The sequence below is a fragment of the Dehalococcoidia bacterium genome (assembly GCA_040902535.1).
GTDB lineage: Bacteria > Chloroflexota > Dehalococcoidia > DSTF01 > JACRBR01 > JBBDXD01.
In genome coordinates this window covers 1-54,986 of sequence record JBBDXD010000015.1, presented here as the reverse complement: position 1 = coordinate 54,986, position 54,986 = coordinate 1, and the positions used below count along the sequence as shown (strand labels likewise).

Genomic DNA, 54,986 nt, shown 5'->3' with positions numbered 1-54,986 from the left:
GCACGGTGACGTTCGCAGCCGTGCAGGCGCACCGCCTGGGTCTGCGCGTCGGCGTCGTGACGCGGACGGCACACGATTTGGGCCTGGACGCGCGCATGGCGTTCGCCGAGATCGTCGACGCCGGTTCCTCTGAGACGACGAGCTTCGAGAATACGTATCGCGAAGGCCAGCGCAAACAGCGAGTTGTCACTCGCGGCGCCCCGATGCGCGCGGAAGATGTGCCGGAGGGCTGGCGCGTCGCGCCGGTCGTGCTTGTCGGGCCGGTGCTGGGGGAGGCGCCGCCGGACTTCGCGGCGGTGTTCTCCGATGCGTCGCTGGTAGGCGTTTCGGCGCAGGGGTGGCTACGGGAACTGGATGCCGAAGGCAACGTGCGCAAGACGGACTGGAGCGGAGTGCCGTTCTGGCGCGGCGCGGACGTCGTCTTCGTATCGGACGAGGACCTCGGCGGTGATGAAGCGATGCTCGATCGCTGGTCCGCCGAGGCGCCGACGGTGGTGATGACGCGTGCGCGGCGTGGCGCCCGCGTGTGCTCTGCCGGCGAGTGGGGCGAGATCGAGGCGTTCCCGCAGGAAGAGGTCGATCCTACAGGCGCGGGCGATACATTCGCTACGGCGTTCCTGATACGCTTGCACGAAACCGGCGACCTGGCGGAAGCGACGCGGTTCGGTGGTGCTGCAGCCAGCGTATCGGTGGGCGGCGTGGGCGCGGCGGCGATGCCGGAACGCGGGGAGATCGAGCGGCACATGCGGGAGCATCCGGAGATCACGCTGCGCTTTGGGAGCGAGAAGCCGTGATTGGGAAGCGGGACGCTGTTAGGAAGTGAGAAGCGGGAAGCGTGAAGCGGGATCGAGTGGGCGGTGCGTGTTGCGGTGGCTGCGTTTCATGGCGCGCTTGTTGTGGTTACGCGTGCAGTTCGGACGCAGCTAAAGCTACGTCCCTACGATCCGCTTCGTTGAGCGGTGCGCGGCTCATGTGGAAGAAACGAGAAGCGGGAAGCGGGAAGCGGGAAACGTGAAACGGGATCGCACGAGGTCCACGTCATTGAGCGGTGCGCGTCTTACGGGCGAGCGTTATTTTTCCGCTGCGGGTCGCGCGGTCGAGATCTGCGCGTGAGTACGACGGTGATTGCGCTGGCGAACCAGAAGGGCGGCGTCGGGAAGACGACCACGGCGATCAACCTTGGAGCATCGCTTGCTAAGCATCATAAGAGCGTCCTGATCTTCGACTTTGACCCGCAGGCGAACTCCAGCGCGGGCCTCGGCATACGCATCGACGGCGCGAGCACGTATGACGTCGTGGTCAGCGACGTAGCGGCGCGCGACATCGTCGTCGAAACGGGCATCGATGGCTTGATGCTCGCGCCGGCGACGCCCGCGCTGGCCGGGGCGGAAGTGGAGTTGGTGCCGATGATGGCGCGCGAGTTTCGGCTGAAGCGCGCCATCGACACGCTGCGCGGATCGTACGACTACATCTTGATCGACTGCCCACCATCGCTCGGGCTGCTCACGGTGAATGCGCTCACCGCGGCGGACGAAGTGATCGTGCCGGTGCAGTGCGAGTACCTGGCGCTTGAGGGATTGAGCCAGCTCACATCGACGCTGGAGTTAGTGCGCCGCAATTTGAACTCGCGTCTGCGGTTGCGCGGGTTGCTGCTGACGATGTTCGACGGACGCACGAACCTTTCGCAGCAGGTTGCCGATGAAGTGCGATCGCACTTTTCAAACACGTTTAAGACGATCATTCCGCGCAGCGTGCGTCTCAGCGAGGCGCCGAGCCACGGTCTCCCGATCGCGAAATACGATCCGTCATCGCGCGCGAGCAAGGCGTACGAGGAATTTGCGCAGGAGTTGATCGCGGGTTCGAGCGTGGCGGAGGTGAGAAGTTAGAAGCGAGAAGCGGGAAGCGGGAAACCGTTGTCGGCCGTCGTGCGATAGGAGATTTCGCATGAGTTCATCGCATGGCGGCGCTGGACGTGGTATCCCGCGCTGGGCGCGGGACTATTGGAGGCTGGAGGCTGGAGGCTGGAGGCTGGAGCACGTCGCTCAGTGATCCGCCTGTGAAGGGAGTCATCGCATGAGTTCATCGCATAGGCCGGCGCTGGGGCGTGGATTGTCGGCGTTGATTCCGCAGACGAGTGCGGGCAGTGGGAGCGGCGGCGGAGTCGATGTGGTCGACATCGATCTGATCACGCCGAACCCGGAGCAGCCGCGCCTGCATTTTGACGCGGCGGCGCTCAAGGAATTGGCGGAGAGCATCCGCGAGCATGGCGTGTTGCAGCCGGTGATCGTGACGCAGAGGCCGTCCGACCTGGGGCCGATGGCGTACCAACTGATCGCCGGAGAACGGCGACTGCAGGCGGCGCGGATCGCGGGCATCGAAAAGATGCCGGTGGTGATCAGGGAGGCGGCGGGCAACGAATTCCTCGAGCTGGCGCTCGTCGAGAACCTGCAGCGGGAGGACCTGAACCCGATCGAAGAGGCGACGGCGTTCAAGCGCCTGTCGGACGAGTTCAGCATGACGCAGGAGCAGATCGCCAAGCGCGTCGGGCGCAGCCGGACCGCGGTCGCGAACGTGGTGCGCCTGCTGTCGCTGGCGACGGACATTCGCGCGAGCATCGCCTCGGGACAGATCAGCGCCGGTCACGCGCGGGCGCTGCTGGCGATCGAGAACGAGACGGAGCGGCTCGACGCGTGGCGGAAGATCGTGTCGGAGGGCATGAGCGTGCGCGACGCGGAAGACATCGCGCGGGCGTTGCGCATCCTTTCGACGCAGGAGCACACGTCGGGACCGCGCGTGGCGACGATGCCGCAGCCGCGTGACGCGCACGTGCGGGACCTGGAGTCGAAGTTGCGCGTCGCGCTGGGCACGCGCGTGGCGTTGACGAAGAGCAAGCAGGGCGGGCGAATTGTGATCAGGTTTCATAGCGACGAGGAGTTGGAGGGGCTGATCGCGCGGCTCACTTCGTGAGCAGTTTCAAGTTGTAAGTTTCAAGTCGTAAGTATCGGGCGGGGAGTGGCTGGTGGGTCACGATCGCCGGGCTGTCGCGCTGGGGGCGTTGGCGCCATACGTTGAGCGGGCGCGCAGTTTCTCCGGGTGGAACTTCGATTTTCTGGACGTGCGGGAGATCGAGGCGCCGCCGGCGTGGGACTACGTGGCGATCTGCCGCGAGCGTGCAGCGCGCGCCGGCCGGGTGCTGGATGTAGCGACGGGCGGTGGCGAGGTGTTGTCGCAGATCGTTGCGCTGCCGCGAGCGGGGGTCGTCGCGACGGAGCGCTGGCACGTCAATGCGCCGGTGGCGCGCGATCGGCTGCGGCCGGTGGGCGTGGACGTCGTCCGCGCACGGAGCAGCGTGTTGCCGTTTTGCGACGCATCGTTCGACCTGGTGCTCGATCGTCACGAAGGCATCGACCCGAACGAGATCAGGCGCGTGCTGGGCGGCCGCGGCGCGTTCGTCACGCAGCAGGTGTGGCGCAACCAGTGGGTGGAAGCGAAGCGGTTTTTTCCGGACAAGACGGACTGGGGCGACCATCTCGGCGAGTATCGGGCTGCGTTTCGGGCGGCGGGATACGCGGTGGAGGTGCGGGAGCACGACTGGAAGCTCGCGTACGGCACGCTGGGCGACTTCGTGTTCATGATGCTTGTGACGCCGTGGGAGTGGCCGTCGTTCGACGTCGAGCGTGACATCGAGCGTTTGCTGGCGCTCGAAGATGCGGTGCGGACGGATGCGGGGTTGGTGTTGACGGTGAGCCGGTATTTGTTGGTGGCGGAATGGGGTTCTTAGTTTTCTTATCCGCAGATGGACGCAGATGGACGCAGATGGACGCAGATGGTCACAGATGAGATCGGATTGATGGCGGGCGGGCTGTAAGCGCGCGCTCGGTGGGGCTGGCCAGCCGCACGTTTTCCACCCCGCCCCTTGCGCGCCGGAACATCGGCGCGCGGACGGAGCTGAAGCTTCGTGCCTACTTTTCGTCGGTGCTGCGTTGGTGGGTTGGGGTGTGTGATGGAGAGTGTCGTGCTAGGAGATTCTTCGCTTCGCTCTGAATGACGGCGTGGTGGCGGTTGGGGTGTGTGATGGAGAGTGTCGTGCTGGGAGATTCTTCGCTTCGCTCTGAATGACGGCGTGGTGGCGGTTGGGGTGTGTGATGGAGAGTGTCGTGTTGGGAGATTCTTCGCTTCGCTCTGAATGATGTGTACGAGGTGTGCGCCGGCGTGATGCGGTTGCGCGTTGCATGACGGGATTCTTCGCTTCGCTCTGAATGACGGCGTGCGAGCTACGTGCCTTCTTCGCGCTGGCGCCTTAGGAATTGTTCTAGGTCGTCGATGAGGGCGCCGGTGGGGGGGAACTGGGGCGGCGGCTGTTGCGTCGGCGATGCGTCGAAGGCCTGCTCGAGGGACTGGATGCGCTCCTGGATCTCGGCGTTGTCGTGCACGGCCATGCTCACCTGGCGTTCGAACTCTTCGGCGACGGCCTTCAGTTCGTTGAGGTTGATGTTCAGTTCGAGGAGGTCGTCGATCGATTCGAGGAGGCCGAGGGCGGTTTTGGGGTTGGGCGTCGAGCCGAGGTAGTAGGGCGTGCCGGCCCAGAGGCTCGCCGTCGGCATTTCGGCGTTGATGCAGGCGCTGTGCAGGACGCCGACGATGCCCGTGGGGCCTTCGTAGCTCGAGCGGGTGATGCTCTTGCTGATGAGCTTGTTCTGCACGATGGAGTCAGTCGAGAAGCCGGTGAGCGGCACGGGCCGCGTGTGCACGGACTCCGTGATCAGGGCGCCAAGCGTGACGATGCGGCGCGCGTTGACGGCGCGCGCGAGGTTGATGATCTCGCCGCAGAACGCGCGCCATTTCAGGTTGGGCTCCTGGCCGATCATCATGACGGCGGCGGGGGAGTTGCCCTGGCCTTTGAAGTAGAAAAACTCGTTGCCGGGCCAGGTCAGGTCGCGCGACGTGCCCTCGACGATGCGGATCGTGGGGCGGGTGTCGGTGAAGCTGTAGTACTCGTCGGGGTCGATGTGGGCGAACTGCTTCGCGCTCCACGCTTCGACGAGGTAGCGGACGGCGGTGGTAGCGGCCTGGCCGGCGTCGTTCCAGCCTTGGAACGCGGCGATCACGTTCGGGCGTTCGAGCTCCGGAAGCTGTTCCATCTCCATGCGATCAGCCTAGACCGCTCATCTGTGAATGTCCAACATGCGCGGGTCGCCGCCGATGCCACAACTGCATCGCGACGGCAGGGCCTGCGATGGCGATGATGAGCAGCGTCGCGCCGGTCGCGTAGCCGCCGAGGACATCGGATGGCCAGTGGGCGCCATCGTAGACGCGATCCCATCCGATGAGCGCGACGACGGCGAGCGCGAGTGCGACGGCAACGGCGCCGATCTGCATCGTGGCGTGACGCGCGCAGACGACGGCAGCGTAGCCGTACACGAGGATGACCGTCGACGAGTGGCCGCTCGGAAAGCCGTGGCCGCCGGCGGGCTCGCGGATGAGCATGTCGTCGGCGCCGGGTCGCGGGCGATCGATCAACTCTTTCAGTGGCGTGTTGAGCGTGCGCGCGACGAGCACGAGCACGACGGAGCACGCCAACAGCCTGCCGCCGGCTCGCCAGGCGTATGCGGCCGCCGCGAAGAGCAACGTGTACTCGATGACGCCGAGCGCGAGCAGATCCGCGATCGGTTCGTAGAGGCGGCCGCCGGGGACGTGCTGCAGTTCGTCGGAGATGGCGCGGTCGAAGGGAAGCAGCGCGCCGGTGGCGGCTTGCAGTGCGAGCGCGATCGCGGCGACGAGCGCGATGGTTAGCAGGGCAATGGCGGTGGTAGCGGCTCGTGTCGTGATCATGGGGCGATCTCAGCGTAGCGGATTGGTCGCTGGTCGCTGGTCGCTGGTCGCTGGTCGCTGGTGGCTGTCGCTGGTGGCTGGTCGCTGGTGGCTGGTCGCTGGTGGCTGGTCGCTGGTCGCTGGTGGCTGGTCGCTGGTGGTTATTGCAAATCTATGATTGCGGCGCGGATGGCGACGGCCTGGCGTTCGCGGTCGTCTTGGGGTGGGGTCGCTGGGGGCGTCGAGTATTTGCGCAGGAGGCCATCGCCGGGGCGGCGGGGCATGATGTGGATGTGCAGATGGTGGACCTCCTGGCCGCCCGCGGGATCGGTGGAGATCCAGTGGCTCATGCCTTCGCAGGCAAAGGCGTCGCGGACGGCGCGCGACACGCGGACGACGGTGCGCATCAGGTGGCCTGCGGTGTCGTCGTCGAGCTCGTAGAGGTTGCGGATGTGCCGCTTCGGTATGACGAGCGTGTGGCCTTCCGACGGTTGCCTCATATCGACGAAGGCGAGCGTGTGGTCGTCCTGGTAGACGATCGGGTCGGCCTGGGCGCCGGCGGCGATGGCGCAGAAGGGGCAGTCGGGGTCGGCGCCGGCTGTCGGGCTCAGGAGGGCTTCTTGGTTGGAGGTCGCCGAACTTCCACGACCCGCGAGATCACTTTTGTGCCGCGGAAGACATCCGGATATCGGGATCCGATCTTCTTAGTGATACGGGCAGCTTTCTCGGCCATCTTGCCTCCGCACTATTATACAAACTTGTCCGTCCGGAATGGATTGCGCCGGGCGATGCGGTCCCGGAGCACGTCGCGGGGATTCGACCAAGGCACCATCATCGATTGTCCGTTTTCGTACCGATACTCGGTTCGACCGTGCTCGGGAGTGCGCCCGTCCCAGTTCGCGTTTCGATATTGAACGGCGTCCACCCGGATCTCCACTTCCCAGTTGCGTGGAAAGCGAACGACACCAAGCTGCACGCATCGACCGGGCTCAAGGTAGGCGATGCGTTGCTGCTGCTCGATGGCAAAGACGTGTCCATCGGGGGTAGTTGCATGGCCGGACAAGCGACCGACGATGCCGTACACAATGCCGAGGGGATGCGTCTGCAGGTTGCGATACCACGCGACTGCGGTTTCGTGCTGATCGTCTTGTTCGCCGAATGCGTGAATCTCGGTGGTGGAGCGAAAGACGATGTCGATGGGGATGTCGTAATCGTCCGTGCCAGTCTCCGGGCCAGCGTCTACGCGAATGTAGCCCTCGATCTCAATCTCCTGGCGGTTTCGATTCTGCGCGAGCGCGAGAAGTGTCGCGCCGAAACCCAGAATGGCAACAGGTACGAGGATGACGGAGGACCAGGCTTGCATCCATTCCGCGGGTGTCGTGCCGTCATGCTCCGCCTCCGTCGCGCATCGTATGGCGGATGCTCCGCACAGCCAACCGTTGTGCCGGGGGTGGCATAACGCGCTTAAGGCGGGTATTGCTTTATAATCTCCGCACGGGGCCGCGCTTCCACATAACGAACGCGGCCTGTAGTGTCCCCAGCAGATTCCGGCGGACTAACCTCCGCGTACGCTTCCTGGAAGGAGCTTCTGCGATGCTCAACGGCGCGATCAACGGCAAGATGCTGAACGTGCGGCTCAACTCCGGCACGGTCGAAGTGGAGCAGATCCCCGAAGACATGTACCGCAAGTACCTCGGCGGGTACGGCATCGGCTCCCGGCTGATGTTCGACCGCATCCCGAAAGGTGCGAACCCGTTGGGCCCGGAGAACGTGCTCGGACTCTTTCCCGGGCTGCTGACCGGCACGCCGTTTTTCGGCATTCGCTACCAGGCCGTCGCGAAGTCGCCGAAGACGGGCGGCTGGGGCGACGCGAACGCGGGCGGCGACTTTGGCCCGTACCTGAAGAACGCGGGCTGGGACGGCATCATGCTGTACGAGAAGTCGTCGAAGCCGGTGTACGTACACATCGAAGACGACAAGGTGGAGATCAAGGACGCCGCCGATCTGTGGGGCATGAACGCGATCGACGTCGAGATGAAACTGAAGGAGCGTCACGGCAAGAAGGCGAGCGTCGCTTGCATCGGTCCGGCGGGTGAGAACCAGTCGTTGATGGCCGGCATCTGCAACGAGCGCGGCCGGTTGGCGGCGCGCAGTGGCCTGGGCGCGGTGATGGGCTCGAAGAACGTGAAGGCGATCGTCGTCAACGCTTCGAAGAACATCATCGGTTCGAGTCCGGAGATCATGAAGCAGGTGCGGCAGTCGCTGGACGAGTTCGCGAAGCCGATCACGAACTTCTTCCGCACGTACGGCACGACGGGCATCACGAACGGTTCGGCGATGTCGGGCGACGCGCCGGTGAAGAACTGGGGCGGCGTCGGGATGGTGGACTTCCCGCAGGGCATGGTGCTCTCCGGTGACAACGTCAACCGCCGCATGGAGAAGAAGTACGCGTGCTGGCACTGCCCTGTCGCCTGCGGCGGCGAGTCGCACGCATGGGACGACCAGGAGAACCAGGCGAAGGTGCGCATCGCGAAGCGCGAGACGAAAGCTTCGGAGTTGAAGGCGCAGCTCGCGTCGGCGGCGGATGACCAGAAGCAGCCGCTCGAGTCGCAGCTGAAGAAGATCGAGAACGACAACAAGGCGGACGCCGAGATCGCGAACGACGCGCGGTACCCGTACCCGAAGCACACGCACCGCGCGGAGTACGAGACGATGACGTCATTCGGGACGATGATGTTGAACAACGACATCAACGCCCTGCACTACGCGAACCACCTGTGCAATCAGTACGGCGTCGACACGATCGCCGCGGGTGCGACGGTGGCGTTCGCGATGGAGTGCTACGAGAACGGCCTCATCACGAAGGAAGACACCGACGGCATTGACCTGCGCTGGGGCAACTCGGACGCAATCATCGAGGCGCTGCACAAGATCGGCAAGAAGGAAGGGTCGCTGGGGGAGATCTTCGGCGACGGCGTGAAGGCGGCATCGGACAAGATCGGACCGAAGTCGGTCGAGTTCGCGATGGAGGTCGGCGGCGAAGAGTTGCCGATGCACGACCCAAAGCTGCAGCCGGAGTACTTCACGACGTACAAGCTAGACCCGACGCCGGCGCGGCACACGCAGTATGAAGGGGCATCGCGGCCGGCGTGGAACCTGGCGCCGGGCGTGCAGAACCGCACGGTCGCGGCGGGGCGCGGCGACCACCACCAGGGGCGCGCGAACTACATGCACGTTGTGAACTCGGCCGGCATGTGCATGTTCATCATGATGGGCGCGCCGAACGACCGCATCCCGGAGTGGATCAACAGCGAGACGGGCTGGGACACGACGCGCGAGGAGCTGATCAAGACCGGCGAACGCATCGGCAATTTGCGGATGGCGTTCAGCGTGCGCGAGGGCGACATCGTCACGCAGCGGCGGGTGCCGGGGCGGCTGTGGGGCGCGCAGGCGCTGGAGGCGGGTCCGCACAAGGACCTGTCGCTGGACACGAAGACGCTGGAGCAGGAGTTCCTGGCCGCCGCAGGCTGGGACGCCGCGACGGCGACGCCATCCCGCAAGAAGCTCGAAGAGCTGGAGATCGGGGACGTGGCGGACGCTATCGGGGCGAAGTAGGGCGCGCGTAGCGCGCCGGTTGTCAGTTTTCAGTTGTAAGTTTTAAGTGGGGCCTCCGTTTGGGGGCCTCGCTTGTTGTCTTGCCGATTTGTGTTTGGTTTCTGGGCAGGGGTCGAACCGGCGACCATCGGATTAGAAGGCTCGCTACCGAATCTTCATGCCCGGCGGGCAACCGTGAATCTGCATGAAGACCGAGAGCGTGTCGGACTCAAACGAGTCCTGTGGTCTCGATGCCTAGCAGGCGAGACCATAGGATTAGATCAATGCTCAGAAGTCACGTGAAAGACCCGCGTGGCTACAATCTTCGCATGGATCCGGAAGTTCGCTACTGCACCACCTGCGTCGGCGTACGCATCGCGTACTCAGTGTCCGGTCGGGGCCCGTCAGGAACGGAGCGATGAGTCAACCCAACCAGCATCACACCAACCGGTTGCTCGGCTATCCCGACGACGCCCGCTTATTGATCATCAACGCCGACGACTTCGGCATGTGCCACGCCGTCAACGCGGCGATCACGCGCTCGCTCACGTCAGGGGTGGTCACGTCCACGACCCTGATGGTTCCCTGTGCCTGGGCACTCCACGCGATGCGGTGGCTGTCCGCCCATCCCGAGATCCCGTTCGGCGTTCACCTGACCGCCGTGGGCGACAGCCTCCACTATCGTTGGAAGACGCTCAGTTGCCGGGACGACGTGTCCTCGCTGGTGGACGAGACGGGCCACTTCTACAACTGGGATCGCATGGCCGAGTTTTTTGCTCGTGCTCGGCTGGACGAATTGGAAGTGGAATTCCGCGCCCAGATCGACACTGTTCTGGCGGCGGGCCTCATGCCGACCCACCTGGACTGGCATTCCATCCGCATCGACCGCTGGCCTGAGATCCTGGAGGTGATGTTCGGTCTGGCGAAGGAATACGGCCTCGCCCTGCGCGTCCGCGAGCGACCTTTCATTGACAAGGTGCAGCGGCAGGGCCTGCCTACCAACGACTACGACTTTCTGGACAGCTCCGTGGGCTTCGACACCGCGACTAAACCGGCGCAGTTCGCCCAATTGCTGCGCGACCTCCCGGCGGGGCTGAGCGAGTGGGCGCTGCACCCCGGCCTCGGCACACCCGAATTACAGACCATCGAGCCGGAAGGCTGGCCGGTGCGGCAGGCGGACTTTGACTTTGCTATCTCCACCGAAGCCCGCGCCATCATCGAGCAGGAGGGCATCATCCTGCTCAGCTACCAACCACTCCAAGCGGTGTGGCAGTGATGCTTGTTGAGGGGTGGTCGCCGCGATGGGCGGACCTCACCCCCCGGCCCCCTCTCCGTCGGGCGGAGAGGGGGAGTTGTGTTGCGCGCGATGCGGCGATGATGCGTGTTGAGGGGCGTGGTCGCCGCGATGGGCGGACCTCACCCCCCGGCCCCCTCTCCGTCGGGCGGAGAGGGGGAGTTGTGTTGCGCGCGATGCGGCGATGATGCGTGTTGAGGGGCGTGGTCGCCGCGATGGGATCCTTCGCGGGCGCTTCGCTTGCTCAGGATGACGGGTCGCTGCGCTGCGGTCAGCTATCAGCGGTCAGTCTGTCAGGTGTCAGCGGTTTGTCTGCGGGACGGCGGGTGTCGCCGCGATGGGATCCTTCGCGGCGCGTTGCTTGCTCAGGATGACATTATGCGGGGCGGCGGTGTGCGGGGCGGTGGGTGCGAGGAGATCCTTCGTGGCGCTTCGCTTGCTCAGGATGACGCGTTTCGGTGGCTGGCTTCAGGATGACGGGTTTGCGGGCGCTGCTCAGGATGAGGGTTGGCGGGCGGTGAGTTCGGCGGCGATCTCGGCGGTGGCGTTCACGATGGCGTCGATGTCATCGGGGCGGGTGCGGAAGTTTGTGATGCAGGCGCGGAGGGCGGTGCGGCCGTCTTGCAGACGTGTGTTCGAGATCATGGCGATGCCGCGATGCTCGAGTTCGGTGATCACCTGATGTTGCAGTTGGTCGAGCGCGGCGCCTTCGATGCCGGGCGGTTCGACGCGCCAGCAGACGATCGAGAGGCCGCGCGGCGCCGCGAGCACGAGGCCGGGCGTCGCGAGCACGAGCGCTTCGAGGTAGGCGGCGAGTTGGAGGTTGTACTCAATCATGGCGGCGTAGCCGTCGCGGCCGAAGGCCTGGAGCGCGAGCCAGACTTTGAGGGCACGCTGCGGGCGCGAGTTTTCGGGCGAGCGCTCGAGCAGGTCGACGCGCGCGCCGGCCTCGGCGGTCTGCAAGTACGACGCGTGGAACGCGAAAGAGCGTTCGAGGCGTCCGGACTCGCGCATGAGCACGACGCCTGCATCGATCGCGGAGTAGAGCCACTTGTGCGGATCGCAGGCGACGGAGTCGACGCCGGCGAGGGCGGCGAGATCGGACGGCGCGCTTTCGGCGAGGACGGCGAAGGCGCCGTATGCGCCGTCGACATGCAGCCAGAGCTTCTCGTCGCGCGCCGCCTGGAGCAGCCCACCGATCGGATCGACGGCGCCTGTACCGACGGTGCCGGCGGTGGCGACGATCGCGATCGGCAAGTCGCCGCGGGCGCGATCTTCGGCGATCATCTGCGTGAGCGCGTCGAGGCGCATGCGATAGCCATCGTCGACGGGCACGGAGCGGATCGCGTCGCGGCCCATGCCGAGCAGTTCGGCCGCCTGCTCGTGACAGTAGTGCAACTCGCTGCTCGCGTAGACGCGCATCCGAGGCGCGTTGCCGTCCGGGCCGCGGGCGCCGTATCGTCGCACGTCCCACGGCGCCATCGCATCACGGATGACGGCGTGGGCGACGATGTTGGCCATCTGGCCGCCGCTGACGAAGATCCCTTCACTCGTCGAGGGCAGGCCGAGCATGTTCGCGATCCAGCGGATCGTCTGCAATTCGATGGCAGTGGCGGACGGCGTCACGCGCCAGAGGCCGGTGTTCTGATTGAGCGCCGCGGCCGCGAGACTGCCGAGGACGGAGACGGGCGTCGGCGAGCCCATGATGTAGGCGAGCCAGCGCGGATGACCGTTGAACGCGCTCGACGGCACGACGTCGCGCTCGATGCGGTCGATGAGATCGTCGAACGGGATGCCGCTGGCCGGGAGCGGGCCGTCGAACGACGCGGCGACGTCGTCGGCGGGGAGGGGAGCGGGCGGGCGCTGATCCCAGTTGGTCGACGCCGCGGCGAGCACGTCGAGCAGGCGCTCGCCGTACGCGCGCCAGCGCTCAGCGTCCCAGTCGAAGTCGACGAGGGGATGCACGAGGCGCGCGCGCAGGGCGGCGCGGTCTGCGTCGTTCATGCCGGGCGCTCGTCGCGAAGGCCGGCGAACAGATCGTCTTCTGGGTCGCTGACAGGCACGAGGCTGTAGACGCGGTGGAACGTCATGGTGCCCCATAGCACCTGGTGGTATTCGTCGGGGAGGTCGAGCAGCTTCTGATAGCCGGGCAATTGGGAGCGGTGGCACTGGATCGCCTGCCACACGCGTTGCCAGTAGGCGTCGGTGTCGATCCAGGTCGAGATCGTCCAGTGCGGCCAGGGGACGGCGCGGCGCTCGACGCCGTCGATAGTCATGACGAGATCGCCGAAGGCGCGCTCGTACGCCTCCTGGACGCCGCTCGTCCACGCGAAGTAGTAGAGCTTGGCGACGCTGTGCGGCGGCGCCGACGACGATGCATCGAAGTTGGCATCGGCGGCGGCGACGGTGGCGGCCGTCGTTGCGCGCGTCGCGGCGATGTGGTCGGGGTGGCCGTAGACGCCGTTGTGGTCGAAGGCGACGACGACGTCCGGACGGATGCGGCGAATGTGCCCGACGATCTGGCGCAGGAGCACGGCCTGATCGGCGCGATCCAGTTCGCCGTCGTGGTAGTCGAGGAGGGTCACCTCGTGTACGCCGAGCACGCGAGCGGCGTCGTGCAGTTCTTGTTCGCGGATCTGCGCGAGCGCCTGGGGGCCGGGGTTTTCTTCGGACGGGCCGAACCAGCCGCGTTCGCCGCGCGTCGCCGTCACGACGTGCGTCTCGACACCTTCAGCGCCGTATTTCGCGAGGATGCCGCCCAATCCGAGTGACTCGTCATCGGGATGGGCGACGACGCACAGCATCCTCAGCGGCATTGCGCGGTCCGCGCACCGGGTGCGGCGCGCATGTCAGCCCATCCTCTGGCGTTCGAGCGTGCCGTCGAACCACTCGGGGTCGCTGACGAGGTGGGAACGCAGTTGTTCGTACCAGGCGTGTTGCTCCGGCGCGTTGGAGTTCGCATCGTAGGTCTTCTTGTCGGCGAACATGGCGTACCCCATGAACTCATCGGGGTCGTTGATGTTGGAGCAGAGCACGGTGCGGACGAATCCTCCGAGGCCGGGCCGGCGCTCGCGGAGCCAGCGGTCGAAGTGGTCGATCACGTCCTGCCGGTGGCCGGGTTTGGCGCGCATTTTGAAGTGGGTGATGTGAGGAGACATCTCGTTACTCCCTACTCAGAAACGAGAGAAGCAGGCGGCAGCGGCGCTGCACGCAGCGGGCGCTGCACCGGCGCTGCACCGGCGCTGCACGAATGTAGCACGTACGCACGGCAAGGGCTGCGCTGCTGCTTGTTCGGGCAGTGCCGTTGGGGGTATCCACAGATGGGCACAGATGGCACAGATGGTGAATTGGGTGGAAGATACTTTTGCGCGGGCGACTGGCGGTATGGCTGGTTCGGACGGGGTCATGGGGGTTGTCCGCAGATGACGCAGATGGCACAGATAGGATGTTGTTGGCGGTGAGTGCATCATGTTGCGCGTGTTGTTGAAGTTTGCGCTGATCTCGGCGGTTGTTGTGAGTGCGCTCGTGGTGGTGTTGATCATCTTGAACGGGCGTGATCCGTACGGGGGGCCGATCGAGCCTTCGGCGCCGCATTAGAGCTTTCAGCGGTCAGCTTTCAGCGAGTCAGACGTCAGCGAACAGCGGTCAGCTAGCGCGGTGGCGGGCGTGGCTTTGGGTGGCAGTGGTCTGGGGCGGTTGTTACCATGCAGGAGCCGCATTGCGTGGGGCCGTAGCTCAATTGGGAGAGCGCAACACTGGCAGTGTTGAGGTCAGGGGTTCGAGCCCCCTCGGCTCCACCAACTTTCCATCGGTCCGCTTCCATGGTCAATCCAACATCGGAGTTCGCGATGAGAAAACTGAGCGTGCAGACGTTTGTCACGCTTGACGGCGTCATGCAGGCGCCCGGCGGGCCCGAGGAGGACCCGACCGGCGGGTTTGAGCATGGCGGCTGGTCGGCGCCGTACTGGAACGACATGATGGGGCGCGTCATGGGCGAGTCGATGGCACGGCCGTCCGAGCTGCTGCTGGGCCGCAAGACGTACGAGGTCTTCGCCGCGCACTGGCCATACGCGACCGACGAACCGGGCGCCGCGGAACTGAACAGCGCGAAGAAGTACGTCGTCTCGACGACGCTCACCAAAGCCGGCTGGAATAACTCGACGATCATCTCCGGCGACGTGCCGCAGGAGATCGCGAAACTCAAGGAGGCGGATGGGCACGAACTTCGGATCCTCGGGAGCAGCGAGTTGATCCAGACCTTGCTCCGCCACGACCTCATCGACGAATTTGGCGTGTGGATCTCGCCGGTGGTGATCGGCAAGGGCAAGCGGCTGTTCGGGGACGGCACGATCCCTGCCGGTCTCAAGCTTCTCGACAGCAAGACCTCGACTACCGGCGTGGTGATCCTCACCTATGGCCGGGGCGACGCGCTCCCCACGGGATCGTTTGCGCTCGAGGAATCGACGGACGCGGAAGTCGCGCGGCGCGAGAAGATGGCCGAGGAGCGTTAGGAAGCGCGCGGCGTGGCGGTGTTGAAGCAGGCGTTCGAATGACTTCCCCTCGCGCCGAAATGTAGTAGATGTGGAGACGGCTTCCGCGGGAGCCGTCTCCTTTGTTTTGCGCCGCTTTTGGCGTCTTCTCGACTGTTGATGTGAGGAGAGTTTCGGTGGAGGCGGGTCGTCAGTCGCCGCGCGGCGGGGGGAGGAGGGGGTAGCGCTTTTGGGTGAGGGGGAGGAGATCTTTAGCGACTGGGCGTTGGTGCAGCAGTACTGCCGGTCGCCCCGGGTCAACACCTTGACACTCCGGCTTGACAAAAGGTAGACAACGTGCGAGCGAACTGCAGTGGTAATCCGCATGGACAACGGTGTCGGAGAAGGTTGTTGGGGACACGCACATCGTTCCGCGGCCGCCGTACGGTGGCTCCGCGGCTGCGAAAGCCAGACTCCGGGGGATCGATACATCCGTCGCGGCTTGTGCCAATTGTGCCTTGGAGTCTTCAGTGATGGTCAGATCCACCGGCGAAAGGCCGACGACACTTACTGGCAACTCATGGCGGAGGGTTTCGACCCGAAAGATGACACGGGCGACGGAACGCGTAACGGCCGGTCGCCACGACCGCATCAGCCCTCAGGCGGCTACAAGCAGTTTGGGAAAGTCACCGAGACACGGAATCCACGCGGAGGCGCCGGAAAGCATGAAGATCCGTACGTGTGAATCGTGTGGCGACGCTGCGCACCACGGAGGGCATCGTCCTCATCCGCAGTCGCTATCTCCTGGCATACTGACAGGCCGACAGACTGACAGCCCGAAAGGCCGACACCACTAGAAGGGTTTGAATTCTGCTAGCCACACCATGACGGGGAGCAGGAAGAGGATCAGCAGCGAGATGGCGATGGGGACGTTGTCTTCGAGGAGTTCTTGCAGGCCGGGGGTGGGTTCGTTTTTCTTTTTCGACTTGAGGGTTTCGATCTCGATCTGGTTGAGGGCGTGGCCGAGCAGCGGCACGCAGATCAGCAGGACGACGAGGTAGGCGACTTCGAGCGCGAGCAGCCAGCCGGTGGTGAAGAAGTTGTAGCCGGCATCGGCGGCGAGGAAGACGCCTGTGGCGCCGACGGCGATCGTGCCGGGGAGCAGCGCGGTCTTGTGGCCCGTGTACGCATCTTCGAACGCGACGAGGCGGCGGTCGAGGTTGTCGTCGGACCAGCCGCGCCAGAGCGGGATCATGACAGCGCCGAGCCCCGCTGTCATGAGGAACAGCGAGAGCCAGTGCAGCATGCTCAGGATCTGGACGCTGGTCACTCTCGCGCGGCAGCTCTCGCGCGTTCCGGCTCGAGGATGCCGGCATCGACGCCCTGGCGCAGCAGCTTGGCGGCGCCGATGAAGTCGCGGAACAGCGGCTGCGGCCGGTCGGGGCGCGAGCGGAACTCCGGGTGGAACTGCGAGCCGACCATGAACGGATGGTCGACGATCTCGCTGATCTCGACGAGGCTGCCGTCGGGCGACGTGCCGCTGGCGATTAGGCCGGCATCGGCGAGTTGCTCGCGGTAGGCGTTGTTGAACTCGTAGCGATGGCGGTGCCGCTCGACGACCTCGTCGACGCCGTAAGCCGCGGCGGCTTTTGTGCCGGGGATGAGCTTGCAGGCGTAGCCGCCGAGGCGCATCGTGCCGCCGAGATCTTCGATGCCGAGTTGCTCGCTGAGCATGCTGATGACGGGATGCGGCGTCTGGTGGTTGATCTCGGTGCTGTTGGCGCCGATCAGGCCGAGGACGTTGCGCGCATACTCGATCACCATCATCTGCATGCCCAGGCAAACGCCCAGGTAGGGGATCTTGTTTTCGCGCGCGTATCGCGCCGCTTCGAGCTTCCCTTCAATGCCGCGGCCGCCGAAGCCGGGGCAGACGAGGATGCCCTCGACGTCGTCGAGGAGCGTTGTCACGGGCTCCTGTTCGAGGCGTTCGCTGTGCACCCAGCGGATGTTGACGCGCACCTGGTGCGCGATGCCGGCGTGGATCAGCGCTTCCTTGATCGAGAGATACGCATCGTGCAGCTCGACGTACTTGCCGACGACGGTGATCGTTATCTCGCCGTGCGGGTTTTGCAGGCGGTCCACCATTTCGCGCCATGGCGCCAGGTCGCGGGCCGACGCGTCGAGGCGAAGCTGCTCGATGACGTAGTCGCCGAGATTTTCGTCCTGCAGCAGGATCGGCACCTGGTAGATGCTCTCGACGGTCGGCAGCGAGATGACGCCGCGCTCGTCGACGTCGCAGAACAGGGCGATCTTGCGGCGAATGTCGGCGGTGACTTCGTGGTCGGCGCGGCAGAGGATGACATCGGGCTGGATGCCGGCGCCGCGCAGTTCGCGGACGCTGTGCTGCGTCGGCTTGGTCTTCAGTTCGTTCGTCGAGCCGACGTGCGGCAGGAACGTCACGTGGATCGACAGCGTGTCGTGCGCGGCTTCTTCGCGGCGGATCTGGCGAATCGCTTCGAGGAAGGGCTGACCTTCGATGTCACCGACGGTGCCGCCGACTTCGACGATCAGCACCTGCGCTTCGGTCTCGCGCGCGAGATGGCGGACGCGCGCCTTGATCTCGTTGGTGACGTGCGGGATCGCCTGGATCGTGCCGCCGAGGAATTCGCCTTTGCGCTCGCGGGCGATCACGGACTGGTAGATCTGGCCCTGCGTGACGGAGCTTGCCTTCGTCAGCTCTTCATCGATGAAGCGCTCGTAGTGGCCGAGGTCGAGGTCGGTCTCGGCGCCGTCGCTGGTGACGAAGACTTCGCCGTGCTGGTAGGGCGACATGGTGCCGGGGTCGACGTTGAGATAGGGGTCGAGCTTCTGGATGGAGACGGAGACGTTGCGGCTCTTGAGGATGCGACCGAGGGCGGCTGTGGTGATGCCCTTGCCGACGGAGCTGACGACTCCACCGGTCACGAAAATGAACTTCGGCATAGTCTCCCGCGGGGCTGGGGGAACGCCACCAATACAAAAGCGGCATCTTCTCGGGGAATGCCGCCCACCAGCATCTTAGCGATGGGGGTGGTTGACAAGCAAGGCGCGTGAGATGGATGCGGGAGGCGGGAAGCGGGAAGCGGGAGGTCGCGCGCGCGGAGAGTGTCGTTGGGGGTTATCCGCAGATGGACGCAGATGGCACAGATGTTGGATGTCTGGAGAGGTCGCGCGTGCGGCGTTTGGGGGGGTATCCACAGATGGACACAGATGGGCGCAAATGTTGGATGTGGTGGTGGGTTCGGGTGATTGCAGGGTGTCCGCCGGTCTGTGTGCATCTGATTGGCGCTGTGTGGGAGATTCTTCGCTGCGCTCTGAATGACGGTATGCGGGGCGTTGGTGTGCGGTGCGACGGTGGTGGTCGTGACGGGATCCTTCGCGTGCGCTCAGGATGACGTTATTCCGCGTCCTTCTCCGCAGTTGATTGGCGCGGTGGGAGATTCTTCGCTTCGCTCTGAATGACAGTTAGCTTGGCTCTGAATGACAGTTAGCTTCGCTCTGAATGACAGTTGCTGATGACGAGTGGCTAACCGGCGTCGTCGAGGGCGCGATGGTGGTGCTGCTGCGCCTAGTCGTGTGCGGGGAGCCAGAAGGAGAACGCCATGCCGCCGCCATCGATGCGCTCGACGGACAGGCGGCCGTGCTGTTCTTCGATCAGCCGGCGCGTCACCGCGAGGCCGAGGCCGGCGCCGTGGAGCGGGGCATCGCCATCTGACGGGCGGTGAAACGCGCCGAACAGCCGGTCGATCTGCTCCTCGGTGACGCCGGCGCCGCTGTCGACGACCGTGACGACTACACCGCCATCCTCAGCCCATGCGCGGACCTCGATCGGCCTCTCGGGAGGGCTGTGCTGTTCCGCGTTGGTGATGAGGTTGCGCAGCGCCTGCGACACGTAGGCGCGGGCGGCATCGACGAGGGGGAGGCCGGCGGCGACATCGATGACGAATTCGCGCTCCGGCCACTCGGCGTGATGATGCTCCGTCCGTTCGCGAATGATCGGCTCGATGTCGACCGGCTCACGTCCGATCTGCTGTCCGCGTTCGAGACGGGCGAGCGCGAGCAAGTTATCGACGACGCGTTGCAGGCGCGACGCCTCGTTGCGGATGTCCGTGAGCGCTTCCGTGCGTTGATCGGGAGACAGCACGGATTCGCGGCGGGCGAGCACTTCGGCGTTGCCGGCGATGACGGCGATCGGCGTCTTCAGTTCGTGCGACATGAGGCTGAGGAACTCATCGCGCGCGCCGTGGGCCTCCTCGAGTTCGATGGTGCGTTCGCGGATGCGGCGCTCCAGTTCGACGTGGTCGAGCGACTCGCTGCCATCATCGCGCAGGTGCCAGGCGATGTTGGCCGAGCGGCCGCTGCCGCCGATCAGGCAGATGCACGCGAGGACATCGCGGGTATGACCGTCGCGGCGTACGCGAAGGGGCATGTCGCTGACGCGGCCTTCACGCCGCACGCGCTCGAGGAGCATCGGCACGTGACGACGGCCTTCGCCGCCGAGCAGCGCCGCAATCGGCAGCCGCGCGAGTTCCGCCGTACTGCGATTCGCGAGTTCGGCGGCGGCGCGGTTCGCTTCCAGGACGAAGCCAGCGCCGTCGGTGACGATGCAGGCTTCGTTGCTTTCATCGAACAGTGCGCGGTAGCGGGCGCGCTCCTGGCTCGAGCGATCACGCTCGGCAGCAAGCTGGCGGTGGTCCCGCACGAGCGCCGTTTCGGCGGCGCGCAACTCATCGAGACTCGCCCTGAGGCGGCGAACGCCGGTGGCGTCGAGCGCGCCTTCGCCCGGGCGGAGGTCATCGAGCTGACTCGCGACGTCCTCGATGCTCTCATCGAGCTGGTGAATATGCTGTTCTCCCCGCTGCGCCACGCGCATAAAAGCGGCTCCTCGGCCGTCACGGACGTGTACGTGCGGCTTCAATAGAGCGTACCAATGAAGGAAGAAGGTACGGGGCGCGATTTCGGCGGTAACAATTGCAATGGTGCATCGATACCGCCAATGACGCGCGACAAGCGGGCATGACATGGCTGCGTCAAAACATCGCACGCACGTAGCAGCACGGAGCGAGGCGCGGGGCATGCGCGATGCAGCTATGCGGGCGTGGGCGCCTCTGCGTAGGGCGGTGAGGGGTCGTATTCGATGGCTTTCTGCAGCCTTCGCGCCTCGTCGGCGCCCTTGATAACGCCAACGAGGTAGAGGGCCATATCGATGCCCGCGGAGACGCCGGCGGCGGTGATAACGTTTCCATCGTGCACCCAGCGCTCGGCGGCGACTTCGACATCGCCAAGATCGGCGAGTTGTTGGCGTTGCGCCCAGTAGGTCGTGGCGCGGCGGCCCTTGAGGAAGCCCGCGCGGTGCAACAGGAAGGCGCCCGTGCAGACCGACGTCACGTACTGGGCCGCTTCGCCGGCGCGGCGGATGTAGCCGATGAGCTGTTCGTTGTCCATGCCGGGGCGGGTGCCGAAGCCGCCGGGCACGACGATGACATCGGCGTGGGGGGCGTCGTCGAAGGTGCAGTCGACGTTGACGGAGAGGCCGATGGCGCCTTTGACGACTGGCTCCTGGGCGACGGTGAAGACGCGCCAATCCTTGTACATGACCTTGGAGGCCATGCCGAAGACCTCGAGCGGGCCGGCGAAGTCGAGTTCTTCCATATCAGGAAAGAGCACGATGGCGATGTTCATGGCGTGGCTCCTGCTGTGGGCGGTGGGCGTTACTATACGTCCGCCGCCGGGCAGAGCGCCAAGCGTCGCTCGAGATCGCGAAGGAGGGCGCTAAGGCAAGGTGGAGAGATCCAAGTAACGGATCGCGCTACATGAACTCCTGCATGATCTGCACGTTGGCGCGGATCTGGCCCGCATCGATCTTTATGAGTTCCTTCTCACTAAGATAGTTGAGGTCGCGGCTAAGCGTTTTCGCGCCGACTCCGTGATACAGCTGAGACAGGGGATGACCGCCCATCCGCAATTCGCGGATAGATACAGCATCCCCGGGAAGTCCAAGCAGGAAGTGAAACATTCTTTGTCCCGCCTTTGTGCCGAGCTTCCCGTCCTGAGTTAATTGCGCTCTGGCGAAATCTCGAAACGCCATGATCGTTACCTCGGCGAGGATTTCACGGTGAACCGCTTCCTGTTCGGTGACCAATCCGTCGAGCGCGAACTGGATAAACGGAGTGATGTCGCCGTTGGTGTCAAACCTAACATGGTCGAGCATGGCGACATATTCTGGTCGACGCTGGTAGTAGTAGTTTGCAAGTGAATAGAAGCCCCGGGCGTTGATCCCGCCTTGATAAAGCAGGTAGCTCTCTAAGCCGCGAGCAGTCCTCCCGTTTCCATCACCGAAGGGATGGATGCTGATGAGATAGAAGTGTGCCGCGACGGCGCGGACCGCAGGATGCCATCCTCGCGGAGGGCCTCCATTGAACCAATCGACGAACTCCGCCATGAGCCGACGCACGTCGTGATATTCGCGAGGAGGGACATACGTACCTACGGTGACGCTGTGACTGCGATACATACCCGGCTGATTGTTCGGGTAATCAATACCTTCTGTAGTCAGCCTATGGATCTCGCAAATCAGGTGCTCGGTCACCGGATAATGAGGCTCTTGCTTCACTGCCCAAGGAACAAACCGCATCACATGCTCGGCATTGCGAACCTCGAGTTCCGCCCTGTGCCGTGCGTCAGAAAGCACCTGTCTTTGTGGAGCACGGATGATCTCCTGAACCTCGGCTTCGCTAACCTCGGTGCCTTCGATCCCCGTCGTGCCCCGTACGGCTCGGAGGATGTTCAGGCTGTCTATGTGCGCCTGGACAGCTGGGGGAAGCGGGATGCCGTGGATGACCGTCGAGAGCGCGTCGATCTTGGCCAGATCGGCCACAATCTCTAGCTTCTTAGTATCGAGTCGGCAGTCAAACTGAACGTCCCAAGTTGGCAATTGACCTTAACCTCCTTCGATGTCCGTGGTATTGTCCATCGCCATGTCCGTAATGATGTCCGCTATATTGTCCAATCTATCATAGATGCGACGGAAGGCGTAGATTGCCTTCATAATGTCCATGCGAATGTCCACCCCCGCGGCGTCCAGGCAGTTTCCGGAACTTCCGGGGGCGGTTGACTCTAAGCCGCGTCGGAATGAATATTCATTCCGTGAGAACGCAGACCGCTGCCGCCCCCACCACCGGGGACGCCGACAAACGCGACGCCATCCTGGATGCGGCGCTGGCGTTGTTCGCCGAGCGCACGTTCGATGGGACGCCCGTGCCGCTGATCGCCGAACGGGCGGGCGTCGGCGCGGGCACGATCTATCGGTATTTCGATGACAAGGCTGCGCTCGTGAACGGCCTGTACCAGTACTGGAAGATGGCGATGGCGGCACGGCTGACGCCGGCATCGCCGATGGGCGATGCGCGCGCGGAGTTTCATCACTGGTGGGACGGATTGTGGCGTTTCGCGTCGGAGCATCCGGACGCCTTCGCGTTTCTCGAGACGCAGCACCACCAGGCATATCTCGACGCGCGCAGTCATGCGATGGGCGAGGCGATCGTCAGCGCCGCGGCGGCGTACGTGCGACGGGCGCAAGCGGCGGGTGCCGTGCGGCGCGCCAGGCCGGAGATGTTGATCGCGCTGGTGTTTGGCGCCTTCACCGGGCTCGTGAAGGCCGCCGGCGAAGACGGACTGACGTACAGGAAGAAGGATGTCGCGACGTCTGAGGAATGTGCGTGGGCGATGTTGCGGGCGTAAGCGGGCTGGTGGTTGAGGGTTGGAGTCGCGGGCTGAAAGACCGCGCCACAGGATGCGTGGGCAATGTTGCGGCGTAGGCAGGCTGGCGGATGAGGTTGGGGTCGCGGGCTGAAAGACCGCGCCACAGGATGCGTGGGCGATGTGCGTGCGTGGGCAGGCTGGTGGATGAGGTTGGGGTCGCGGGCGGAACGCCCCCGCTACAGGATGCGGAGGCGATGTGTTGTGCGTAACGAGCGTCGGAGTCGCGGGGGGGAAAACCCCCCCCCCCCCCCCCGCCACAGAGTAAGGAGAGACACATGTCGAACGTACTGATTACCGGGTGCAGCAGCGGCTTCGGGCTGTTGGCGGCGTTGGAGTTCGCGCGTCGCGGCGACCACGTCTTCGCGACGATGCGTGACACGTCGAAAGCAGGCGACCTGCAGGCGGCGGCGGCGAAGGAGAGTCTGGACGTGCAGGTGCTGCGGCTCGACCTGCTCGACCAGTCGTCGATCGATGCGGCGATCGCCGAAGCGCAGAAGGCGGCGCCGATCGACGTGCTGGTGAACAACGCCGGCTTCGAAGTGCGGTCGTCGGTCGAGGATGCGAGCGAAGACGAAGTGCGCCGCCAGTTCGAGACGAACGTCATCGGCACGCTGCGTGTGATCAAGTCGGTGCTGCCGGACATGCGGAAGCGCGGCGCCGGCACGATCATCAACCTGTCGTCGGTCGCCGGGATCGTAGGCGTGCCGTATGCGGGCTACTACTCCGCGTCGAAGCACGCGCTGGAGGCGATCACGGAGACGATGCACTACGAGGTGCGGCCGTTCGGCGTGCGCGTGGCGCTGATCGAGCCGGGCGCGTTCGAGACTTCGTTCGGCGGCAACATCGTACGGGCGAAGCGCTTCAACGAGACATCGCCGTACTGGGGGACGTCGGAACGTTTTCACGTCGCTCGCGGGAAGCTTTCGAACCCGGAAGTGGTCAACGACCCGCAGGACGTCGCGAAGACAATCGTCGAAGCGGCGTACACAGACACGCCGCGATTGCGATGGCTGGTCGGCGGCGACGCGCAGCTGATCGGCGCGGTGCGGAAGCAGACGGACTTCGAGGGTTTCGAGGCGGCGATGCGGCAGACGCTGGACTGGTGGGACTAATTGACTGGTGGTTGGTCGCTGGTCGCTGGTGAGTGGTGGCCGGTGTTACTTGAGCGGGAGTCTTGACGTGGGGAGTAGGATCATCGTCAGCAGGAGGCGGGCATGAGCACAAAGTGGACAGCGGCACAGATCCCCGATCAGAGCGGGCGCACGGCGGTGGTGACAGGCGCCAACAGCGGCCTCGGGCTGGTGACGGCGCGCGAGCTGGCGAAGGCGGGCGCGCGGGTGATCTTGGCCTGCCGCAACGTCGAGAAGGGGGCGGTGGCCGTGCGAGAGATCGCGGTTGCGGCGCGGGGGGCTTCGGTGACGTGCGCCGCGCTTGATCTCGGCAGCCTGGCGTCGGTGCGTGAGTTCGGGGCGCGCTTCGGAGCGGAGCACGGGTCGCTGGACCTGCTGATCAACAACGCCGGCGTGATGGGGGCGCCGCGGCGGCTCACCGAAGACGGCTTCGAGATGCAGTTCGGCACGAACCATCTGGGGCACTTCGCGCTGACGGGCCTGCTGCTCGGGCACATGACGCGGGACGGCGCACGCGTGGTGACGGTGAGCAGCGGGGCGCATCGCATGGGGCGCATGGCCTTCGATGATCTGCAGGGCGAGAAGAAGTACGGGCGCTGGAGCGCGTACGGGCAGTCGAAGCTCGCGAACTTGCTGTTCGCGTTTGAGTTGGACCGGCGTCTTCGCGCCGTGTCGTCTCTCGTGCGCAGCGTCGCGGCGCACCCGGGCTATGCCGCGACGAACCTGCAGTCGGCCGCAGTGCCGGCACACGAGCGCTTCTTGATGTCGATCACGAACGTGGTCCTCGCGCAGAGCGCCGAGAAGGGCGCGTTGCCGACGCTGTACGCGGCGACGGTTCCCGACGTCGAGGGCGGCGAGTACTACGGACCGGACGGCTTCTTCGAGCAGCGCGGCTACCCGGAGAAGGTCGATTCGACGCCGGCATCGAAGGACGAAGCAGCGGCGAGGCGGCTCTGGGAGATGTCTGAGGAGCTTACCGGCGTGCGCTTCGCGCTGTCGCCGGTCGCTGCGGGCTGAGACTCGGCATCGCGGGCTGAAAGCCCGCTTGACTACGAGATTGGATCCAAGGTTCGCTTTCGGTCGTGCGGTGCATGGGCCGGTTGCTATTCATGTCTGCCGTGATGGGAGATTCTTCGCTTTGCTCTGAATGACGGGTGCGTGGTGATCGGGTGCGTCGCGTGTCACCGAGCGTCGCCGCCCCGCCCCTGCGCGCGGGAGCATCCGCGCGCGGACGGACCTGAAGGTACGTCCCTACTTTTCGTCGGTGCTGCGTTGGGTGGTTGGGGCTGCGCGATGCAGGTTGTCGTGCTGGGAGATTCTTCGCTTCGCTCTGAATGACGGGATTGTGCGCTCTAAATGACGGGATCATTCGCCTCGCGCGGGCTACTCTACGCCGGCTTCGACGGGGCGGGTTTCCAGCGAGTCGAGGGCGGTTTTGACGTTCTTTGTGAATGCCTGGAGCTGGTCGTCGAGGCGGCGGAGCATCTCGAGGGCGTAGCGGTCCGCTTCGTCCATCTGCTCGCCGGCAAGCTTGTCTGCTTCGGCCATGCGTGAGCGGCCCTGCTGTTCGGAGTCGAGAAGCATGCGGTCGCCGCGCGCTTCGGCCTCGCGGACGATCATCTCCGCGCGGGCCTGCGCCTCGTGCACGATCGATTCGTGTTCCAGGAGCTGTTCGACCTGCTCCTGTCCGCGGCGCACCTTGATCTGCGCTTCCTCGTCGGCGCGGCGCATGATCTCATCGCGGCGGCGGAGGATGTCTTCGGCTTCCTTGATCTCGTTGGGCAGTGCGGCGCGCATCTGGTCGACGAGGTCGAGCAGGCGCCTGCGGTCGACGACGACGCCGGCGCCGATAGGCATTCGGCGGCCCTCCGCCACCATCTCTTCGAGCCGGTCGATCAGGTGTAGCGAGTCGATGGCGCACCTCCCTGCGTGCCGCGGCGCGAATGCCCGTCGGCGGTCCGTTCGTTAGGTCACGGCGCCTGCGCGGGCGCACCGATCAAGTCTTGTGGAACTTGGCCTGCAACGCCTTCCAGACGTGCGGCGGTACCAAGTCGGACACATCATACCCCAGCGCGGATACCTCGCGAATGCGCGTACCGCTGATGAAGAGGTGCTCCAAACTGGCCATCAGATAGATCGATTCGATACCCGGCGCCATCTTCTGGTTCATGAGCGCCATGTCGAACTCGGCCTCGAAGTCGGTGACGGCGCGCATGGAGCGGACGATGACGGTCGCGCCCTGCGCTTTCGCGAAGTCGACGGTGAGGCCCGAGTACGACTGCACTTCGATGTTCGGGCAGTCGGCGATGGCTTCGCGAAACATGTCGCAGCGCACGTTTGTTGGGAAGAGCGAGTTGCTCTCGTGCAGTTCGACGGGGGCGACGATCACGCGATCGAAGAGGCGCGCCGCGCGGCGGGCGATGCCGCGGTGGCCGTTGGTGACGGGGTCGAAGCGGCCCGGATAGATCGCGACAATCACTCGGCATCCTCCTGCGCGTAGATCGACACGACCGTATCGCCGTGCCGCCTCGAACGGTAGAGCGGCAGCGGCCCGAGCGCATCGGGCGGGGCGCTGCGCCGCTCGTGCTCGACGACGATCACCGTCGCGTCGGTGGCGAGCGGCGACTCCGCGACGGCGCGCGCCGCCTCGAAGGCGTCCTCATCGTAATACGGGGGGTCCGAGAGGACGAGGGTGTACGGACCCTGGAGCCTTGACACGGCCTGCTTCGCATCGAAGCGGTGCAGCCTCGCGCGCGCGGCGAACCCGGTGGCGCGGAGGTTCTCGGTGATGACGTTGGCTGCGGTGCCGTCGCTGTCGACGAAGTCGGCCGTGCCCTCGCCGCGGCTGAGCGCTTCGATGCCGAGCGCGCCGGTGCCCGCATAGAGGTCGAGCACGCGCTGATAGTCGGCTCCGAGGGCATCGAGCATGTCGAAGATGACGCCGCGGACCATGTCGGATGTGGGGCGGATGCCGGGCTTGCCGGCGGCTTTCGGTTTCGGCGGGCTTTTGAGCGCGCGCCCGCGTGCGGAGCCGGCGATCACGCGCATGGGGACGCGCTACTCGCCTTCGGCGGCGGGCGGCGGCACGACGTTTAGCGCCGAGCGTTGCGCCAGGCGAAGCACGCCATCGCTGATGATGATCGTGATCTCGTAGGTGCCGGGATCGGCGGGCGATGTCCATGTGACGGCGTCGCCGGTTGCCGGGCTAACGGTGCCCTGGTTGGCGGACCACTGCGGCACGAACAGCTCGCCGTTCGGCTTCGAGAGCGTCGTGCTGCCGGTGTCGGCGATCTCCTGCACGGCCGGCCAGACGTTGGCGCCGCCGCTTTCGACGGAGACGTCGTTGAAGGCGACGCCGCCCAGGTTGTAGCGCTGCGCCAGTTCGAGCCGGAAGCGGATGCTGAACTGGTTGGCGACCCAGGCGGTGCGTCGGCCGCCGAGGCCGGGGTAGGCAAACGTCACGGATCGCGCGGCGTCGTCCCAGTGGAGGCCGCTCGAGCCCTCGCTCTGCGCCAGGTTGCGGGCGATGAGCGGCACCTGCGCGTTGGGCACGATCTCCCCTTCGTTGACGACGCTGATCTGGCTGGCGAGCGCCATGGCGTCGTTGAAGGGGAGCGTGCGCAGGCCATCGCCGCCGCGCTCTGTGCTCAACGTGGTGACGGTGATCAGGACCTTGCTGCGGTCGACGCGCTCGACGATGTAGTCGAGCGCTTCTTCGGTGCGCTGGAAGTAGAGTTCCTGGTCGGGTTCGCCGAGCATCTCGATGCTATCGGCGAGTCCGCCGAGCGCTTCCCAGTCGAAGGCGCCGGTCTGCATCTCGCCGCCCTCCCTGAGCGGCATGGGCAGCAACAGGGTGAGGGTGCGGCCATCGGCGTGCAGCGCATCGGCGAGTTGGCGGACGAAATCGGTGTACTGCTCGCCGAGCGTCTCGTTGACGTTGCGATAGTCGACGAGGATGCCGGCGTAGTTGCCCTGCGTGACCTGGGCGGCGATCGCGGTGGCGTGCGCGGGCCGCAGTTCCGTCGAGCGGAGGATGTTGTCGACGACCTCGGGCACGGGTGCGACGAGGCCCGGCACGACGCGGTACGCGGGCCCCGGCACGGCGGGCGGCTCGCCTGCAAGCGCGCCATCATCGGCGGGAATGAAGACGATCGGGTGCAGCGTTGTGAGCACCGCCTCCGCACCGGGATCGATGTTCGTGCCGGCGGGGATCGAGCCGGCGACCTGCAGCAGCGTCGCGCTGCGGCGCAGGACGATGACGTTGCCGGGCAGCGCGCCGAGTTCGCCACGCACGGCGTCGCCGTTCGCGACGAGCGTCACATCGCTGAGGCGCTGCCAGGCGCTGTCGATATAGGAGTAGAGGGCGAGGTTGCGCGCGTCGGTCTGCGCCTCATCGAGGCTGATCGTGATCGCGGAGGCGCCGCGCTGATCTTCGGGCGCTGACATGTCGAAGAGTCCGCTGACGGCTTCGAGGCCGGCGGGAAGTTTGGGGACGCCGCCGCGCCGTTCGGAACTCAACGAATCAGCATCGCCGGGGCCGCTCGGGATGTCCGCGCTGCCATCGCCGCTGAGGATCGAGATGGGCGGCAACACGAGCACGAGCAGGAGGATCGCGAGTCCGATGATCGTGCCGCCGATGTAGATGGCGGAACGGTCGCGGCGTTCGGGCTCGCCGGCCGGGGGTGGGGTGGTGGTCTTGAGGATCCGGTCGAACGGACCCCGCTGCTCGCTAGCCATATGCGGCCGCGCGCCGGCGTGGCGCTGAGCGGCCCGTACCTCCGTGTCGGATCTGGCGCGACGGCCGGTGGCCGGTCACGCGGGGAAGTGTGGCGATGCAGCCCGCAAAGGGCAAATCATAGATGTCCACCTTCGGCGGAGCAGCGGCGGGGTAGCAATGAAAGTGCAACATTGGAGCCTTTACAGGCCCTACGGACGGCTGTATAATCCCGCGACGAACCGCTACTGAGGCCCGGCGCCTCAGTTTTTTTCTCGTTTCCGGATCGCCCACAGCTTGCTCCAGCCGAAGCGTCTAACAGCATTGACGCCGACGGAACGGGGGACACCATGGACAAGCCTCAGCCCATTACACGCGAAGGTCTGACGAAGATCGAGCGCGAACTGCGCCACCTGGAGACGGTGCGGCGGCCCGAGGTCGCCGAGAAGATCAAGCAGGCGAAGGAACTTTCGAGCACGCAGAACAACGCCGAGTATGAGGACGCGAAGAACGAGCAGGCAATGGTCGAGGGGCGCATCCAACAGCTCCAGGCGCTGATCCAGAACGCGGCGATCATCGATGAAGACGGCGCGCACAAGTCGAAGCTCGTCATCCTCGGCAGCACCGTCAAGGTGAAGAGCAGCGATGGAGGGTTAAGCGAGTACACGATCGTCGGGCCGGCGGAGGCTGATCCGCGCGACGGCCGGATCAGCAACGAGTCGCCGGTGGGGCGCGCGCTGATGGGCAAGAAGGTCAACGAAGAGGTGCAGGTGAACGTGCCGAAGGGCCTGGTGACGCTGAAGATCACGAAGATCAGTTAGCGCGCGACCGCACGATCAGGATGCAAGGGGCGGTCGTTGCGGCGACCGCCCTTTCTCGTGCCTTGCGGTGTATGCACTAGTATCGAGCGGTAAAACCGACTTGGGGCGGCCTGACGCGGAAGGTGACAGACGATGCCGGGCGAAGATGAACTGATCGCGCAACGGATGGAGAAACTGCAGCGGATCCGCGCGCGCGGCATCGACCCGTATCCGCCGCGCGTCGTGCGCACGCATACGTCGGAGGAGGCCGTCGCGGCGTTCGAGGCGTGGGAGGCGGCAGGCAGCGCCGGGGACGCTCCGCACGTGAGCGTCACCGGACGCGTCACGGCGCGTCGCGACATGGGCAAGGCGGCGTTCATGGACCTGCGCGACGGCACGGGACGCATCCAGGCGTTCTTCAAGCGCGACGTGCTCGGCGACGCGTTCGAACAGCTCGACGACTTCGACCTGGGAGACTTCATGGCGGCGAGCGGTCCGCTGATGCGCACGCGCGCCGGCGAAGTGAGCGTCGAGGTGCGCGAGTTCGCCATGGTGTCGAAGGCGCTGCGGCCGCCGCCGGAGAAGTGGCACGGCATCGAGGACATCGAGATCCGCTACCGGCAACGCTACCTGGACCTGATGGCGAATGCGGAGGTGCGCGAGATCTTTCGCACGCGCGCGCGCGTCCTCTCGTGGATACGCCGATTCCTGGACGAACGCGGCTTCATCGAAGTGGACACGCCGGTGCTGCAGGCGGAGGCAGGCGGCGCGGCCGCGACGCCGTTCGTCACGCATCATCGCGCGCTCGACCAGGATTTTTACCTGCGCATCTCGCTTGAGCTGCACCTCAAGCGGCTGATCATCGGCGGCTTCGACCGCGTGTACGAGATGAGCCGCATCTTCCGCAACGAAGGCGTGTCGTGGAAGTACAACCCCGAGTTCACGATGCTCGAAACGTACGAGGCGTACGCCGACTATCAGGCGGTCGCTGCGATGGCGGAGGAGATGGTGTCCGGCATGGCGAGCGACGTGCTCGGCTCCACCGTGATCCGCTTCGGTGAGCACGAGATCGAGCTGGCGCCGCCGTGGCGTCGCGTCACGATGCGCGAGGCGTTGATCGAGCACGCGGGCATCGACTTCGAGGAGTTTCGCACGCGTGACGCGCTGCTCGGGGAGTTGCAGCGCCGGAAGATCGAGGTCGACGCCGGCTGGTCATGGGGCAAGCTGCTCGAAGAGGCGGTTTCGGTGTACGTCGAGCCGAAGCTGATCCAGCCGACGTTCCTGCTCGACTATCCGAAGGAGATCTCGCCGCTGGCGAAGAGCAAGGCCGGCGAGCCGGGCATCGTCGAGCGGTTCGAGGTGTTCATGGCAGGGTTCGAGATCGGCAACGCGTACTCGGAGCTGAACGACCCCGTCGACCAGCGCGAGCGCCTGGAGACGCAGGCGCGGCTGGCTGCCGCGGGCATCGAAGAAGTGGAGACGTTGGACGAGGAGTTTCTGATCGCGCTGGAGCACGGGATGCCACCGACGGGCGGATTCGGGATGGGCATCGACCGGCTGGTGATGATTTTGACGGGCAACACGTCGATACGGGAAGTGATCTTGTTTCCGCAGTTGCGGCGGCGGGAGTGAGGGGCACGCCCGCTTCGTGTTCATCGAGAGGAGGTGCGACGGTCGATCGTGAAATCAGCTGACACGACTTCGAAGGACAATTCGTCCGCTGACGGCTGGTACACCATGCGCCAACGGTCCAATATCTCGCGGCCGAGCAGCGATGGCAGTTTGAGAGACTCATCCGGATCGTCGATCAATTCCGAACCGTCGTGCGCGTCGGCGTCAGGTGGTGGGAGAATTTCAAGGTCTTCACGATACCCCCAGATCGCCACACCATGCTCGATGAAGACAATGATCGCCGGCTCGACGAAGCTGGTTACGATGCCTCCGATGCCCTGCGCTTCAGACGTTCGAGAGATGGCACTGAAGTCGATGCCGATTTGAATGGCGTCAGTAGCTGAGATGAGGCTTGTGTCGGCGCCGGTGTCGACCAGAAACGAGACGTCGCCATGCAGGCGAAATCGCGGGAAGTAGACTCGCCCTTCGAGATATGGTCTGCCCGTAGTATCGCCAAAGCGTCCGTGCAGCACCGCTGGCTAGAGGATCATCTTGCGAGGGTTCTTGTCGATGTAGCGCACGATCATGTGGCCGCGAGGCAGACCGCGATCTTCGATCTCAGCCATTAATTCGTGCAGCGTTGCAGCATCGGCAGCGACGTCTCCTTCGTAGATCGCGACCCAACGCTTGGGGTAGCGAGCGATCAGGTGGCGCTGTTTCGACGACAAGACGCGCGCGCTTTCCCGGAACGCCTCGAGTTCCTTTTCGAGGACGCCGGGATCTCCAATGATGTCAACAACGTCAGGATCCATCACGTGTATTGTAGGCGACGCGAGCTGTAGGACTCACGGTTCGAACCGAAAAAAGGCCTTCTCCTAGCGGCTCGGAGTCGAACGACGTGCGCTCCACCGAGGGCCGGCGGCCCGGACGGCGCAGAGGCTCTACGCCCGATATGGAGCGGGTGAGTCGGGCTGCCTTACGCATTCTGCATTTGGAAGCGGGTTGAGCGGCGGGCGTGTTGAGAGCGACAATACCCGACACCATCGCCAGCGTAGGCGGTGAGGAGGCGTGACGTGGAGACAAGCCGGCTCGATCTGCCCGTGGGGGTGACGCTGCGCCTGCAGTCGCGGTCGGGCAAGGTGCTCGTGATCGCGGAAGCGCGCGAGGACATTGAAGTCGAGACGGACGACGTCGAGACGCGGGTCGAAGACGGCGGCGGCGCGCTGATGGTGCGCTCGGGCCGCGGCGGCACGAAGACGCTGACCGTGCGGGCGCCGATCGACACCGACGTGCAGGTCGGGACGCAATCGGGTTCCGTCCGCATGCAGGGCAAACTCGGCGCGATCAGCATCACGACGATGAGCGGCGACATCGAGGTCGACGACGCCGAGGAACTCGACGCGCGCTCGCTTTCCGGCAAGGTCACCGTCGGCAGGTGCCGCGGGCGCTGCCGCCTCAACGCGGTCAGCGGCAGGATCTACGGCGGCGACGTCGATACAGCGTACGCGCAGAGCGTGTCCGGGTCGATCAAGTTCGACCGCGTGCTCGGCGACGTGCGCGCGAAGACCGTCAGCGGCAGCATCGACCTGAATGCGCTGGGTGACGGCGTGATCGCGCTGAAGACGATCTCCGGCAAGATGCGTATCGTACTGCCGGCGGGCACGGAGCCGCACACGCTGTTCAAGACGCGCGGCAGCGTGCGCTGCGACTTCGCGGAAGGGCGCGACTGCCGCATCGAAGCGCATTCGCTGTCGGGGTCGATCGAGGTCGTGCCGGCATGACGGCGGCGACGGCGGCAGAGGCGAGCGTCGTTGCGGGGACCGTGATGTTCACGGACATCGTCGGGTTCACGGAGTTCACTGCGGCGCGCGGCGACGGCGATGCGGTGGCGCTGCTCGCGCGCCAGGAGGCGATCGTGCGGGAGGAGTTGTCGGACAGCGGCCGCATCGTGAAGGAACTGGGCGATGGGCTGATGCTCTGGTTCGATGACGCTTGCGACGCGATCGAGACGGGGCTGCGGCTGCAGGAGCGGTTCGAGACGGAGACCAGCGACGAGGACCTGGCGTTGTGGGTGCGCATCGGCATGCACACGGGGCGGCAGTCGCGGCGCGGCACGGATCTCGTCGGGCACGACGTGAACGTGGCGTCGCGCATCGTCAATTTGGCGAGTTCCGGTGAGGTGCTGGCGTCTGAGTCGACGGTGAAGGGAGCGGAGGGGCGGCTTTCGGGCGTGCAGCTCGAGCAGTTGGGGCCGGTGGTGATGAAGGGGATTCCTGCGCCGATCAACTTGTTTCGTGCGGAGCGTGGGTGAGGGGGCCGCCGGAGCCGCCCCTTAAGACTGGAAGGCGGTTCACAGGGAAGCGCGTGTCCACCGAGCGTGTGCTCTCTCGGCTCAAGGGCTAACGGAAGCTGAACGGCAACCGGATTCGTCGGACGAAGTGGTGGCTCCTTGATGCGTTGAGCTAGCTCGTCGTGAACGTGCCCGCCCTTGCGCGAAGCAGGTACGGTAACGAGCTACGGCGCTGGGTCGCTTGAGGGCACCTGGCCAGCACGTAGCCACCCGGCGTCGGACAGTCGCTGCCATGCGACCTCAATGTGCTTCGGCGTGAAGGTCCGCCGCTTGCGCGCGTTCCATCGGTGGACCGCCTGAACTGCTGCACGGGCATCAGCTGCAGCCGACTCATCCTCATTCGCCACCCAATGCACGGTGGCCAACAGCTCCATGCCGTACGGGGTCTCGAACCCCTGAATAACTTTCGCCACATCATGCAAGTGTTGTTGGGAGTCCGTGTGCCCTTCGAGGGCAAGCATCGCTTCGTGAACAGCCTCGTCAGTAACTGCGATAGACGAGTTGGCGCTTCGATCACCGTAACCACGGATGTAATGGCCCTCAAGGGGTTGCAATACGTGATGGAGCTTCTCCGAGTAAGGCCCGAACTTGTCCTTTGCGAAGTCGAGCCTTAGCGGCTCGCCGCCCTTTTCGAGCAGATACGCGAGCTTCTGGATCTCGAGAAGGCTAAGTTTATAGCCAGGCATGCCGTAGCGTTTCAGCAGCAGGATGATCGCGGCACGTACCGCCGTCATCCTTGGTCTCTTCGTCGCAACTGGCATCCGATTAGCTGCCGGTGCTCCGTCGGGTGGGTAAACGAGGACGCGAACCCCATCGAGCGAACCCAGCACCCGCCTAATGCGCGGTTCGACATCGCGCCAGTCCAGACCGCCGTTACCGCAACCGAGCGGAGGTACCGCTACTGATGTAATTCCATATTCCCGAATGGCCTTCGTTAGTGCGCGCAGTCCTGAGTCAATGTCTGTGAGTCGCGCTTTGCCCTTCCAATGGCGCTTGGTCGGGACGTTAATGACGTACTTCGGTCCGCCTAGCCGCTGGATCGGAACAACTTGGACGGAGCCCGGGCGCAATTCGTCGTGAGCACATGCGCGTCGGTACTCGGCGTACACCTCGGGGTATGCTTGGCGGAACTGTAGGGCGATGCCTTTGCCCATGATCCCTACAGTGTTCACTGTATTGACCAGCGCCTCAGCATCGGCCTCAAGCAGGTTTCCCCTTACCTGTTCGATCATGTTTGCATGTGCCTCAGTTGTAGTACCAGCCGGGTCGCACAACTACCTTCGGGCGATGATCCCCCGCCGCGACGATCCCGTCAACCACTTCTTTTGCAGTCGCATTGATAACGCCGATCTCGGTCACGAGGGTCCATGGGAACGACCTATAAACTAGGAACTCGGCCTGCCGCTTCCTTTTGCGGTCCGGCTGCGCCTGTGTGTCGTTCCAGTAAGTCAACGGCATAACGCTCCAGTCAACTCTATCAAGCTCGCAAAGGTCGTCGTAGAAGCGGCTCAGTGGCGCCATGGGTGCATGCCCATCCGTGAAGACGAAAGGCAACCCGTGCTCAGCCACTGCCTCGCAAGTTGAAACTATGTGCATGATTCGTCTCTGCCCGCCGGCGTACCCGTCGACGTGGCCCCCGTGGATGGAGAGCAGCATTGGCGATCGGGGCGCGAAGTAGAACGGTACGTAATCGTCCAGGGTGCCCTTTGGCCCGACGGGAACGTCGGTCTCCGCGCGCCACTCTTTTATATTCGTGTGCGCGATGTTTCTTCGGGTGATCCTCAACTCAATGCGGCGCTTATCGCAGCAGAGCTCGCCGCGGTCAATGATCGAGGCGAGTTATCATATGGAGTGATGTGGAATATTGGCGGCATTGGCCTATATTGTATCGATATCGCGAAATCTGGGGCCGCACGAGCAGTTCCAGGGGGTTTGGCCAGTATCCCCACTCCTGTTGTCTTGACTTTTCGTCGATGTCATCGTAAATTCCCGATATGAAGGTGATCGAGCAGACCCGGGAGGAGGCGCGGACGGTGGCGATGCTGCGGGCGATTGCGCATCCGGCGCGGTTCCGCATCGTGAAGCTGCTGGCGGCGCGGCAGGCGTGCGTCTGCGGCGACCTCGTCGACGAGCTGCCGCTGGCGCAGTCGACGGTATCCGAGCACCTGAAGGTGCTGAAGGACGCCGGCATCGTCCGCGGGACGATCGAGGGTCCGAACACGTGCTACTGCCTGGAGCCCCAGGCGCTGGCATGGCTCAAGCGGGAATTCGGCGCGCTCAGCGACGCTTGTTGCTGATGGCCCGCGGGCGCGCCGTTTTTGTTTCATCCGGTTATCGGTAAAATCCGATTAGCACAGCAGGAGGTTCTGTCATGGCCCGAACAGCGGACGAGATCAAGGAAGCGGTGAAGGAGCACTACGGCGGCCGCGCGCGCGAGGTGGCGTCGTCGTGTTGCGGGACGGACAGCAAGGGCTATCGCGACAAGCTGTACGTCGTCGACGAGGTCGCCGACCTGCCGGAGACGGTGACGTCGTACGGCTGCGGTAACCCGACGGCGATCGCCGGCCTGCGCGAGGGTGAGGTCGTCGTCGACCTGGGCTCCGGCGCCGGGCTCGATTGCTTCATCGCGGCGAAGGCGGTCGGCGAGCGTGGCCGCGTCATCGGCCTCGACATGACGGACGACATGCTGGCGCTGGCGAACGCCAACCGCGACAAGCTCGGCGCGACGAACGTCGAGTTTCGCAAGGGCGAGATGGAGTCGATGCCGATCGACGACGCGAAGGTGGACGTGATCATCTCGAACTGCGTGATCAACCTGTCGCCGGATAAGGACGCGGTGTTCCGCGAGTCGTTCCGCGTGCTGGCGCCGGGCGGGCGCTTCCACGTCAGCGACATCGTGCTGTCGCGCGACCTTTCGAGCGAAGAGCGCGACGACCTGTCGCTGTGGGCGGGCTGCGCGGCGGGCGCGCTGCTGGAGTCTGACTACCTGGGCCGCCTCGTGCAGGCGGGCTTCACGAACGTCAGCGTCGACAGCCGCAGCAAGGTCGGCGAGAAGCCGTGGTACAGTGCGACGATTTCCGCGCACAAGCCCCGAAACGCAGGTGGTTGCTGCTAATCGATGAGTGTCGATGTGCCCGCGGTGCTGTTCGTGTGCGTACACAACGCGGGGCGGTCGCAGATGGCCGCCGCGTTGACCGCGCTGATGGCCCGCGGGCGCGTCGACGTACGATCGGCGGGGTCGCAGCCCGCTTCGGCGCTGCATCCGGCGGTGGCAGAGGTGATGCGCGAGGTGGGCGTCGACCTGTCGCACGCGACGCCGAAGCTGTTGCAGGACGCGGCGGTCGCGGCCGCGGACGTCGTGGTGACGATGGGTTGCGGCGACGCCTGTCCTGTGTACCCCGGCAAGCGCTACGTCGACTGGGAGGTCGACGATCCATCGGGCAAGCCGGTCGATGAGGTGCGCGCGATCCGCGACGAGATCGCCGACCGCGTGCGGGCGTTGCTCGATGAGATTGGCGTCACCGACGCGGATCTGGACGACGATGAGGACGACTTCGATGATGCTGTTTGAGCGCGTGATGCTGAACGCCGGGTGCCGGCGATGAACGTGAACGTGCGGCTCTTCGCGGGGCTGCAAGGGCTTGTCGGGAAGTCTGACATCGAGATGGCGTTGCCGGCGGGCGCGACGATCGCGACGTTGCGCGATCGACTCGTCGATGAGTACCCGCAGGTCGAGCCGTTCATGAACACGCTCGTGTGCGCGGTCGGCGAGGAGATGATCGCCGCGGACCACGTCTTGTCGGACGGCGATCGCGTGGAGCTGATCCCGCCGATCGCCGGTGGTGGCGAGAGCGTGGACGGCGAACGGCATCAGGCTTGATGTGGGATCAGGCCTCTGACTCCGTCGCCGGCAACAACTCCAGGAACTGAGCGGGCGTGACGATGCTCACGCCTTCAAACGAGCCGAGCACGAGCAGATCCTGATCGCCGGTGATGATGTAGCGCGCGTCGCCGGCGATCGCTGCTTCGAGGAACTTGTCGTCTGCCGGATCGCGTGCAGCGTGAACGCGTCTGTGCGGCTCGACGATCTGTGCGCTCGCTAAGACTTCACGTTGGAACCGTCTGACACTGGCTATGCCGCCGTCGACTCGCTTAAGGATAGCTTCGCGGCCAAGCACCACATCTATCGTTGAGTAGCGGCGCGCTGATAATCCATTCCGCGCGCCCTTGTACGCAGTTCATAAGGACCGAACCCGATGTGGATGCCGGGTACATGAGAGCGCTGACCACGACGTTTGTGTCGACGACGACCTTCAAGCCGACTTGGCGCGTCGCCGCTTGGAGGCAGCCCGGACTGCCTTCACCTCTTGATTGACGAGACGTTCGACTTCCTCTTCAGTGAGATCCTTGTTGAGCTCGGCGTTGCGCTGCATCCAGTCGGCGATCCATGCGCGCGACTCATCGCGCGATATGTCCATCGCCACGGCGCGGCCTGCTGGCACCAGGGTGGCCATGGGCTTGCCGGCGCGTTCGATGACGATCTCGTCGCCGCGGTAGTAGACCTGTTCGAGCAGTTCACCCAGGTTGCGGCGGGCTTCGACGGCGGTGACGGTGCGTTTCATCGTGGTCCTCCTAGTTGTGCTTTGTGCACGATCATAGCAATTGTGACTTCTGCACGATCATCCACCACGGTTGAGCGCAATCGTGGACGTGCGGGAGTGTGAAAGCTAGGGGCGGGCGACGATCAGGCTTGCGGCGTGCCCGCGACCTATGGCGTTGACCATGGCCTTGGTGCCGTGGAGGCGGCGGACGTCTTCGGTGACGACTTCGAGCTGGCCGCAGTCGGGATCCTGCTCATCGAGGTTGAGCGTGGGCGGAATCAGCCCGGCCTGCAGCGCGAAGACGGCGGCGATCACGTTAAACGCGCCCGAGGCGCCGAGCGTGTGGCCGAGCGCGCCTTTGATCGAGGTTGCCCAGAGTTTGTCGGTGTTCGGGCCCCAGACGCGGCGGATCGCCTGGCCTTCGATGGCATCGATGGCGCCGCCGCCGGCCGATGCGAAGATGACGTCGATTTCGCCCTGCAACGTCAGGTCCCACTTGATGAGCGCGGTCTGCATGGCGCGCCCGGCGTCGTACGGATTGGCGGCGGCGTGCGCGACGGGGGCGCGGCTGAACGTCGAGCCGTAGCCTTCGACGTAGGCGAGGATGTTCGCGGCACGGCGCACCGCCTGCTCCTCGCTTTCCAGCACGACGAACGCGGCGCCTTCGCTCAGAGCGAATCCGTTGCGCTGCGCGTCCCATGGCCGTACTGCGTGCTGCGGATCGTTGTTCGCGCGCGAGAGCATGTTCAGCGCATCGAAGTGCGCGAGCGCGTCGGGCGTGACGGGTGCTTCGGCGCCGCCGGCGAGGACGATCGAGCACTCCTCGCGGCGGATCCACTCCGCGCCCTCGCCGATCGCCATCAGCCCACCCGCGGCGCCGTTCGACAAGTGCGTCACCGGCCCGGCGGCGCTAATCGTGCGCGCGACCTGCGCGGCGGTGGCGATGGAGCCCTCGGGCATCTCGGTGCCGACGAGGACGCCGATCTGTGAGACGGTCTCGGCGTTGATCGGCACGTCCGCCTCGACGAGCGCCTGGATGGCGGCGTCGGCGGCGAGCAGGGAGCGGCGGTCCATGGCGGCGGCGGCTTCGGGGTCGACGTCGGGGCGCGGCGCGTAGTCGCGGATCTCGCCGGCGATGCGGCAACCGAGGCCCGATGCATCGAACGACGTTACGGACGCGATGGCGCTGCGGGCCGCCGCGAGCGCAGCCCAGAGGTCGTTGGCGCTGCGGCCGAACGGAGATACGGCGCCGACGCCGGTGATGCAGACGCGAATGTCATCGGCCATAGCGGTGGAAACGGTAGCCGGTGGACGGTGGTAACGCTACTGGAAACAGAAGCGGTTAGAGGCCGCCGGCGCTTGCTTGCACGAGTTCGTGTTTCGCCGGGACGACGCCGGTGGTGCTCCACTCGAGGATCATCGAGCCCCACGCTAGGCCGCCGCCGAACGCGCAGATCGCGAGGCGCGCGCCTTCGGGGATGCGGCCTTCCTGCGCGGCTTCGCTGAGAGCGACGGGGATCGACGCGGACGACGTGTTGCCGTACTTGTGCACGGTGATCAGCGCCTTTTCGGGCGGGATGCCGAGATGCTTGGCAGTGCCCTCGATGATGCGAAGGTTCGCCTGGTGCGGCACCAGCAGATCGACGTCATCGATCGTGAGTTGCGACTTGGCGAGCGCTTCGCGGACGGCGCGTGTCATCGCCTGGACGGCGAACTTGAAGATCGCCGGCCCGTCCATGTTGATCATGCAGAGGTGCGGCGGCGCGCCGTTGCCTTCGGCGTCGCGGGGGCCGCACGGGCCTTCGGCGTAAAGCGCTTCCTTCTTGGAGCCGTCGCTGTGCAGCACGAATCCGAGCGGGCCGCCGAAGTCCGCCGCTTCCAGCACGACGGCGCCCGCGGCATCGCCGAAGAGCACGCACGTCGAGCGGTCCTGCCAGTTGGTGATGCGCGAAAGCACTTCGGTGCCGACGACGAGCACGCGTCGATAGGCGCCCGTGCCGATGAACTGCGACCCGACCGCGAGCGCCGAAAGAAAGCCGACGCAGGCGGCGTTGACATCGAACGCGCCGGCGCGAGTGGCTCCGATGCGGTCCTGGACGAGCGAGGCGACCGACGGGAAGAGCCCATCCGGGGTCGTCGTCGCGGCGATGACGAGGTCGATGTCCTCGGCGTTGATGTGCGCCCGCTCGAGCGCCATGCGGGCGGCGTTCACCGCGAGCGAGCTGCTGGTTTCGTGCGGGGCGGCGACGTGCCGCTCGACGATGCCCGTGCGCTCACGGATCCATTGATCAGAGGTGGCGACCATCTTTTCGAGGTCGGTATTGGTGAGGACGCTTTCGGGAAGGTAGTGTCCCAACCCGGCGATTCGGGTGTGGATCAGGTTCGTAGCGGGCATAACGCGAGTATAGCATCCGCCCCCTTCGGTCTACCGGCGACCACGCCGGCGTGGACTACCCCGAGTTTTGTGCTTCAGGGCAACAGCATGAGTGGCGGAGAGTGCAGGGCGCGAGGCGAAGCTCGCAGCGTGCTACGGGCTCCACTCCATGATCCGGTAGCGAAACACTACCTCGAAGCCGAGACGCGCATACACGCCGTAACCCATGGGTGACGACCCGAGCACGGCCGTCGTGCAACCCAACCTGCGTGCTTCTTGCATCGAGTGCTGCGTCGTCGCCGCGCCGATGCCCTGGTTGCGCGCGTCCGGCGACGTGCAGACGAAGTACACGCCTGCGGCCGGCGGCGTCAGAAACAGCGTCACCGTGGAGACAGGCGCGCCGTCGCGCCTGCCGACGTAATGGCGCCAGGGCACGTCATCCCCCAGGCCGATGCGCTTAAACACGGCGGCGACCCACTCCGCCTCCGGAGGGCCTTCGCCGAAGCCGCCCGCCAGCACCTGCCGATACGCATCGAGGCTTGCGGCGTCCGCGACGCGCTCGCAGGTAAAGCGCTCGACCGCGGGCGATGCGTCGTGCGCAACCGTAAGGTCGGCAGCCATCGCCGGTTCGTCGCCGCCGTCGTCGAAACCACGCGCCAGCAGCCGGTCGACGAGATCGGACGGGCGCATCCGCGGCGAGACGTGCCATGACCCCGGCAGCGCGCGAGCGCGCAGCGCCACCGTCCACTCGTCGATCAACGCGTCGGACCGCGACCCCTCCGCGTCACAGTGCACGACGGCATTGTGGTAAGCGAGTGGCGATCCGCCGATCGTCCACGTGATCTCCGCGTCGTGGCGCTCATCGCCGCCGCCGGCGCCGCCCATCGCGAGCAGGAACGCCGATACATTCGCCTCGAGAAGCTCGGCGCGTGGGTCAGTGACGTGCATGGGATCGCCAGTCTAAGGTCTTCGCCGCCGCGGGCACATCCCGAAGGCCGCAGCCATACAGTCACGCGAAGCGTGGAGAACAGCCGCCCTCGGCTGTTCAGGACGCTCGCTGGACTCGCCTCTCGTCGATATGTAAGCATGTAATCAGGTAAGGAGACGCCCCATGCTGCAAGACATCGACCGATGGCTCCAGAAGCGGATCCCCGACGAGTGGTTCTCGGACCCGGCGGACATCCGCACCGATGGCGAGGAAATCCTCATCGTCGGGACGCTGCCCGCCGCCGGCCAGGTGCCGCCCGCCGACGCGATCCGCGCCTTCCGGGAGGATACGCGCGAACGCCGGATGCGCATCGCCGCCGAAGCGGAGCAGCGGTTCGGGCGGGCGGTTTCGTGGGGTGTGCGCTGCGGCGACCTGCGGCAGTTGTTCACCACGTACAGCGTGCCCGTCATGACGCGCCTCCGCATGGACGAGCGCGAAGTCCTCGACACGCTCATCGCGTCCGGCGTGGCGCGAACGCGCAGCGACGCGCTTGCCTGGTGCGTGAAGCTCGTCGCCGAACACGAGGGCGACTGGTTGAAGCAACTGCAGGAAGCACTCGTACACGTTGAGAAAGTGAGGGCGGCGGGGCCAAACCCGCGCTAGGAGCGAATCATGGTTGAGCTGGTTGCAGACGGACGCGAAACAAGCATCGCCGCGCAGACCGACCGCGCGGAGGCCGAGGCGCTCGACGCGTACTCCACCATCGTGACGACGGTGGCGCAACGCGTGCTGCCGCAAGTGGCGAGCCTGCGCGTTACGCGTCGCACGCGTGACGGACGCCAGGCCGGCGGTTGGGGCTCCGCCGTCGCGATCACGCGCGATGGCTTCTTGCTGACGTCGGCGCACGTCGTCGCCGGATCGGACGCGGGCAGCGCGTCATTCGCCGACGGACGCGAACTCGACTTCGAAGTGACGGGCGCCGATCCGCTCTCGGACCTCGCGGTCGTGCGCGCGCAGGGCGGCGACATCGATTCGGCGGAGTTGGGCGATGCCGATCTGCTGCGTGTCGGTCAGCTCGTGGTCGCCGTCGGCACGCCGCTCGGGTTTGCGGGGTCGATCACCGCCGGCGTCGTGAGCGCGCTCGGTCGCTCACTGCCGACGCGCGCCGGATCCGCGACGCGCATCGTCGAAAACGTCATCCAGACCGATGCCGCGCTCAACCCCGGCAACTCCGGCGGCGCGCTCGTCGACGCGCAGTCACGCGTCGTCGGCGTCAACACCGCCGTCGCCGGCGCCGGACTCGGGCTCGCCGTGCCGATCAACTCGGCAACGCGCCGGATCATCGCCGCGCTCATGAGCGAGGGGAGGTTCCGACGCGCGCTCGTCGGCATCGCCGGCGGCCGACGTCCGCTGCCGCCCGCACAAGCGTCCGTCGTAGGTCGACGCTTCGGCATCGAGGTCGTGGAGGTGGTCGAGGGCAGCCCCGCGGACGCTGCCGGCCTGCAGGGCGAAGACCTCCTGCTCGACCTCGACGGCGTCGCGCTCGAGAGCCCGGGCGACCTGCAGCGCATGATGATGCCGGAAGCGATCGGCCGCGCCATGACGCTGCGCTACGTCCGCGACGGAGAGATCCGCGAACTGACCATCACGCCCATCGAGCTGAAGCCGTAGGGCGGGCACCGGGAGCCGTCGCGGACATCCCGCTTCCCGCCTCCAACATCCCGCATCCAAAGTTGGTGGGCCCCCAGGGATTCGAACCCTGGACCGACGGATTAAAAGGCTCACAGCCCGTTCCGTCTGTCCGTCAGTCAACCGCGAATCTGGTCAAGCACAGAAGACGTACGCGTCCGTGACGAATCCAGCGGTCTTGCCCCGCCGGCATTTGACCGTTGGATTGTATGACGGCCGCGCGAGAGCGTCCAATTGAACCTATCGATCAGCGAGGTACCCGTAATCGACGCGGGACGCGCGCGGGCGATCATGGGATTGGAAGCTTGGAGCTGAAACCGATGGTCAGAACTGAATCTTTGAGCGGGGATGCCCGCAAGGCATCGGAACGGTTCTCGTAACCATTCCCGCACGGCATCTGTCCATCAGGTTGCACGCACAGCGCGCAGGGGTTGTCCAATTGACGTCGTCGATCGCCAACGAATAACGGAGAAGATGACTGGTCGAGAGGGAAAGAGTACGGGGCTGCCATCGGCAGCCCCGTACCATGCGCTACGAGGAGAAAAACACGCAGGCGCTCGTGTCGGTTGATGAGTGCGGGCCCGCAGGGAGTCCCAGCGCCTGCACTTTTATGCGGAACGCGCCAGCGGGGAAGTTGTAGAAGTACACATCGTCGGTTCCGCCCTTTGGTGGATGCAAGAACTGGGCGTAGCTGCTCCAGGTGCCGCTGCTGCAACTTGTCGATCTCTTCTGGATGATGATCCCGAACCCAGTTTCGATGCTCGAATCATCGTCATAACCGAAGAGATCGCACGCGGGAGTGCATATCCGAGCGTTGTCGGGCGCCGTTGGTTTCACGGCGATCGTGCCCCACGAGTACGTGTTGTTGCCCTCATTTGACTCGGTGACAAGCCCGTTGTAATCGGCGACGACGGTGACGGGACCACCAAACAAAGTGGTCCAAGGGACGGCTCCGGTTAGACACGATACTGTGGCACCCGGGCCTATCGATGGAATGTTACAGATCCCGCCACTCGGTGGGTCGTTTCCTCCGAAGCGGATCTTGACCCAGGACGACGGCGCCGCCTGAGTACCGTTGTTCCTTACGGAAAGCGTGAACTGGGTCGATGAGGCGCCTTCGTTGATCGCTGTCGTGCCGCTCGATGATGCCGGCTTATGCGGAGAGTAGTTGGTCGCCTCCAAATCGATCGCCGAAAGCGTCGAAGCGCCTATCCAGAAGGACGTACTCTCCGCTTGCCCGGCTTTCCTTGCTGCAATGCGAAAGTTGTACGTGGTGTTCGGTGAGAGGCCGGTGAAGGTGTAACTCGTCGAGGCTGCACTTTGAACGGTCTGTGCAACCCAAGACGCCTCGGCCAAGCTGGTCGACCGATACGGCATGAATCCGTCATGGTTCGACGCACCGGAGAAGTTGATCTGGACTGTTGTCGCAGTTCGCGGTCCAACACTGATCAATGTAGGTGCCTGCGGGCGTGCAATGTACTGGGCCGATGCTGTGGCGAGCTCAGACGACGTCGCGGTGGCTTGGCTGGTGCACGTCGGTGATTGCCCACCGTTGATGCCACCAATTACGCCACACATCAGTCCAGTGTACGTTGTCTCGGTGTACGGATGATCTCCGAGAAGCTGATCGTGCCCGAGTTCGTGTCGCATCAGGACCGAGTTGAATGCAATGCCCCCGATGGCCGGCCTCGTATCATCGAAGCGTGTCGTGTTCCACTGCACGACAGCAACGTTGAGGTCCTTGAATCGCCACTGCTGGGCTAGAGTGAAGAACCCTTGAGGGTTCTGCACAGGTATCGTTAGACAATGCGTCAAGTCAATCCAGCAATCCGTCCCGCCCTCGGTTGTGGCGTCAAAGAGAAGATCGTATTGGACGCCATTGACGTAACTGACCTGTGTGGCGTTATACCGATGGATGTTATCCGGAACAGCGTTCCAGTAGTTGATGCCATTCTGCTGGTGCGTGCGCATTGAAGTGGTCACGTCACCAAAGTATGCCGTGTTTCCCGACGCCCGAACGGGGCGCGGGTGATCGGGCCCGTACGCGTGGCTTCCTAGCGTGACCTTGCCTGTGACTGCTAGGAGCGGCAGAACCAGAGCTACGGCCAGAATGGCGGAGTTGGCAACCACCCTAAAGTGACTCATGGTACATCCGCCTCCTCTTCTGAAGGGGCCAATTCCGTCACGGGGACTTCAAGGTTCTCGAGTTCGGATGTGACCCAGTCTGGTGGCGTTTCGGCGCCAGCCAGCTTTACGCATCTGCCAGTTGCGAGACTGTAGAATCGATAACCGCGAGCATCGAATACGCGGCCACCCGCGCGTTTCCCGGTGTCGTTCACAACCTCAACCGCGTCCTTTGGGACCAAGCAGCCTCCACGAAGCTCGCGATCGGAAGCGATCGGTGGAGGCGGGTCGTTAGGGTCCGACCACCCCACCGAGATTTGTGGTCGGACGGAGCTGAGCGGAGCGGGTTCCTCTGAGGCGCGAGCGACCAAGAGTGCTGCACTCAGGGCTAGGCTCGCCGCCAAGATGACAATCGAATACTGGAGTCGAAGTCTCATGGACAATCTCCTGTTACTCGTACTCCGCGCCGGAAGAACGAGATAAGGCTATCGACGTGATCGCCGAATCGTAATCGGGGCTACTCGGATCGGTTGGCACGTTGCGGTGCTTGATCACTGCCACGCCGGTGACAAACAAAATGAAGATGAGAACGACCGTGCGGGAGCTGCGGACCTTCGATTCTGCAGAGGGTCCGGCTCCGGTGGGGGGGAGAGACGTGCTTGGTTCGCTGGCGGGGACGACGAAATCTAACGTGTGGAATCCAAGCAGCCAACTCACATTTGTCCCGATCCTCGAGCCGTTCAACCAAAACGAAATCAGAGAATTATCGTCGGGGCACCCCGGGACAAGATCCACAGACTTAACAACGACCGAGTATGGCTGCGGGGCGTTGGCGCCGGCTACATCTAGCAGGACGCTTGACCCGCACACTATGCCAGCTGGCGTCCTTACCTCCAGTTTGTCGCCGCGGCGCGCACCGACAATCGTTCCAGAGTAAGCGGCAAACCGCCCGCCGGCGGTTAGTTGAAGTGGTTGAAACGTGCCTGGCGCAGCACCACTCCACACTGCGGTTTCATGTGCGGCCATCCCGTTCACATCGAAGGTGATCTCACTTCCGTCGACTCCGCAGCCGGCCTTCTCCTGCTGTGATGGCACGACCAGTGAGTAAGTCGGAGTTCCATCCGCCGGTGTTATCGCAGTGGCCGTTGCACATTCGACTCCACCAATCAGCGCCCTGACGACTGCCCCATCCGCCGGCTCCGCATTCACCCAAACGGTTCCGCCGAACGCCGAACCTGATGGTTGCGCGCCAGCCACGGCGGGGATCGAGGCAAAGGAAAGCGCGAGTAGAAGCAGGAACCAGCGAGATGGATTCATTGCTACCTCCGAGCGAATTCCACGGCCGTCTCCTGAGCCGCTAGCGTCAATCGTTCAGACGAAGGGTTTATGCTTACGCAAGTGCCACGTCAAGGATCCGATGCTTCGAGCGTGCAAGCGTGGCAGGTCATTTGTCCTCCTTTCGATTCAGGCCGCCACGTCTGCGACCTGGCACCAGCCTGATACTTAAGCGTCATCAAGGCCCGGCGCGAGGCCGACGATTAGATTCTCATACTCCGGATGTAACGCGTTGATCGCTCTGATCAAAGACTTGGTCATCTGCGAACAGTTGCAGGCAGGGGCGTGTGCAACATTGAAAATGCGCCCGTGTCCAGGTCGCCAAAAGCGCACGTGTCGGATCGAGTCCAGTTAGGGCGAACACCCGATGTTACAACTCTGCTAGGTGACGTCGGATTGTCGCGGGACTCCGACCGATACCGCACGCGATCTGCGCGTCGGTGTAGCCCATTTCACATGCCGCCAAGACTTGGAGTTGGCGACGAGTTAGGCCGGGCAGATGGCGTCCGTCAATCACGGATCGAAGCCGAGCCGGCGAGAGCGTCGTCATTTGAGTTCTGGCTTTTGCCTGGCGCGTTCGCGACAAAGGATCACTGTAGCCCTCCTTGCCCGGAAACCTCGCAGGGGAGGCCTGAGGTCTACGCTCGCTCGATGTCCGCGCGAAACGGGTATGCAGGCGCGGCCGCCCGCGGCCACGGCACTCCGATAGGGCGCATACCGACCCGTCGGTTGACGTCGCCGACGATACGCCTGCCAACCGAGCTTGTCAAGTCGTTTGCGACACTCTTACGTCGGTTCATTTCGGGCCAAGCATAAGCGCTGCCGAGCTCGGGGCTCATCGATTGGAATGAGTTGAGATCCCCGGGGTCTCGTTAGTGCCCCGCTCGATGGCCCGTCTTCACTTGCTCCAAGACCTGCCACGATCCGATCGACGCAGAGACGTGGCAGGTCTCTCTGCGTCGATCGGATGCCAGTCGCTGAACGCTAGGCCGTCCGGCTCGCTCGCCGTGCTCACCAGGCATAGGAGACGGCACCGGCGCCGATCATGCGCGTGATGAGCAGTCCATCGCCGTTGTAGTCGTACCTGCCCGTCGTCGAGGCGATGTTCGTCTCGACGAGCCGGTTCTCGGCGTCGCACTCGAACGTGTCCGCGCCAGCCTCGATCCGGTTGCCGTTGTCGTCGTAGTCGTACGCCACGCCGCCAGCGAGCGTCATCTGGTCGGCATCGTCATAGCCGTAGGCGGTCGGGACGCTGTTGTGCGTCTTCTCGGTGCGGTTACCCATCGGATCGTAGTCGTAGGTCTGCACGTCTGCGTTCGGGTAGGTCACGTCGGTCAGCCGATACAGGTCATCGTAGGTGTACGTCGTCGTACCTGTAGTATCGACCGCCCGGGTGCGGTTCCAGACAGGCGGCGTACGCGGTTGGAACTGAAAACGCGGGCAGAAGCCAACGGAGGCGGATCAGCGTGTCCCGCTTCCCGCCTCCAACATCCCGCGCATCCAAAGTTGGTGGGCCCCCAGGGATTCGAACCCTGGACCGACGGATTAAAAGTCCGCTGCTCTACCAGACTGAGCTAGGGGCCCCTAGATTCAAAACGGGCCTGTTTCCGGGTGTTACGGAAGCCGTTGACAGCAGCCGTGACAGCAACCCGCTTCAAAAGAGGCGCGTTTCGCTTCTGCCACGGTAGCCGCTGACAGCAGCGGACAGCAACGAGGGCTTGCCCTATTCCGGGCCAACGACGGGGATGCCCGCTCTCGTCACGGTGCGGCCATCGACATCGAACTCCAGCCAATAGACGCCGACCGGTTCTCGAATGTCGATCGGGTCAAAGACCAGCTCCGTGTGAAGCGTGTAGATGGGAGACGGTGCGCCCGCGGGCCAGTCGATTACCCCCTCGGAAGCCTTTAGCTTGCGACCATCGGGCAGACAAACGCGAATGTCTACGGCATGCCTGCCTGGGTCGCCACCCACCAAGAGCAAGACACAGCGCGTCGGCGGGAGGGTGAGGCGAACTGCCGCGCCAGTGCGCGGTTCGCGAGCAAGGCCGAGAAAAATATCGGGGTCTTTGCAGACGATAGACCCCTCCCCCCATGTGACCGCCCCGAACAACATGACGCCGATTGCTTCGATCACGTCCGGCACCCCTCGTTTCAGTGTTGCGATTGACCCCTCGCGGGGCTGTGATTGTAGGAGTATGGAGGCGTACAGGCACGTCCCCTTATCGGCGTTCCCCCTGTAGCACGCGGAAGACGCTGCGGCGTGAGAGTCCGAACCGCTCCATGATCGCCGTGGTGGCGGCACCCTGCGCGCGGAGCCTGGTGATCTCGCTGTCACGGTCGGTAAGGCGTCCGCCCTCGTAGCGGCAGCGCGTGAAGGGACAGGACAGGCACGACGGGGCGAGCGAGCAGCCGGTGTCGCGGTAGGCACGGGCATAGTCGAAGGTCGGGCTGTCGAGGTCGCTAGGCATCGGTGATTTCCTTCAAGAGCGCGGCCATGAGGCGGCGCTTTGTGGCCGGGTTCGCGAGCAACGCCTTGATCAGCGCGTCCTCATCCTGCGCGCCGGCGATAGTTGGGTTGGCGGGGAATAGGGCCAGCGACCGGATGCGGTCAACGGCTACGTCCGCGTTCACAGCGGCGATGTAAAGCGTCGTCATCTGGAGGTTCGTGTGCCCCAGGACAAGCCGGATATCTTCGGTGTCGGCTCCGCTCCTTCTGGCGGAACAGGCGAACGAATGCCTTAGCAAGTGAGGCCATAGCCGAAGATTGGCGCGTCTGCCGAGGGCGTAGATTCTCGACCGCAGCGCTGACGTGGTGAAGGGGAAGATGCGCTCCCCCCCGCGTGGTCGTGCGTCGAGCAGCGCGGCGACGGCGGGATCGAGCGGCACGACGCGCTCCTTGTCTCCCTTGCCGTGCCTGATCCGCAGCACGTCACCCTCGATGTCGCGCCATTCGAGCGCGCATAGCTCGCCCGCGCGCAAGCCCGTCGTGAGCAGCAGCCGGACGATCAATTGCAGCGTGGCCCGCTCAACGACTGACTGGCCGCTGACGCTGCGCCCTGCCGCGTCCAGCAGCAGCGCGACTTCCTCATCGTTGAGGTAGCGCGGCGGCTTGAGATGCTTCTTCGGGTTGGGGATCGTCTCCATGCGGTGCGTGACCAGCTTGTTCGCGTAGAGCCAGCCTGTGAAGCTGCGAAGGATCGCGTACAGGTGCCGCGATCCGCCGGCGGCGTGTGTCTCCATATAACGCCGCATCACGTCCGCGAACGCCGGTTCGGTGAAGTCGTCGGTGGTCGGAAGGTGCGCGAGATAGCGTGAGAGTTTCGCCCGATAGTTATGGATCGTGCCCGGAGCCAAGCGCCGTAACACGCAATGCTCCAAGAATGCGCTGATAGCGTCGGTGGTGTTCATTCCCCACCGTCTTTCAGTAGCGTCGTGAGCAGTTCGAGGCGCGCGGCGGGGTCGTCGAGCAACGCGCGGATCAAGCTGCGGGTGTCGGATGCGATGGGCCGAACGGTCTTGTTGAGGTTACGCAGCCGATCAACGGCTGCATCGGCGCTCACGGCTGCGGTGTAGTGGGCGGTCATCATGAGGGTGGAGTGCCCCAGGATGTGGCGCACGTCTTCGGAGTCCGCGCCGGCGACGATCTTCTGACACGCGCGAGTGTCACTGGCCCGAATCCATGGAGCGCGGCGACCTGCCCTGGGAGGCGAGCGAGGCGATCCTCGAATTGCTCACCTATCTGAATGGCTCACAGCAGCTACCGGGAGGGGAGTCGGTGCGCGGCAAGAGGCCACTAATCATGGTGGCTCGCTGGTTCTGGCGGACGACGCAGGCTCGGCCAACGCTGCCGGTTGAACAACGGTGGCGGGCAACCGCGTGGCTGTACACCGCGGAGCGATCCGGAAGCCAGCGTCTCCGGCGACAGGTCGAGTTCCAGTTGGCCTCGTGGTGGAGCGCAGATGAAGGGCAACGGCTCGATGCTGCGCTTCGCTCTATAGCGGAGAGCGATGACTCCGCGGATGATGCGCGCACAGAGATTGACTTCCTCCGCGCAAAGACAAAGTCCCCTTGGTTCGGCGTGGACGGCAATTTGAGCGAGTTGTATGCGGAACTCGATGATGCGCTTGAAGCCATGGGCGACAACATCGACCGGTTCGAGGCGGTGTTTGGCGTCTCACTGCTCCCCTACAAGATGAGCGAGATCATGCATGAACGGCTGCGGCAGGCGAGCAAGCTGGACGGAAAGGAGGCTGGCGATGGCGAAGCGAGCGAATAGCGAGGGTTCCGTCTACCAGCGCAAGAAGGATAAGCGGTGGGTGGCGGCGTTGGTCATGGACGATGGCCGGCGCAAGACGTTCTATGCATCGACGCGCGCCGAAGCGAGCAAGCTACTGACGGCGGCGAACAAGAAGAAGGACGACGGACTGCCGCTGACGAGCGACCGGCGCACCGTGCAGCAGTTCCTTGAGGAATGGCATGCTGGCGCGCGTGCGGGCCTGCGTCCTCGTACCGCCGTTCGGTATGAGCAATTGCTGCGCGTCCACTGCTACCCGCACGTCGGGGGGTTGCCGCTGTCGAAGGCCACCCCTGCGAAGTTTCAGGCATTGTTCGCTGATCGGCTCGCCGCCGGGGCGGCACCGGCCAGCATCCGGCAACTGCGCGCGGTGATGAAGCGCGGTTTCAAGATGGGTGTGTTGTGGGGGCAGCTCGCCCGTAACCCCCTCGAAGGCGTGAGCGCGCCGAAGGTGGAGCGGAAAGAGATCACGGTGTTGTCGATGCCGGAGATCGGGCGCTTCATCGAAGTGGCACAGGCAGACCGTCTCGCGGCCCTCTGGACGCTGCTTATCACCAGCGGATGCCGTCTCGGGGAGGCGCTGGCGCTGACGTGGAAGCACATCGACCTGGGCGAGAACGCGAGCATGAAGATCGTCGGCACGTTGCAGCCGCTACCGGACGGGCTGACCATCTGCGAACCCAAGACCGACCGCAGCCGTCGCACGGTGCCGCTGACGGCCACCGCAGCCGAGGCGTTGCGCCGTCACAAGGTCCGGCAGAACGAGGAACGGCTCGCGTTCCCCGGTACATGGCAGCGTCCCGATCACGTCTTTGTCGGGCCTGGCGGGTCGTACATCGACGGGCGCTCGCTGCGCCATGTGTTCGAGCCGATCCTGTCGTCGGCGGGGCTTCCCCGTCTGCGGCTCCATGATCTTCGCCACGCGGCGATCAGCGCCATGCTCGCGCAGGGGATCGCGCCTACTGTGGTCGCGGAGCTGGTTGGACACTCGACTCCGATGCTGACGTTGAACGTCTACGGGCACACGCTCGAAGGGCAGGGGCGCGGGGCTGTCGCAATACTCGACGCGGCGCTTGCTTCTGGCCGCTGAAAGCTACAGGTGACAGCAACGTGAGGGGCTTTCGTGTCCCTCCCCGTCACCCGATTTCGTACTAAGCACTTGATGGTGGATTCGGCGGGGGCTTATCGGCCCCCGCTGTCCTCTCGTCGTACGGATTAAAAGTCCGCTGCTCTACCAGACTGAGCTAGGGGCCCCCGCAAGTTAGTGTAGCCGACCGCCCCGAGCCGACATGCAACTAACAACAGGACGGCGGCGAGTGCGGACGACGCGGGAGTCAGACGTCGGAGGCCGGAGATCGTCACGCGAGCCCTTCGATGATCTTCCGGCACGTGTCTTCCGGCGTGTCACCCGCGGTGTTACACCGTGAGCGTCGCCAGCGCGTAGTTGCTTGGGTGCGTCACGAAGTGCTCCGCTGCCTCCCAGAACCCGTGCCGCTGCGCTTCCGAAAGCATCGCGACGACATCGCCGGTCCGTTCGCGCAGCGCCCGCCCGCTCGCGTCGCGGTCGGACGACGGCAGCAGCAGCACGACGTTGCGCACCGGCGCGAGCGCGCGTTCGACGCGCTCGAACAACGCCGGATCTTCGTACACCGAGTGTCCCGCGCCGAAATCGATCACCTCGCGCCGATGATCCGCCAGCACGCGCTCGACGCCATATGCCTCGAAGGGCTTCCAATAGGGCGAGATCGCGGCAACGCCCCCACTCGCGCGAAGCTGCTGCGCGTGTGCGTCGTCGTACCCGATCTCGCGATAGTAGCCGTAGCGGACGGTATCGAGCGAGACGCGCGTGACGCCGAGCGCCTCGGCGAGCATGCCGCCTGCGTCGACTTCCCCGCGCGTATCGGGCCAATGAGGATGATCGGCAGCGAAGGCACGCTACGTCACGCGTTGGGTAAACGAGGACCGGCCGCATCGATCCGCTCGCCCGTCCGCTCGATGTGCTCGCCGAACGTTCCGGGCAGACTCATGACGAGAAACCGTATCTCGCCGTCGCTCCGGATCGTGTAAGTGTGCGGCGTCCCTCTCGGCACGAACACGAACGCGCGCTCCTCGACGTCATAGCTGGCGTCGTTGCAATGGAAGGTCAGCTTGCCGTCCAGCACGTAGAACAGTTCGTCTTCCACGTCGTGGACGTGCGTGTGCGGCTCCTCACCCTTCTTCGTGACGGTCTCCGTCAACACCATGACGCCGCCCAGTCGCTCGTCGTGTCTATCCGACTTCCTTGAGCATGCGTTCGATCTCCGCGGTGCGGTTGCGCAAATCGACCATCTCATCGAGGAGGCGCTGGACGGTGGTCTCGGTGCGGCGCTGCGACTTCCATTTCCTCGCTCAGTTCCTGGTAGGCCTTCTCGCGCCCGACGGCCATGCGCGTGCGCCAGGCGCCGATCAGTTGCCAGGCGACGATGCCGACGATGATCGCGAAGACGAGGCCGCTGGTGACGATGGCGGTGACCGCCACGGCCGTCTCCTCGCCGCTAAGTTCGTCGTCCACTTGCAGCAGCCATAAGGGAATGGTGGTGATGAACTGGATCATTGGTCTTCGTCCTCCTCCGTTTCGATCGCGAGTTCCGAGACGCCGGGTTGCTCCTGGTCCGACGCGCGCGCTGCTTCCGCGATCCGGGCCGGCGTGATCTGCAGCGCAAAGGGCGTGACTTCGTAGTACTTCATGGCCTTGCCATCGCTGGAAAGCTCGAGGTTGCTGGAGACCAGATTCGCCGCCTCGAGGCGCTGAAGGTGCATGATGAGGAGCGGTCTGCTCATGCCGATTTGCCTCGCCAGGCGGCTGACGTACTGGCGGCCGCCGGTCTCGAGCGCAGCGATGATCCGCAGCCGGTGCGGACTCGCGAGCGCAGAAAGGACGCCGAGCAGGACGTCTTCGGACGGGGAGTCGAAGCTATCGGCCGGGTGTTCCTTCATATGTCAGGAAATAATGACAGATGTAAGAACACGAAGTCAAGAGGGCGTCTAGCGGATGCCGACGAGCACGCCGCCACGCCGTCGCATGCGGAAGGCGCCGCTCTTCGCGATGTGAGCCGCAGCCAGGCGCTGGAGTTCCGCGAGGACCGGCGCGCGCTCTTCGGCCGCGAGCGGGCCGGCGCCGTAGGCATCCCAGAACGGGCCGAAGTGCGCCGGATCGCGGAGCACCATCTCGCCCTCGTAACTGTTGACGGTGACGTCGCTGAAGTGGCGGCGCAGGAAGTCGCCGCCGTTCTCGACCGAGAAGCGATCGCCCATGTCCTGCTCCGGTTTGCGGCCGAGGATGCGCTGCAACGCTTCGGTGGCGAGGTCCTCGTACTCCTGCATGTGATCGACGTGATTCGTCGCAGTGATGAGGCGTCCGCCGGGGCGCAATGCGTCGCGCATGCCTGCGAGCGCCGTGTCGATGTCAGGCATGAAGTAGAGCGTCCAGCAGGTGTAGATGACGTCGAACGATTCGTCGCGAAACGGGAGGCGCTCCATGTCGCCGACGACGATGCGGACGGCGTCGCCGTGGAGGTCATGCGCATGGCGCCCGAACGGCACCGACAGATCGAGTCCGTGCAGCGTGGTAGTCGGAAACGCGCGCCTCAACTCATCGAGCAGCCAGCCGGGCGTGCCGAAGCCAAGCTCGCAGATCGTCGCGCCGTCGTGGACGTTCGGGCGCGCCGCATCGAGGAGGGTGCGGATGACGAGCGGCGTGTCGGTCGCGGTCTCGAGGATCACCTGCATCGTCGCATCGATCGCGCCAGTGTCAGCGTGGGCGAAGCGTTCGATGGCGCGTGCTTTGGGGTCGGTCATGGGTACGTTGTAGCGCGTTGTGCCCCTTCTTAACCGCCGGGGCGCTAACGATGCTTTCGCGGCTCACCACTCAGCACAACTGCTCCTGCCGAGACTACCAGCAACACGCCCAAACCTGCGTAGAGCCAGACCTTCGATTCTGGATGGTGACCCTGCCCTGTGGAAGGTAGTGTTGGCAGTCTGACCTGCCCCCCGAAAACTGATCCAGTCTAAATGAGCGTCCTCCGGGAT

General features: G+C 64.8%; 59 protein-coding genes, 2 tRNA genes and 1 pseudogene (1 of these 62 running past the window's edge). 24 read left to right on the top strand and 38 right to left on the bottom strand.

The features are described from left to right. The 4 genes from WEB52_07385 to WEB52_07370 all read left to right on the top strand — a co-directional run. On the top strand, positions 1 to 794 hold the 3' portion of the coding sequence (locus WEB52_07385; GenBank protein ID MEX2226252.1) for a PfkB family carbohydrate kinase. 73 nt of this gene lie to the left of the window's left edge; 794 of the gene's 867 nt are visible here — the last part of the coding sequence; its start codon lies off the left edge, out of view; the stop codon is at positions 792 to 794. Between the two features lie 315 nt (positions 795 to 1,109). Continuing rightward, positions 1,110 to 1,886: an AAA family ATPase gene (locus tag WEB52_07380; protein MEX2226251.1), complete on the top strand. Its 777-nt coding sequence runs from the start codon at positions 1,110 to 1,112 to the stop codon at positions 1,884 to 1,886. 187 nt (positions 1,887 to 2,073) lie between these two features. Beyond that, positions 2,074 to 2,967 (top strand): ParB/RepB/Spo0J family partition protein, encoded by an 894-nt coding sequence (locus WEB52_07375; GenBank protein MEX2226250.1) that lies wholly within the window; start codon positions 2,074 to 2,076, stop codon positions 2,965 to 2,967. Between the two features lie 52 nt (positions 2,968 to 3,019). After that, positions 3,020 to 3,781 (top strand): methyltransferase domain-containing protein, encoded by a 762-nt coding sequence (locus WEB52_07370; GenBank protein ID MEX2226249.1) that lies wholly within the window; start codon positions 3,020 to 3,022, stop codon positions 3,779 to 3,781. Between the two features lie 493 nt (positions 3,782 to 4,274). Here the strand turns inward: WEB52_07370 and WEB52_07365 are convergent, their stop codons facing one another. The 4 genes from WEB52_07365 to WEB52_07350 all read right to left on the bottom strand — a co-directional run bounded on the left by WEB52_07365 (position 4,275) and on the right by WEB52_07350 (position 7,174). Then, complete coding sequence (locus tag WEB52_07365) at positions 4,275 to 5,147, bottom strand: PAC2 family protein (GenBank protein MEX2226248.1); 873 nt, start codon at positions 5,145 to 5,147, stop codon at positions 4,275 to 4,277. A 4-nt stretch (positions 5,148 to 5,151) separates the two neighbouring features. Then, positions 5,152 to 5,832, bottom strand: a complete 681-nt coding sequence (locus WEB52_07360; protein ID MEX2226247.1) for a phosphatase PAP2 family protein — start codon at positions 5,830 to 5,832, stop codon at positions 5,152 to 5,154. Between the two features lie 140 nt (positions 5,833 to 5,972). Next, positions 5,973 to 6,422 (bottom strand): HIT family protein, encoded by a 450-nt coding sequence (locus WEB52_07355; GenBank protein MEX2226246.1) that lies wholly within the window; start codon positions 6,420 to 6,422, stop codon positions 5,973 to 5,975. A 137-nt stretch (positions 6,423 to 6,559) separates the two neighbouring features. After that, complete coding sequence (locus WEB52_07350) at positions 6,560 to 7,174, bottom strand: hypothetical protein (protein MEX2226245.1); 615 nt, start codon at positions 7,172 to 7,174, stop codon at positions 6,560 to 6,562. Positions 7,175 to 7,404: 230 nt separating this feature from the next. On the opposite strand from WEB52_07350, the gene WEB52_07345 reads away from it, so the two are divergent. Together WEB52_07345 and WEB52_07340 are read left to right on the top strand one after the other, a co-directional pair. Further along, on the top strand, positions 7,405 to 9,426 hold the full coding sequence (locus WEB52_07345) for an aldehyde ferredoxin oxidoreductase family protein (GenBank protein MEX2226244.1): 2,022 nt from the start codon (positions 7,405 to 7,407) through the stop codon (positions 9,424 to 9,426). 397 nt (positions 9,427 to 9,823) lie between these two features. Next, a complete protein-coding gene (locus tag WEB52_07340; protein ID MEX2226243.1) occupies positions 9,824 to 10,681 on the top strand; it encodes a polysaccharide deacetylase family protein in 858 nt (285 codons plus the stop codon). Positions 10,682 to 11,194: 513 nt separating this feature from the next. On the opposite strand, the gene WEB52_07335 is transcribed toward WEB52_07340, so the two are convergent. From WEB52_07335 to WEB52_07325, 3 genes are read right to left on the bottom strand one after another with little or no spacing between them, the layout of a single operon-like run. Then, positions 11,195 to 12,703, bottom strand: a complete 1,509-nt coding sequence (locus tag WEB52_07335) for a pyridoxal-dependent decarboxylase (protein MEX2226242.1) — start codon at positions 12,701 to 12,703, stop codon at positions 11,195 to 11,197. Then, positions 12,700 to 13,515 (bottom strand): PIG-L family deacetylase, encoded by an 816-nt coding sequence (locus WEB52_07330; GenBank protein ID MEX2226241.1) that lies wholly within the window; start codon positions 13,513 to 13,515, stop codon positions 12,700 to 12,702. Before WEB52_07330 ends, WEB52_07335 begins: the two co-directional genes overlap by 4 nt. A 33-nt stretch (positions 13,516 to 13,548) precedes the next feature. After that, entirely contained in the window at positions 13,549 to 13,857 is a 309-nt protein-coding gene (locus WEB52_07325) for an antibiotic biosynthesis monooxygenase (protein MEX2226240.1), read from the bottom strand. Positions 13,858 to 14,167: 310 nt separating this feature from the next. Here WEB52_07325 and WEB52_07320 point away from each other — a divergent pair, with 310 nt between their 5' ends. The 3 genes from WEB52_07320 to WEB52_07310 all read left to right on the top strand — a co-directional run bounded on the left by WEB52_07320 (position 14,168) and on the right by WEB52_07310 (position 15,210). Continuing rightward, complete coding sequence (locus WEB52_07320) at positions 14,168 to 14,296, top strand: hypothetical protein (GenBank protein ID MEX2226239.1); 129 nt, start codon at positions 14,168 to 14,170, stop codon at positions 14,294 to 14,296. 127 nt (positions 14,297 to 14,423) lie between these two features. Next, positions 14,424 to 14,499, top strand: a tRNA-Ala gene (locus tag WEB52_07315). A 48-nt stretch (positions 14,500 to 14,547) separates the two neighbouring features. Beyond that, positions 14,548 to 15,210: a dihydrofolate reductase family protein gene (locus WEB52_07310; GenBank protein ID MEX2226238.1), complete on the top strand. Its 663-nt coding sequence runs from the start codon at positions 14,548 to 14,550 to the stop codon at positions 15,208 to 15,210. 811 nt (positions 15,211 to 16,021) lie between these two features. Here the strand turns inward: WEB52_07310 and WEB52_07305 are convergent. The 5 genes from WEB52_07305 to WEB52_07285 form a co-directional block, all read right to left on the bottom strand. Beyond that, entirely contained in the window at positions 16,022 to 16,498 is a 477-nt protein-coding gene (locus WEB52_07305; protein ID MEX2226237.1) for a DUF2269 family protein, read from the bottom strand. After that, positions 16,495 to 18,150 carry a CTP synthase gene (locus WEB52_07300; protein ID MEX2226236.1) on the bottom strand — a complete coding sequence of 552 codons (1,656 nt, stop codon included), beginning with the start codon at positions 18,148 to 18,150 and terminating at the stop codon, positions 16,495 to 16,497. The genes WEB52_07305 and WEB52_07300 overlap by 4 nt, the downstream gene beginning before the upstream one ends. A 625-nt stretch (positions 18,151 to 18,775) precedes the next feature. Next, positions 18,776 to 20,080, bottom strand: a complete 1,305-nt coding sequence (locus WEB52_07295) for an ATP-binding protein (GenBank protein MEX2226235.1) — start codon at positions 20,078 to 20,080, stop codon at positions 18,776 to 18,778. 215 nt (positions 20,081 to 20,295) lie between these two features. Then, positions 20,296 to 20,889 carry a DJ-1/PfpI family protein gene (locus WEB52_07290; GenBank protein MEX2226234.1) on the bottom strand — a complete coding sequence of 198 codons (594 nt, stop codon included), beginning with the start codon at positions 20,887 to 20,889 and terminating at the stop codon, positions 20,296 to 20,298. Between the two features lie 127 nt (positions 20,890 to 21,016). Beyond that, a complete protein-coding gene (locus WEB52_07285) occupies positions 21,017 to 22,084 on the bottom strand; it encodes a Fic family protein (protein ID MEX2226233.1) in 1,068 nt (355 codons plus the stop codon). Between the two features lie 269 nt (positions 22,085 to 22,353). Here WEB52_07285 and WEB52_07280 point away from each other — a divergent pair, with 269 nt between their 5' ends. The 3 genes from WEB52_07280 (at position 22,354) to WEB52_07270 (ending at position 25,115) form a co-directional block, all read left to right on the top strand. Then, positions 22,354 to 22,947 (top strand): TetR/AcrR family transcriptional regulator, encoded by a 594-nt coding sequence (locus WEB52_07280; GenBank protein ID MEX2226232.1) that lies wholly within the window; start codon positions 22,354 to 22,356, stop codon positions 22,945 to 22,947. Positions 22,948 to 23,243: 296 nt separating this feature from the next. Continuing rightward, positions 23,244 to 24,080 (top strand): SDR family oxidoreductase, encoded by an 837-nt coding sequence (locus WEB52_07275; protein MEX2226231.1) that lies wholly within the window; start codon positions 23,244 to 23,246, stop codon positions 24,078 to 24,080. Positions 24,081 to 24,182: 102 nt separating this feature from the next. Next, entirely contained in the window at positions 24,183 to 25,115 is a 933-nt protein-coding gene (locus tag WEB52_07270; GenBank protein MEX2226230.1) for an oxidoreductase, read from the top strand. A 366-nt stretch (positions 25,116 to 25,481) separates the two neighbouring features. Here the strand turns inward: WEB52_07270 and WEB52_07265 are convergent, their stop codons facing one another. The 4 genes from WEB52_07265 to WEB52_07250 form a co-directional block, all read right to left on the bottom strand. Further along, positions 25,482 to 25,955: a hypothetical protein gene (locus WEB52_07265; GenBank protein MEX2226229.1), complete on the bottom strand. Its 474-nt coding sequence runs from the start codon at positions 25,953 to 25,955 to the stop codon at positions 25,482 to 25,484. A 139-nt stretch (positions 25,956 to 26,094) separates the two neighbouring features. After that, positions 26,095 to 26,577, bottom strand: coding sequence for a pantetheine-phosphate adenylyltransferase (gene coaD / locus WEB52_07260; GenBank protein ID MEX2226228.1), 483 nt, complete (start codon positions 26,575 to 26,577; stop codon positions 26,095 to 26,097). Beyond that, complete coding sequence (locus tag WEB52_07255; protein ID MEX2226227.1) at positions 26,574 to 27,146, bottom strand: RsmD family RNA methyltransferase; 573 nt, start codon at positions 27,144 to 27,146, stop codon at positions 26,574 to 26,576. Before WEB52_07255 ends, coaD begins: the two co-directional genes overlap by 4 nt. Positions 27,147 to 27,155: 9 nt before the next feature. Then, positions 27,156 to 28,835: a hypothetical protein gene (locus WEB52_07250; GenBank protein MEX2226226.1), complete on the bottom strand. Its 1,680-nt coding sequence runs from the start codon at positions 28,833 to 28,835 to the stop codon at positions 27,156 to 27,158. 327 nt (positions 28,836 to 29,162) lie between these two features. On the opposite strand from WEB52_07250, the gene greA reads away from it, so the two are divergent. After that, on the top strand, positions 29,163 to 29,633 hold the full coding sequence (gene greA / locus WEB52_07245; protein MEX2226225.1) for a transcription elongation factor GreA: 471 nt from the start codon (positions 29,163 to 29,165) through the stop codon (positions 29,631 to 29,633). Positions 29,634 to 29,765: 132 nt separating this feature from the next. Then, positions 29,766 to 31,244, top strand: a complete 1,479-nt coding sequence (gene lysS / locus WEB52_07240; GenBank protein ID MEX2226224.1) for a lysine--tRNA ligase — start codon at positions 29,766 to 29,768, stop codon at positions 31,242 to 31,244. Positions 31,245 to 31,264: 20 nt separating this feature from the next. On the opposite strand, the gene WEB52_07235 is transcribed toward lysS, so the two are convergent. Together WEB52_07235 and WEB52_07230 are read right to left on the bottom strand one after the other, a co-directional pair. Next, entirely contained in the window at positions 31,265 to 31,756 is a 492-nt protein-coding gene (locus WEB52_07235; GenBank protein ID MEX2226223.1) for an aspartyl protease family protein, read from the bottom strand. Between the two features lie 6 nt (positions 31,757 to 31,762). Continuing rightward, entirely contained in the window at positions 31,763 to 32,035 is a 273-nt protein-coding gene (locus WEB52_07230) for a hypothetical protein (protein MEX2226222.1), read from the bottom strand. Positions 32,036 to 32,296: 261 nt separating this feature from the next. Between WEB52_07230 and WEB52_07225 the strand changes: the two genes are divergently transcribed. Both WEB52_07225 and WEB52_07220 read left to right on the top strand, forming a co-directional pair. Next, complete coding sequence (locus WEB52_07225; GenBank protein ID MEX2226221.1) at positions 32,297 to 33,004, top strand: DUF4097 family beta strand repeat-containing protein; 708 nt, start codon at positions 32,297 to 32,299, stop codon at positions 33,002 to 33,004. Beyond that, positions 33,001 to 33,534, top strand: coding sequence for an adenylate/guanylate cyclase domain-containing protein (locus WEB52_07220; GenBank protein ID MEX2226220.1), 534 nt, complete (start codon positions 33,001 to 33,003; stop codon positions 33,532 to 33,534). Before WEB52_07225 ends, WEB52_07220 begins: the two co-directional genes overlap by 4 nt. Positions 33,535 to 33,737: 203 nt before the next feature. On the opposite strand, the gene WEB52_07215 is transcribed toward WEB52_07220, so the two are convergent. Beyond that, on the bottom strand, positions 33,738 to 34,805 hold the full coding sequence (locus tag WEB52_07215; GenBank protein ID MEX2226219.1) for a macro domain-containing protein: 1,068 nt from the start codon (positions 34,803 to 34,805) through the stop codon (positions 33,738 to 33,740). Between the two features lie 13 nt (positions 34,806 to 34,818). Then, on the bottom strand, positions 34,819 to 35,400 hold the full coding sequence (locus tag WEB52_07210) for a DUF4433 domain-containing protein (GenBank protein ID MEX2226218.1): 582 nt from the start codon (positions 35,398 to 35,400) through the stop codon (positions 34,819 to 34,821). 167 nt (positions 35,401 to 35,567) lie between these two features. Here WEB52_07210 and WEB52_07205 point away from each other — a divergent pair, with 167 nt between their 5' ends. The 4 genes from WEB52_07205 to WEB52_07190 all read left to right on the top strand — a co-directional run bounded on the left by WEB52_07205 (position 35,568) and on the right by WEB52_07190 (position 37,453). After that, positions 35,568 to 35,870 carry a metalloregulator ArsR/SmtB family transcription factor gene (locus WEB52_07205; GenBank protein ID MEX2226217.1) on the top strand — a complete coding sequence of 101 codons (303 nt, stop codon included), beginning with the start codon at positions 35,568 to 35,570 and terminating at the stop codon, positions 35,868 to 35,870. A 74-nt stretch (positions 35,871 to 35,944) separates the two neighbouring features. Continuing rightward, a complete protein-coding gene (gene arsM / locus WEB52_07200; GenBank protein ID MEX2226216.1) occupies positions 35,945 to 36,688 on the top strand; it encodes an arsenite methyltransferase in 744 nt (247 codons plus the stop codon). A 3-nt stretch (positions 36,689 to 36,691) separates the two neighbouring features. Then, on the top strand, positions 36,692 to 37,144 hold the full coding sequence (locus WEB52_07195; protein ID MEX2226215.1) for a hypothetical protein: 453 nt from the start codon (positions 36,692 to 36,694) through the stop codon (positions 37,142 to 37,144). 30 nt (positions 37,145 to 37,174) lie between these two features. Then, positions 37,175 to 37,453: a MoaD/ThiS family protein gene (locus WEB52_07190; GenBank protein MEX2226214.1), complete on the top strand. Its 279-nt coding sequence runs from the start codon at positions 37,175 to 37,177 to the stop codon at positions 37,451 to 37,453. A gap of 7 nt (positions 37,454 to 37,460) precedes the next feature. Here the strand turns inward: WEB52_07190 and WEB52_07185 are convergent. The 5 genes and pseudogenes from WEB52_07185 to WEB52_07165 form a co-directional block, all read right to left on the bottom strand. Then, a pseudogene (locus WEB52_07185) lies at positions 37,461 to 37,769 on the bottom strand (putative toxin-antitoxin system toxin component, PIN family). Positions 37,770 to 37,886: 117 nt separating this feature from the next. Beyond that, entirely contained in the window at positions 37,887 to 38,195 is a 309-nt protein-coding gene (locus tag WEB52_07180) for a type II toxin-antitoxin system prevent-host-death family antitoxin (GenBank protein ID MEX2226213.1), read from the bottom strand. Between the two features lie 105 nt (positions 38,196 to 38,300). After that, the gene (locus WEB52_07175) at positions 38,301 to 39,461 is read right to left on the bottom strand and encodes a beta-ketoacyl synthase N-terminal-like domain-containing protein (protein MEX2226212.1); all 1,161 of its coding nucleotides are present in this window, start codon (positions 39,459 to 39,461) and stop codon (positions 38,301 to 38,303) included. Between the two features lie 55 nt (positions 39,462 to 39,516). After that, positions 39,517 to 40,569, bottom strand: coding sequence for a beta-ketoacyl-ACP synthase III (locus WEB52_07170; protein MEX2226211.1), 1,053 nt, complete (start codon positions 40,567 to 40,569; stop codon positions 39,517 to 39,519). 132 nt (positions 40,570 to 40,701) lie between these two features. Beyond that, positions 40,702 to 41,496: a GNAT family N-acetyltransferase gene (locus WEB52_07165; protein ID MEX2226210.1), complete on the bottom strand. Its 795-nt coding sequence runs from the start codon at positions 41,494 to 41,496 to the stop codon at positions 40,702 to 40,704. Positions 41,497 to 41,659: 163 nt separating this feature from the next. Here WEB52_07165 and WEB52_07160 point away from each other — a divergent pair, with 163 nt between their 5' ends. Both WEB52_07160 and WEB52_07155 read left to right on the top strand, forming a co-directional pair. Further along, on the top strand, positions 41,660 to 42,139 hold the full coding sequence (locus WEB52_07160; protein ID MEX2226209.1) for a hypothetical protein: 480 nt from the start codon (positions 41,660 to 41,662) through the stop codon (positions 42,137 to 42,139). A 9-nt stretch (positions 42,140 to 42,148) separates the two neighbouring features. Further along, entirely contained in the window at positions 42,149 to 43,147 is a 999-nt protein-coding gene (locus WEB52_07155; GenBank protein MEX2226208.1) for a trypsin-like peptidase domain-containing protein, read from the top strand. 549 nt (positions 43,148 to 43,696) lie between these two features. Here WEB52_07155 and WEB52_07150 read toward each other — a convergent pair. The 8 genes from WEB52_07150 to WEB52_07115 form a co-directional block, all read right to left on the bottom strand. Further along, entirely contained in the window at positions 43,697 to 45,148 is a 1,452-nt protein-coding gene (locus tag WEB52_07150; GenBank protein MEX2226207.1) for a CARDB domain-containing protein, read from the bottom strand. A gap of 591 nt (positions 45,149 to 45,739) precedes the next feature. Continuing rightward, positions 45,740 to 46,606, bottom strand: coding sequence for a hypothetical protein (locus WEB52_07145; protein ID MEX2226206.1), 867 nt, complete (start codon positions 46,604 to 46,606; stop codon positions 45,740 to 45,742). A 1,029-nt stretch (positions 46,607 to 47,635) separates the two neighbouring features. Beyond that, on the bottom strand, positions 47,636 to 47,971 hold the full coding sequence (locus WEB52_07140) for a hypothetical protein (protein MEX2226205.1): 336 nt from the start codon (positions 47,969 to 47,971) through the stop codon (positions 47,636 to 47,638). A gap of 160 nt (positions 47,972 to 48,131) precedes the next feature. After that, a tRNA-Lys gene (locus WEB52_07135) sits at positions 48,132 to 48,208 on the bottom strand. A 139-nt stretch (positions 48,209 to 48,347) separates the two neighbouring features. Next, a complete protein-coding gene (locus WEB52_07130) occupies positions 48,348 to 48,767 on the bottom strand; it encodes a hypothetical protein (protein ID MEX2226204.1) in 420 nt (139 codons plus the stop codon). A 76-nt stretch (positions 48,768 to 48,843) separates the two neighbouring features. Beyond that, positions 48,844 to 49,092: a hypothetical protein gene (locus WEB52_07125; protein ID MEX2226203.1), complete on the bottom strand. Its 249-nt coding sequence runs from the start codon at positions 49,090 to 49,092 to the stop codon at positions 48,844 to 48,846. Then, positions 49,085 to 49,990: a tyrosine-type recombinase/integrase gene (locus WEB52_07120; protein MEX2226202.1), complete on the bottom strand. Its 906-nt coding sequence runs from the start codon at positions 49,988 to 49,990 to the stop codon at positions 49,085 to 49,087. The genes WEB52_07125 and WEB52_07120 overlap by 8 nt, the downstream gene beginning before the upstream one ends. A 38-nt stretch (positions 49,991 to 50,028) precedes the next feature. Next, on the bottom strand, positions 50,029 to 50,208 hold the full coding sequence (locus WEB52_07115; protein ID MEX2226201.1) for a hypothetical protein: 180 nt from the start codon (positions 50,206 to 50,208) through the stop codon (positions 50,029 to 50,031). A gap of 95 nt (positions 50,209 to 50,303) precedes the next feature. Here WEB52_07115 and WEB52_07110 point away from each other — a divergent pair, with 95 nt between their 5' ends. Together WEB52_07110 and WEB52_07105 are read left to right on the top strand one after the other, a co-directional pair. Next, the gene (locus WEB52_07110; GenBank protein ID MEX2226200.1) at positions 50,304 to 50,900 is read left to right on the top strand and encodes a hypothetical protein; all 597 of its coding nucleotides are present in this window, start codon (positions 50,304 to 50,306) and stop codon (positions 50,898 to 50,900) included. Further along, positions 50,881 to 52,008 carry a site-specific integrase gene (locus tag WEB52_07105; protein ID MEX2226199.1) on the top strand — a complete coding sequence of 376 codons (1,128 nt, stop codon included), beginning with the start codon at positions 50,881 to 50,883 and terminating at the stop codon, positions 52,006 to 52,008. Before WEB52_07110 ends, WEB52_07105 begins: the two co-directional genes overlap by 20 nt. A gap of 326 nt (positions 52,009 to 52,334) precedes the next feature. On the opposite strand, the gene WEB52_07100 is transcribed toward WEB52_07105, so the two are convergent. The 5 genes from WEB52_07100 to WEB52_07080 form a co-directional block, all read right to left on the bottom strand. Then, positions 52,335 to 52,790: a shikimate kinase gene (locus WEB52_07100; protein ID MEX2226198.1), complete on the bottom strand. Its 456-nt coding sequence runs from the start codon at positions 52,788 to 52,790 to the stop codon at positions 52,335 to 52,337. 68 nt (positions 52,791 to 52,858) lie between these two features. Then, positions 52,859 to 53,161 (bottom strand): cupin domain-containing protein, encoded by a 303-nt coding sequence (locus WEB52_07095; protein ID MEX2226197.1) that lies wholly within the window; start codon positions 53,159 to 53,161, stop codon positions 52,859 to 52,861. 86 nt (positions 53,162 to 53,247) lie between these two features. Next, positions 53,248 to 53,511 (bottom strand): hypothetical protein, encoded by a 264-nt coding sequence (locus WEB52_07090; protein MEX2226196.1) that lies wholly within the window; start codon positions 53,509 to 53,511, stop codon positions 53,248 to 53,250. Further along, the gene (locus tag WEB52_07085) at positions 53,508 to 53,894 is read right to left on the bottom strand and encodes a winged helix-turn-helix domain-containing protein (GenBank protein ID MEX2226195.1); all 387 of its coding nucleotides are present in this window, start codon (positions 53,892 to 53,894) and stop codon (positions 53,508 to 53,510) included. The genes WEB52_07090 and WEB52_07085 overlap by 4 nt, the downstream gene beginning before the upstream one ends. 48 nt (positions 53,895 to 53,942) lie before the next feature. Then, positions 53,943 to 54,755, bottom strand: a complete 813-nt coding sequence (locus WEB52_07080) for a class I SAM-dependent methyltransferase (GenBank protein ID MEX2226194.1) — start codon at positions 54,753 to 54,755, stop codon at positions 53,943 to 53,945. Between the last annotated feature and the right edge of the window lie 231 nt (positions 54,756 to 54,986).

Excerpts from the sequence above, each read along its gene's own strand:
- WEB52_07340 (MEX2226243.1), top strand. The coding sequence starts at position 9,824 with ATGAGTCAACCCAACCAGCATCACACCAACCGGTTGCTCGGCTATCCC.
- WEB52_07255 (MEX2226227.1), bottom strand. The coding sequence starts at position 27,146 with ATGCGCGTGATCGCCGGCTCCGCACGCGGGCGCGCGCTCAAAAGCCCG.
- WEB52_07095 (MEX2226197.1), bottom strand. The coding sequence starts at position 53,161 with ATGGTGTTGACGGAGACCGTCACGAAGAAGGGTGAGGAGCCGCACACG.
- WEB52_07295 (MEX2226235.1), bottom strand. The coding sequence starts at position 20,080 with ATGCGCGTGGCGCAGCGGGGAGAACAGCATATTCACCAGCTCGATGAG.
- WEB52_07230 (MEX2226222.1), bottom strand. The coding sequence starts at position 32,035 with ATGGATCCTGACGTTGTTGACATCATTGGAGATCCCGGCGTCCTCGAA.
- WEB52_07320 (MEX2226239.1), top strand. The coding sequence starts at position 14,168 with ATGTTGCGCGTGTTGTTGAAGTTTGCGCTGATCTCGGCGGTTGTTGTG.
- WEB52_07110 (MEX2226200.1), top strand. The coding sequence starts at position 50,304 with ATGGAGCGCGGCGACCTGCCCTGGGAGGCGAGCGAGGCGATCCTCGAA.
- WEB52_07190 (MEX2226214.1), top strand. The coding sequence starts at position 37,175 with ATGAACGTGAACGTGCGGCTCTTCGCGGGGCTGCAAGGGCTTGTCGGG.
- WEB52_07270 (MEX2226230.1), top strand. The coding sequence starts at position 24,183 with ATGAGCACAAAGTGGACAGCGGCACAGATCCCCGATCAGAGCGGGCGC.
- WEB52_07215 (MEX2226219.1), bottom strand. The coding sequence starts at position 34,805 with ATGATCGAACAGGTAAGGGGAAACCTGCTTGAGGCCGATGCTGAGGCG.
- greA (MEX2226225.1), top strand. The coding sequence starts at position 29,163 with ATGGACAAGCCTCAGCCCATTACACGCGAAGGTCTGACGAAGATCGAG.
- WEB52_07335 (MEX2226242.1), bottom strand. The coding sequence starts at position 12,703 with ATGAACGACGCAGACCGCGCCGCCCTGCGCGCGCGCCTCGTGCATCCC.
- WEB52_07105 (MEX2226199.1), top strand. The coding sequence starts at position 50,881 with ATGGCGAAGCGAGCGAATAGCGAGGGTTCCGTCTACCAGCGCAAGAAG.
- WEB52_07375 (MEX2226250.1), top strand. The coding sequence starts at position 2,074 with ATGAGTTCATCGCATAGGCCGGCGCTGGGGCGTGGATTGTCGGCGTTG.
- WEB52_07350 (MEX2226245.1), bottom strand. The coding sequence starts at position 7,174 with ATGCAAGCCTGGTCCTCCGTCATCCTCGTACCTGTTGCCATTCTGGGT.
- WEB52_07330 (MEX2226241.1), bottom strand. The coding sequence starts at position 13,515 with ATGCCGCTGAGGATGCTGTGCGTCGTCGCCCATCCCGATGACGAGTCA.
- WEB52_07250 (MEX2226226.1), bottom strand. The coding sequence starts at position 28,835 with ATGGCTAGCGAGCAGCGGGGTCCGTTCGACCGGATCCTCAAGACCACC.
- WEB52_07290 (MEX2226234.1), bottom strand. The coding sequence starts at position 20,889 with ATGAACATCGCCATCGTGCTCTTTCCTGATATGGAAGAACTCGACTTC.
- WEB52_07165 (MEX2226210.1), bottom strand. The coding sequence starts at position 41,496 with ATGCACGTCACTGACCCACGCGCCGAGCTTCTCGAGGCGAATGTATCG.
- WEB52_07345 (MEX2226244.1), top strand. The coding sequence starts at position 7,405 with ATGCTCAACGGCGCGATCAACGGCAAGATGCTGAACGTGCGGCTCAAC.
- WEB52_07160 (MEX2226209.1), top strand. The coding sequence starts at position 41,660 with ATGCTGCAAGACATCGACCGATGGCTCCAGAAGCGGATCCCCGACGAG.
- WEB52_07275 (MEX2226231.1), top strand. The coding sequence starts at position 23,244 with ATGTCGAACGTACTGATTACCGGGTGCAGCAGCGGCTTCGGGCTGTTG.
- WEB52_07265 (MEX2226229.1), bottom strand. The coding sequence starts at position 25,955 with ATGCCTATCGGCGCCGGCGTCGTCGTCGACCGCAGGCGCCTGCTCGAC.
- WEB52_07205 (MEX2226217.1), top strand. The coding sequence starts at position 35,568 with ATGAAGGTGATCGAGCAGACCCGGGAGGAGGCGCGGACGGTGGCGATG.
- WEB52_07300 (MEX2226236.1), bottom strand. The coding sequence starts at position 18,150 with ATGCCGAAGTTCATTTTCGTGACCGGTGGAGTCGTCAGCTCCGTCGGC.
- WEB52_07310 (MEX2226238.1), top strand. The coding sequence starts at position 14,548 with ATGAGAAAACTGAGCGTGCAGACGTTTGTCACGCTTGACGGCGTCATG.
- WEB52_07195 (MEX2226215.1), top strand. The coding sequence starts at position 36,692 with ATGAGTGTCGATGTGCCCGCGGTGCTGTTCGTGTGCGTACACAACGCG.
- WEB52_07100 (MEX2226198.1), bottom strand. The coding sequence starts at position 52,790 with ATGCTCGCCGAGGCGCTCGGCGTCACGCGCGTCTCGCTCGATACCGTC.
- WEB52_07155 (MEX2226208.1), top strand. The coding sequence starts at position 42,149 with ATGGTTGAGCTGGTTGCAGACGGACGCGAAACAAGCATCGCCGCGCAG.
- WEB52_07080 (MEX2226194.1), bottom strand. The coding sequence starts at position 54,755 with ATGACCGACCCCAAAGCACGCGCCATCGAACGCTTCGCCCACGCTGAC.
- WEB52_07325 (MEX2226240.1), bottom strand. The coding sequence starts at position 13,857 with ATGTCTCCTCACATCACCCACTTCAAAATGCGCGCCAAACCCGGCCAC.
- lysS (MEX2226224.1), top strand. The coding sequence starts at position 29,766 with ATGCCGGGCGAAGATGAACTGATCGCGCAACGGATGGAGAAACTGCAG.
- WEB52_07145 (MEX2226206.1), bottom strand. The coding sequence starts at position 46,606 with ATGAATCCATCTCGCTGGTTCCTGCTTCTACTCGCGCTTTCCTTTGCC.
- WEB52_07115 (MEX2226201.1), bottom strand. The coding sequence starts at position 50,208 with ATGACCGCCCACTACACCGCAGCCGTGAGCGCCGATGCAGCCGTTGAT.
- WEB52_07090 (MEX2226196.1), bottom strand. The coding sequence starts at position 53,511 with ATGATCCAGTTCATCACCACCATTCCCTTATGGCTGCTGCAAGTGGAC.
- WEB52_07180 (MEX2226213.1), bottom strand. The coding sequence starts at position 38,195 with ATGAAACGCACCGTCACCGCCGTCGAAGCCCGCCGCAACCTGGGTGAA.
- WEB52_07220 (MEX2226220.1), top strand. The coding sequence starts at position 33,001 with ATGACGGCGGCGACGGCGGCAGAGGCGAGCGTCGTTGCGGGGACCGTG.
- WEB52_07085 (MEX2226195.1), bottom strand. The coding sequence starts at position 53,894 with ATGAAGGAACACCCGGCCGATAGCTTCGACTCCCCGTCCGAAGACGTC.
- arsM (MEX2226216.1), top strand. The coding sequence starts at position 35,945 with ATGGCCCGAACAGCGGACGAGATCAAGGAAGCGGTGAAGGAGCACTAC.
- WEB52_07365 (MEX2226248.1), bottom strand. The coding sequence starts at position 5,147 with ATGGAGATGGAACAGCTTCCGGAGCTCGAACGCCCGAACGTGATCGCC.
- WEB52_07360 (MEX2226247.1), bottom strand. The coding sequence starts at position 5,832 with ATGATCACGACACGAGCCGCTACCACCGCCATTGCCCTGCTAACCATC.
- WEB52_07175 (MEX2226212.1), bottom strand. The coding sequence starts at position 39,461 with ATGGCCGATGACATTCGCGTCTGCATCACCGGCGTCGGCGCCGTATCT.
- WEB52_07125 (MEX2226203.1), bottom strand. The coding sequence starts at position 49,092 with ATGCCTAGCGACCTCGACAGCCCGACCTTCGACTATGCCCGTGCCTAC.
- WEB52_07170 (MEX2226211.1), bottom strand. The coding sequence starts at position 40,569 with ATGCCCGCTACGAACCTGATCCACACCCGAATCGCCGGGTTGGGACAC.